Annotated in this window: 53 protein-coding genes, 4 tRNA genes and 3 pseudogenes (2 of these 60 running past the window's edge); 21 read left to right on the forward strand and 39 right to left on the reverse strand. The window is 69.5% G+C overall.

All coding sequences use genetic code 11. The features are described 5' to 3' along the window. Nucleotides 1-217: the 5' portion of an erythromycin esterase family protein gene (locus tag Q9G87_RS40520; RefSeq protein ID WP_305921906.1), read on the reverse strand. Its footprint begins 1,031 nt before the window's first position; only the first 217 of its 1,248 coding nucleotides appear in the window; it begins with the start codon at nt 215-217; the stop codon falls past the left edge of the window. Between the two features lie 92 nt (nt 218-309). Here Q9G87_RS40520 and Q9G87_RS40525 point away from each other — a divergent pair, with 92 nt between their 5' ends. Then, nucleotides 310-1,014 (forward strand): TioE family transcriptional regulator, encoded by a 705-nt coding sequence (locus Q9G87_RS40525; protein ID WP_305921907.1) that lies wholly within the window; start codon nt 310-312, stop codon nt 1,012-1,014. A gap of 11 nt (nt 1,015-1,025) precedes the next feature. Here Q9G87_RS40525 and Q9G87_RS40530 read toward each other — a convergent pair whose 3' ends face one another. The 7 genes from Q9G87_RS40530 to Q9G87_RS40560 all read right to left on the reverse strand — a co-directional run bounded on the left by Q9G87_RS40530 (nt 1,026) and on the right by Q9G87_RS40560 (nt 8,481). Continuing rightward, nucleotides 1,026-1,613, reverse strand: a complete 588-nt coding sequence (locus tag Q9G87_RS40530) for a GTP-binding protein (RefSeq protein WP_305921908.1) — start codon at nt 1,611-1,613, stop codon at nt 1,026-1,028. Then, nucleotides 1,594-1,971 (reverse strand): DUF742 domain-containing protein, encoded by a 378-nt coding sequence (locus tag Q9G87_RS40535; RefSeq protein ID WP_305921909.1) that lies wholly within the window; start codon nt 1,969-1,971, stop codon nt 1,594-1,596. The genes Q9G87_RS40530 and Q9G87_RS40535 overlap by 20 nt, the downstream gene beginning before the upstream one ends. Further along, entirely contained in the window at nt 1,968-2,387 is a 420-nt protein-coding gene (locus tag Q9G87_RS40540; RefSeq protein WP_305921910.1) for a roadblock/LC7 domain-containing protein, read from the reverse strand. The genes Q9G87_RS40535 and Q9G87_RS40540 overlap by 4 nt, the downstream gene beginning before the upstream one ends. Continuing rightward, a complete protein-coding gene (locus Q9G87_RS40545) occupies nt 2,384-4,732 on the reverse strand; it encodes a sensor histidine kinase (protein ID WP_305921911.1) in 2,349 nt (782 codons plus the stop codon). The genes Q9G87_RS40540 and Q9G87_RS40545 overlap by 4 nt, the downstream gene beginning before the upstream one ends. A 145-nt stretch (nt 4,733-4,877) precedes the next feature. Beyond that, nucleotides 4,878-6,398 (reverse strand): prenyltransferase/squalene oxidase repeat-containing protein, encoded by a 1,521-nt coding sequence (locus tag Q9G87_RS40550; protein WP_305921912.1) that lies wholly within the window; start codon nt 6,396-6,398, stop codon nt 4,878-4,880. Next, nucleotides 6,395-7,237, reverse strand: a complete 843-nt coding sequence (locus Q9G87_RS40555; RefSeq protein WP_305921913.1) for a terpene synthase family protein — start codon at nt 7,235-7,237, stop codon at nt 6,395-6,397. The genes Q9G87_RS40550 and Q9G87_RS40555 overlap by 4 nt, the downstream gene beginning before the upstream one ends. After that, a complete protein-coding gene (locus Q9G87_RS40560; RefSeq protein WP_305921914.1) occupies nt 7,234-8,481 on the reverse strand; it encodes a cytochrome P450 in 1,248 nt (415 codons plus the stop codon). Before Q9G87_RS40560 ends, Q9G87_RS40555 begins: the two co-directional genes overlap by 4 nt. Nucleotides 8,482-8,707: 226 nt before the next feature. Here Q9G87_RS40560 and Q9G87_RS40565 point away from each other — a divergent pair, with 226 nt between their 5' ends. Next, on the forward strand, nt 8,708-9,733 hold the full coding sequence (locus Q9G87_RS40565; RefSeq protein WP_305921915.1) for a polyprenyl synthetase family protein: 1,026 nt from the start codon (nt 8,708-8,710) through the stop codon (nt 9,731-9,733). A gap of 196 nt (nt 9,734-9,929) precedes the next feature. Here Q9G87_RS40565 and Q9G87_RS40570 read toward each other — a convergent pair whose 3' ends face one another. From Q9G87_RS40570 to Q9G87_RS40580, 3 genes are all read right to left on the reverse strand, one after another. Next, entirely contained in the window at nt 9,930-10,859 is a 930-nt protein-coding gene (locus Q9G87_RS40570; protein WP_305921916.1) for an aldo/keto reductase, read from the reverse strand. Between the two features lie 116 nt (nt 10,860-10,975). Further along, a complete protein-coding gene (locus tag Q9G87_RS40575) occupies nt 10,976-12,508 on the reverse strand; it encodes an MFS transporter (protein ID WP_305921917.1) in 1,533 nt (510 codons plus the stop codon). Further along, nucleotides 12,505-13,077 carry a TetR/AcrR family transcriptional regulator gene (locus Q9G87_RS40580; protein WP_305921918.1) on the reverse strand — a complete coding sequence of 191 codons (573 nt, stop codon included), beginning with the start codon at nt 13,075-13,077 and terminating at the stop codon, nt 12,505-12,507. Before Q9G87_RS40580 ends, Q9G87_RS40575 begins: the two co-directional genes overlap by 4 nt. A gap of 120 nt (nt 13,078-13,197) precedes the next feature. Here Q9G87_RS40580 and Q9G87_RS40585 point away from each other — a divergent pair, with 120 nt between their 5' ends. Beyond that, nucleotides 13,198-13,755: a TetR/AcrR family transcriptional regulator gene (locus tag Q9G87_RS40585; RefSeq protein ID WP_305921919.1), complete on the forward strand. Its 558-nt coding sequence runs from the start codon at nt 13,198-13,200 to the stop codon at nt 13,753-13,755. On the opposite strand, the gene Q9G87_RS40590 is transcribed toward Q9G87_RS40585, so the two are convergent. The 5 genes from Q9G87_RS40590 to Q9G87_RS40610 form a co-directional block, all read right to left on the reverse strand. Next, nucleotides 13,693-15,477, reverse strand: a complete 1,785-nt coding sequence (locus Q9G87_RS40590; protein WP_305921920.1) for a wax ester/triacylglycerol synthase domain-containing protein — start codon at nt 15,475-15,477, stop codon at nt 13,693-13,695. The two genes, Q9G87_RS40585 and Q9G87_RS40590, sit on opposite strands and share 63 nt — an antisense overlap. A 142-nt stretch (nt 15,478-15,619) precedes the next feature. Continuing rightward, entirely contained in the window at nt 15,620-16,666 is a 1,047-nt protein-coding gene (locus tag Q9G87_RS40595) for a sulfite oxidase (protein ID WP_305921921.1), read from the reverse strand. A gap of 263 nt (nt 16,667-16,929) precedes the next feature. Next, nucleotides 16,930-18,609 carry a DNA polymerase/3'-5' exonuclease PolX gene (polX, locus tag Q9G87_RS40600; protein WP_305921922.1) on the reverse strand — a complete coding sequence of 560 codons (1,680 nt, stop codon included), beginning with the start codon at nt 18,607-18,609 and terminating at the stop codon, nt 16,930-16,932. A 39-nt stretch (nt 18,610-18,648) separates the two neighbouring features. Beyond that, nucleotides 18,649-19,617, reverse strand: coding sequence for an aldo/keto reductase (locus Q9G87_RS40605; RefSeq protein WP_305921923.1), 969 nt, complete (start codon nt 19,615-19,617; stop codon nt 18,649-18,651). A 67-nt stretch (nt 19,618-19,684) separates the two neighbouring features. Next, nucleotides 19,685-20,722, reverse strand: a complete 1,038-nt coding sequence (locus Q9G87_RS40610) for a zinc-dependent alcohol dehydrogenase family protein (RefSeq protein WP_305921924.1) — start codon at nt 20,720-20,722, stop codon at nt 19,685-19,687. A gap of 576 nt (nt 20,723-21,298) precedes the next feature. Here Q9G87_RS40610 and iscB point away from each other — a divergent pair. Next, nucleotides 21,299-22,009: an RNA-guided endonuclease IscB gene (gene iscB, locus Q9G87_RS40615; protein ID WP_305921925.1), complete on the forward strand. Its 711-nt coding sequence runs from the start codon at nt 21,299-21,301 to the stop codon at nt 22,007-22,009. Continuing rightward, nucleotides 21,894-22,448: an HNH endonuclease gene (locus tag Q9G87_RS40620; RefSeq protein ID WP_305921926.1), complete on the forward strand. Its 555-nt coding sequence runs from the start codon at nt 21,894-21,896 to the stop codon at nt 22,446-22,448. Before iscB ends, Q9G87_RS40620 begins: the two co-directional genes overlap by 116 nt. 67 nt (nt 22,449-22,515) lie before the next feature. Here Q9G87_RS40620 and Q9G87_RS40625 read toward each other — a convergent pair whose 3' ends face one another. After that, nucleotides 22,516-23,343, reverse strand: a complete 828-nt coding sequence (locus tag Q9G87_RS40625) for a helix-turn-helix transcriptional regulator (RefSeq protein ID WP_305921927.1) — start codon at nt 23,341-23,343, stop codon at nt 22,516-22,518. A gap of 103 nt (nt 23,344-23,446) precedes the next feature. Between Q9G87_RS40625 and Q9G87_RS40630 the strand changes: the two genes are divergently transcribed. From Q9G87_RS40630 to Q9G87_RS40640, 3 genes are all read left to right on the forward strand, one after another. Continuing rightward, complete coding sequence (locus tag Q9G87_RS40630) at nt 23,447-24,157, forward strand: SDR family oxidoreductase (protein WP_305921928.1); 711 nt, start codon at nt 23,447-23,449, stop codon at nt 24,155-24,157. Between the two features lie 35 nt (nt 24,158-24,192). After that, nucleotides 24,193-25,590, forward strand: a complete 1,398-nt coding sequence (locus Q9G87_RS40635) for a glutamate--cysteine ligase (protein ID WP_305921929.1) — start codon at nt 24,193-24,195, stop codon at nt 25,588-25,590. 63 nt (nt 25,591-25,653) lie between these two features. Then, nucleotides 25,654-26,682: a hypothetical protein gene (locus Q9G87_RS40640; protein ID WP_305921930.1), complete on the forward strand. Its 1,029-nt coding sequence runs from the start codon at nt 25,654-25,656 to the stop codon at nt 26,680-26,682. Between the two features lie 14 nt (nt 26,683-26,696). Here the strand turns inward: Q9G87_RS40640 and Q9G87_RS40645 are convergent, their stop codons facing one another. Next, complete coding sequence (locus tag Q9G87_RS40645; RefSeq protein ID WP_305921931.1) at nt 26,697-27,395, reverse strand: PaaX family transcriptional regulator C-terminal domain-containing protein; 699 nt, start codon at nt 27,393-27,395, stop codon at nt 26,697-26,699. 52 nt (nt 27,396-27,447) lie between these two features. On the opposite strand from Q9G87_RS40645, the gene Q9G87_RS40650 reads away from it, so the two are divergent. Next, on the forward strand, nt 27,448-29,136 hold the full coding sequence (locus Q9G87_RS40650; protein WP_305921932.1) for an acyl-CoA dehydrogenase family protein: 1,689 nt from the start codon (nt 27,448-27,450) through the stop codon (nt 29,134-29,136). Here Q9G87_RS40650 and Q9G87_RS40655 read toward each other — a convergent pair. Further along, nucleotides 29,133-29,912 (reverse strand): alpha/beta hydrolase family protein, encoded by a 780-nt coding sequence (locus Q9G87_RS40655; RefSeq protein ID WP_305921933.1) that lies wholly within the window; start codon nt 29,910-29,912, stop codon nt 29,133-29,135. The genes Q9G87_RS40650 and Q9G87_RS40655 overlap by 4 nt on opposite strands. Nucleotides 29,913-30,030: 118 nt before the next feature. After that, a complete protein-coding gene (locus tag Q9G87_RS40660; protein WP_305921934.1) occupies nt 30,031-30,204 on the reverse strand; it encodes a hypothetical protein in 174 nt (57 codons plus the stop codon). 51 nt (nt 30,205-30,255) lie between these two features. On the opposite strand from Q9G87_RS40660, the pseudogene Q9G87_RS40665 reads away from it, so the two are divergent. Continuing rightward, nucleotides 30,256-30,861, forward strand: a pseudogene (locus tag Q9G87_RS40665) (5'-nucleotidase C-terminal domain-containing protein); the annotation flags it as partial. Nucleotides 30,862-30,997: 136 nt separating this feature from the next. Here the strand turns inward: Q9G87_RS40665 and Q9G87_RS40670 are convergent. Further along, nucleotides 30,998-31,813, reverse strand: coding sequence for an SAM-dependent methyltransferase (locus Q9G87_RS40670; protein ID WP_305921935.1), 816 nt, complete (start codon nt 31,811-31,813; stop codon nt 30,998-31,000). Between the two features lie 654 nt (nt 31,814-32,467). Further along, nucleotides 32,468-36,004: a S8 family serine peptidase gene (locus Q9G87_RS40675; RefSeq protein ID WP_305921936.1), complete on the reverse strand. Its 3,537-nt coding sequence runs from the start codon at nt 36,002-36,004 to the stop codon at nt 32,468-32,470. Between the two features lie 179 nt (nt 36,005-36,183). Here Q9G87_RS40675 and Q9G87_RS60915 point away from each other — a divergent pair. Continuing rightward, nucleotides 36,184-36,294 (forward strand): annotated as a pseudogene (locus Q9G87_RS60915) (helix-turn-helix domain-containing protein); the annotation flags it as partial. On the opposite strand, the gene Q9G87_RS40680 reads toward Q9G87_RS60915, so the two are convergent. Further along, on the reverse strand, nt 36,271-36,414 hold the full coding sequence (locus tag Q9G87_RS40680; RefSeq protein WP_305921937.1) for a hypothetical protein: 144 nt from the start codon (nt 36,412-36,414) through the stop codon (nt 36,271-36,273). The pseudogene Q9G87_RS60915 and the gene Q9G87_RS40680 sit on opposite strands and share 24 nt — an antisense overlap. A gap of 6 nt (nt 36,415-36,420) precedes the next feature. Here Q9G87_RS40680 and Q9G87_RS40685 point away from each other — a divergent pair, with 6 nt between their 5' ends. Then, entirely contained in the window at nt 36,421-37,116 is a 696-nt protein-coding gene (locus tag Q9G87_RS40685) for a helix-turn-helix domain-containing protein (RefSeq protein ID WP_305921938.1), read from the forward strand. Nucleotides 37,117-37,177: 61 nt separating this feature from the next. Here the strand turns inward: Q9G87_RS40685 and Q9G87_RS40690 are convergent, their stop codons facing one another. The 3 genes and pseudogenes from Q9G87_RS40690 to Q9G87_RS60925 form a co-directional block, all read right to left on the reverse strand. Next, nucleotides 37,178-37,531, reverse strand: a complete 354-nt coding sequence (locus Q9G87_RS40690) for an alpha/beta hydrolase family protein (protein ID WP_305921939.1) — start codon at nt 37,529-37,531, stop codon at nt 37,178-37,180. Continuing rightward, nucleotides 37,440-37,748, reverse strand: a complete 309-nt coding sequence (locus tag Q9G87_RS60920) for a transposase domain-containing protein (RefSeq protein ID WP_371825900.1) — start codon at nt 37,746-37,748, stop codon at nt 37,440-37,442. The genes Q9G87_RS40690 and Q9G87_RS60920 overlap by 92 nt, the downstream gene beginning before the upstream one ends. Next, a pseudogene (locus Q9G87_RS60925) lies at nt 37,738-37,941 on the reverse strand (transposase domain-containing protein); the annotation flags it as partial. The pseudogene Q9G87_RS60925 and the gene Q9G87_RS60920, both read right to left, overlap by 11 nt. A gap of 217 nt (nt 37,942-38,158) precedes the next feature. Between Q9G87_RS60925 and Q9G87_RS40695 the strand changes: the two are divergent. After that, entirely contained in the window at nt 38,159-38,824 is a 666-nt protein-coding gene (locus tag Q9G87_RS40695) for a hypothetical protein (protein WP_305921940.1), read from the forward strand. A gap of 161 nt (nt 38,825-38,985) precedes the next feature. On the opposite strand, the gene Q9G87_RS40700 is transcribed toward Q9G87_RS40695, so the two are convergent. Genes Q9G87_RS40700 through Q9G87_RS40715 form a run of 4 tightly spaced genes read right to left on the reverse strand, consistent with a single transcriptional unit; the run spans nt 38,986 to nt 43,010 of the window. Continuing rightward, complete coding sequence (locus tag Q9G87_RS40700; RefSeq protein WP_305921941.1) at nt 38,986-39,687, reverse strand: polyprenol monophosphomannose synthase; 702 nt, start codon at nt 39,685-39,687, stop codon at nt 38,986-38,988. An 11-nt stretch (nt 39,688-39,698) separates the two neighbouring features. Beyond that, complete coding sequence (locus Q9G87_RS40705; protein ID WP_305921942.1) at nt 39,699-41,177, reverse strand: ArnT family glycosyltransferase; 1,479 nt, start codon at nt 41,175-41,177, stop codon at nt 39,699-39,701. A 58-nt stretch (nt 41,178-41,235) separates the two neighbouring features. Next, entirely contained in the window at nt 41,236-41,913 is a 678-nt protein-coding gene (locus Q9G87_RS40710; RefSeq protein ID WP_305921943.1) for a response regulator, read from the reverse strand. Next, entirely contained in the window at nt 41,910-43,010 is a 1,101-nt protein-coding gene (locus Q9G87_RS40715) for a sensor histidine kinase (RefSeq protein WP_305921944.1), read from the reverse strand. Before Q9G87_RS40715 ends, Q9G87_RS40710 begins: the two co-directional genes overlap by 4 nt. Before the next feature lie 212 nt (nt 43,011-43,222). On the opposite strand from Q9G87_RS40715, the gene Q9G87_RS40720 reads away from it, so the two are divergent. The 4 genes from Q9G87_RS40720 (at nt 43,223) to ligD (ending at nt 46,967) form a co-directional block, all read left to right on the forward strand. Beyond that, nucleotides 43,223-43,972: a crotonase/enoyl-CoA hydratase family protein gene (locus Q9G87_RS40720; RefSeq protein ID WP_305921945.1), complete on the forward strand. Its 750-nt coding sequence runs from the start codon at nt 43,223-43,225 to the stop codon at nt 43,970-43,972. A gap of 183 nt (nt 43,973-44,155) precedes the next feature. Continuing rightward, nucleotides 44,156-44,425 (forward strand): helix-turn-helix domain-containing protein, encoded by a 270-nt coding sequence (locus Q9G87_RS40725; protein ID WP_305922005.1) that lies wholly within the window; start codon nt 44,156-44,158, stop codon nt 44,423-44,425. Next, entirely contained in the window at nt 44,425-45,723 is a 1,299-nt protein-coding gene (locus Q9G87_RS40730) for a type II toxin-antitoxin system HipA family toxin (RefSeq protein WP_305921946.1), read from the forward strand. Before Q9G87_RS40725 ends, Q9G87_RS40730 begins: the two co-directional genes overlap by 1 nt. A gap of 38 nt (nt 45,724-45,761) precedes the next feature. Continuing rightward, nucleotides 45,762-46,967, forward strand: a complete 1,206-nt coding sequence (ligD, locus tag Q9G87_RS40735) for a non-homologous end-joining DNA ligase (protein ID WP_305921947.1) — start codon at nt 45,762-45,764, stop codon at nt 46,965-46,967. Nucleotides 46,968-47,148: 181 nt separating this feature from the next. Here ligD and Q9G87_RS40740 read toward each other — a convergent pair whose 3' ends face one another. Further along, nucleotides 47,149-48,042 carry an SDR family oxidoreductase gene (locus Q9G87_RS40740; RefSeq protein ID WP_305921948.1) on the reverse strand — a complete coding sequence of 298 codons (894 nt, stop codon included), beginning with the start codon at nt 48,040-48,042 and terminating at the stop codon, nt 47,149-47,151. 67 nt (nt 48,043-48,109) lie between these two features. On the opposite strand from Q9G87_RS40740, the gene Q9G87_RS40745 reads away from it, so the two are divergent. After that, nucleotides 48,110-49,876 carry a thiamine pyrophosphate-dependent enzyme gene (locus Q9G87_RS40745; protein ID WP_305921949.1) on the forward strand — a complete coding sequence of 589 codons (1,767 nt, stop codon included), beginning with the start codon at nt 48,110-48,112 and terminating at the stop codon, nt 49,874-49,876. On the opposite strand, the gene Q9G87_RS40750 is transcribed toward Q9G87_RS40745, so the two are convergent. Next, nucleotides 49,845-50,612 (reverse strand): IclR family transcriptional regulator, encoded by a 768-nt coding sequence (locus Q9G87_RS40750; RefSeq protein ID WP_305921950.1) that lies wholly within the window; start codon nt 50,610-50,612, stop codon nt 49,845-49,847. The two genes, Q9G87_RS40745 and Q9G87_RS40750, sit on opposite strands and share 32 nt — an antisense overlap. 82 nt (nt 50,613-50,694) lie before the next feature. Here Q9G87_RS40750 and pobA point away from each other — a divergent pair, with 82 nt between their 5' ends. Continuing rightward, on the forward strand, nt 50,695-51,858 hold the full coding sequence (gene pobA / locus Q9G87_RS40755) for a 4-hydroxybenzoate 3-monooxygenase (protein ID WP_305921951.1): 1,164 nt from the start codon (nt 50,695-50,697) through the stop codon (nt 51,856-51,858). 72 nt (nt 51,859-51,930) lie between these two features. After that, nucleotides 51,931-52,197: a DUF6401 family natural product biosynthesis protein gene (locus Q9G87_RS40760; RefSeq protein ID WP_305921952.1), complete on the forward strand. Its 267-nt coding sequence runs from the start codon at nt 51,931-51,933 to the stop codon at nt 52,195-52,197. A 141-nt stretch (nt 52,198-52,338) separates the two neighbouring features. Here the strand turns inward: Q9G87_RS40760 and Q9G87_RS40765 are convergent, their stop codons facing one another. Further along, a complete protein-coding gene (locus Q9G87_RS40765; RefSeq protein ID WP_371825903.1) occupies nt 52,339-53,184 on the reverse strand; it encodes a mechanosensitive ion channel family protein in 846 nt (281 codons plus the stop codon). Between the two features lie 174 nt (nt 53,185-53,358). Between Q9G87_RS40765 and Q9G87_RS40770 the strand changes: the two genes are divergently transcribed. Continuing rightward, nucleotides 53,359-53,739, forward strand: a complete 381-nt coding sequence (locus tag Q9G87_RS40770) for a VOC family protein (RefSeq protein WP_305921954.1) — start codon at nt 53,359-53,361, stop codon at nt 53,737-53,739. Between the two features lie 195 nt (nt 53,740-53,934). Here the strand turns inward: Q9G87_RS40770 and Q9G87_RS40775 are convergent, their stop codons facing one another. The 6 genes from Q9G87_RS40775 to Q9G87_RS40800 form a co-directional block, all read right to left on the reverse strand. After that, nucleotides 53,935-54,075, reverse strand: a complete 141-nt coding sequence (locus Q9G87_RS40775) for a hypothetical protein (protein ID WP_305921955.1) — start codon at nt 54,073-54,075, stop codon at nt 53,935-53,937. A gap of 311 nt (nt 54,076-54,386) precedes the next feature. After that, a tRNA-Val gene (locus Q9G87_RS40780) sits at nt 54,387-54,461 on the reverse strand. A gap of 19 nt (nt 54,462-54,480) precedes the next feature. Beyond that, nucleotides 54,481-54,552: transfer RNA gene (locus Q9G87_RS40785), tRNA-Gly, on the reverse strand. 50 nt (nt 54,553-54,602) lie between these two features. Next, nucleotides 54,603-54,673, reverse strand: a tRNA-Cys gene (locus tag Q9G87_RS40790). A 15-nt stretch (nt 54,674-54,688) separates the two neighbouring features. Then, a tRNA-Gly gene (locus Q9G87_RS40795) sits at nt 54,689-54,760 on the reverse strand. A 91-nt stretch (nt 54,761-54,851) separates the two neighbouring features. After that, nucleotides 54,852-54,916, reverse strand: partial view of an N-acetylmuramoyl-L-alanine amidase gene (locus tag Q9G87_RS40800; protein WP_305921956.1) — the end only. The gene runs 2,269 nt beyond the window's last position; 65 of the gene's 2,334 nt are visible here — the last part of the coding sequence; the start codon falls outside the window, past its right edge; it ends in the stop codon at nt 54,852-54,854.

Here is a 54,916-nt window from a genome sequence, read left to right on the forward strand (position 1 = left end):
CGAACGATCGGTAGCCCTCGTGCTCGACGAGATGCCGGAAGATCTCGTTACGCAGCTCGGGCAGCGCCTCCTCGCCGTGTGTGGCCTCGCCGAGCCCGAGCAGGCGGGGCCGGCAGGGAAGAGTCCGCAGCAGCCTCGTGACGGCGGCGACGCCTTCGCCGTCGAGAGAGGAGGCAGCGTCCTGGACGAGCGGGTCCGGTCTCTTCGATGACGACATGCCCTCAACGATATCGTTGAACTTTAGGTGTAAGCTTTCCGCACAACACGCTCACGCCCACCTGGGCCGACCTTCAACACGGTGACGCACCCATGGCATCCCGCGAACGGCTGAGGCCGGTGGATCTCGCCCGCGAACACGGCCTGTCCACGCAGGCGATCAGGAACTACGAGCAGGCCGGCATCCTCCCTGGCGCCGGCCGCACGCCCCATGGCTATCGCACCTACACCGTGCGGCACGCGCAAGCCCTCCGCGCGTTCCTCGCCCTGGTGCCCGCCCACGGCCACCAGACCGCGACCTCGATCATGCAGGCGGTGAACCGGGACGCGGTCGAGGACGCCCTGAAGATCATCGACGAGAGCCACGCCCAGCTCCTCGACGACCGCCGGACCCTCCTGGCCGTCGAGAACGCGCTCCGCGACCTGGCGCCCTCCGCCGCTCCAGGACCGGGTGTCACGTTCATCGGTCCACTGGCCAGGAAACTCGGGATCCGGCCCGCGACGCTGCGCAAATGGGAGCAGGCCGGGCTGGTGCGGCCACGGCGCGACCGGCAGACCGGTTACCGGGTCTACACCGCGGCCGACGTACGGGATGCACAGCTCGCGCACCAGCTCAGACGGGGCGGATACCTGCTGGAGCAGATCGCGCCGCTGATCGAGCAGGTGCGCGCGGCCGGCGGGCTGGCGCCGCTGGAGGCCGCCCTACGGGACTGGCACGGCCGGCTGTCCACCCGCGGGCGCGCGATGCTGAGCGGCGCCGCCGAACTTGACGCCTACCTCCGCCACACCGCCACCTGACAAGGCTGCGCTCAGCTGCCGACCGGCTCCGCGCGCAGCCTCGCCGAGTGCTTCACCAGGGCGATCAGGACCTCCCTGCTCGACTCCCGTTTCCTGGCGTCGCACAAGATGATGGGGATCGACGGGTCGAGCTGGAGCGCGAGACGCACCTCGTCCAGCTCGAACGTCGGCGCCCCCTCGAAACAGTTGACCGCGACCACGAACGGCGTGTTCCGCCGCTCGAAGTAGTCCACCGATGGGAAGCAGTCCGCCAGCCGCCGCGTGTCCGCCAGGATCACGGCACCCAGCGCACCCTCCGCCAGCTCGTCCCACACGAACCAGAACCGCTCCTGCCCGGGCGTGCCGAACAAATAGAGCACGTAGTCGTTGTTCAGCGTGATCCGCCCGAAGTCCATCGCCACCGTGGTGGTGCGCTTGGCCTCCACCGAGGAGAGGTCGTCCACACCGATCCCGCGGTCGGTGAGCACCTCCTCCGTCCGCAGTGGCCGGGTTTCGGAGACCGCGCCGACCATCGTCGTCTTTCCCGCGCCGAACCCGCCGGCGACCAAGATCTTGATCGCCGTCGGCAGGCGCGGGCGGTCAGAGCGAGCGAAGACCATCGAGCACCGCCCTGTACATCTTCATGTCACGCATGTCCACCTCGGATTGTGGTTCCTGGGCAGAGACGAGTTCGCGGTCGAACAGGTCGCCGAGCAGCACGCGGATCGTGCCGGCGGGCAGGTCGAGATGCGCGGCGATCTCGGCGACGGACTTGGGCTCGCGGCAGATCTGGAGGATCCGCAGGTGCTCGGGGTCCAGCCCGGCGTCCGGGCCCGGCGGGCCGCCCACCGCCAGGGCCATGGAGATCAGGTCGAACTTTCCGTGCGCCGGCTGGGTCCGGCCCCGCGTCACGACGTAGGGCCGGACGATCTCCGGGTCGACCCAGTGCTCATCCCTCGGACCGTCGGCGCCTGTCACCGCTCGCTCCTGGCGATGGCCTCGGCGTTGCGAGCGCCCGAGGTGAGATATTGGCCCACCCGCGCGACCATCATGGCCATCTCGTACGCGATCAGCCCGATGTCGGCGTTCTGCGCGCACAACACGGCCAGGCAGGCACGCTCGCCCGCCGTGGTCACGATGAGGAACTGGCTCTTCCACTCCACGACCGTCTGCCGCACCGCGCCGCCGGAGATGTGCTCCGAGATGCCCTTGGCCAGGCTCTGCAGCCCGGAGGCCACGGCGGACAGATGCTCGCCGTCGGTGCGCTGCAACCCGGCCGAGGAGGCCATCAGCAGGCCGTCGGAGGACAGCACGATGGCGTGGTCGGCCTCCTTGACGCGGCTGACGAGGTCGTCGAGCAACCAATTGAGATCGGTGCCCGCGGTGGGGGTCATGGTGCGTCGCCTCCCGGCTGTTCATCCAGCATCTTGGCCGCCTGCGTACGGCCAAGGCGGGTGCCTGACTGAAGAGATCCCATCATCGCGCGGATCTCCTCCGGGGAGCGCTCGTCATCGTCCTCCTCGTGGTCTGGCAGCGTGGGCGTGTCCTCGCGCAGCGCCGCCGCGAGGTTCGCCTGGGGCACGCGGAGCGGCAGCCCCGACGGTGTGAATTCGGCCACGGGCTGCTGCTCCGGTTCGGCTGGCGGCTCGGGTACTGATGCGAGGGCCGGCTCGAGTGCAGGTGCTGGGGCCGGCTCGGGAACGGAGGCGGGGACCGGGCGGGCGGGCTTGAGCGTGCGCACGTTCTCCCCGGCGGCGGGGCGCGCCATCTCTCCGGCGGCGGGGCGGGCCACCGTGGCCACCGCCGTCGGCCGGCGCGGCAGCCGCTCCCCGCCGTCGCCGCGCTGCGGCTCCGGCCTGGGGTCGAGCTGGACGAGCTCCTGCGGCAACAGCACCACGACCGTGGTCCCGCCGTACGGCGACGCCTTGAGCACCACCTGGATGTCGTGCCGCTTGGCCAGTTGGCTGACCACGTAGAGGCCCAGGCGGGCGGTGCCCGTGATGCGGAACTCGGGCGGGTTCGCGATGCGCTCGTTCGCGGCCTCCAGGTCCTCGGGCTTCATACCCAGGCCCCGGTCCTCGATCTCGATCACGTACCCGTTGGCCACGAGCTGGCCGCTGACCTGCACGTTCGTGTAAGGAGGCGAGAACGACACGGCGTTCTCGATGAGCTCGGCCAGCAGGTGCACGACGTCACCGACGGCCCGGCCGATGAGCACGACCTCGCCCATCGGCAGCAGCGTGACCCGGGTGTAGTCCTCGACCTCGGCCAGCGCGCCGCGCACGACGTCGACCATGGGGACCGACCGGCGCCACGTGCGGGCGGGGGAGGAACCGGAGAGCACGATGAGGTTCTCCGCGTTGCGCCGCATGCGGATGGCCAGGTGGTCCAGCCGGAAGAGCTCCTTCAGCTCCTCGGGGTCGGTCTCGCGGCGCTCCATCACGTCGAGCACGGTGAGCTGCCGGTGCACCAGGCCCTGCGTCCTGCGGGCGAGGCTGAGCAGGATGTCGCGGATGCTGCGGCGCAGCTCGGCCTGCTCGGCCGCGACGCTGATCGCGGTGCGCTGCACGGTGTTGAACGCCTGGCCCACCTGGCCGATCTCGTCGTCGCCGAAGTCCAGGTCCGGCGCCTCCTTGGCCAGGTCGACCTCCTCGCCGCGACCGATGCGCTCGACGACGCCGGGCAGCCGGTCGTCGGACAGCTCGTGCGCGGCGTCGCGCAGCTTCCGCAGCTGGGCGAGCAGCTGCCTGGTGGTGGTGATGGACAGGATGATCGAGGCGATAACGGCGATCAGGCCAAGACCGCCGGCGAGCACCAGTCGTACGATGACGCCGACCGCGACGGGCGTGATCCGCTCGAGCAGCCGGTCACCGCCAGCGAGCGTGACTGTCTGCATGCTGGTTAGCGTGGCGTCGGCAGCCTTGCGCCACTCCTCGCCGCTCACCGGCAGCGAGTCCACGGCGGGGTTGTGCCGGATGAGCTGTGCCTCCATGGCCTGGACCCGGGACACCGGCGCGGTCTTGAGCCAGGCGTCGAAGGCTGCCCGGTCCTCTGCCGGCAGCTTCGCCAGCGCCTCGCTCAACGTGTAGCGGAAGATGCCGACGGTCTCGACGAATTCAGCGTGCTCGGTCCTGGTGAAGCCGCCCTTGGCGAAGACACTGGCCAGGAGCGCGTCCTCGCGGGCGAACAGCTCCCGCGAGTGGTGTATCTCGGCCAGCGTTCGGCCGTCCTTGGCGATCTCCTTGTCGTCGAACTCGGCCACCGAGTCGTACATGCGGTAGAAGGAGTCGATGACGGCGTTGTACTGAGCTGCGGCCTGCGCGGCGTCGATCGTGCCCGCGTCGATCGACTCCCTGGTGGCCGCCAGCTTGCCGAGTTGACCCTTGACCTCGGCCAGGCGGCGGCGGAGTGCGTCGTCCATGGCGAACTCGACCGCCGCGGCCTGGGATGCGGAGTCGAACTCGGAGGTCAGCGCATCGGTCTTGGCCCGCTGGGCACGCATCGGCTGGTCGACCTCGCGCATGTTCGCGCCCAGCCGGGCGAGCGTGAGGCGGCGCTCGCGCTGGAGCTCGATAAGCAGTGGCTCGCTTGGGTCGACCACGTTGCTGTTGACCGTGGCGGCCCACAGCAGGTTCACGCCCTCTCGCAGGGTTACCCAGGCGGCGAACGCCCACAGGCAGGCGAGCGAGACGATGAGTGCCGTGACCTTTGCCCGGACACTGGCGTTACGGAAGCGCATCGAGGCCACCCGGAGAGAAAGCAGCGCGGTCAGCGTGCCATGTCAAAAGGAAGAAATGGGCATCCCAGGAATCTGACACTCGGGTCACCCTAGCAACGCAACAATGCTCACTCAACACGAAAGAGCGCCATTAGGCCGCTATGTCCTACTTTTCGGTCGAAATTCTCCTTCCAGATGAACGCTGGGTTACGTGTGCGGCGGCCAGCACCGCTGCGCGGACAATTGCCGTCGGCGTGTAAAGGTCCTTGTCATGCCACAGCGGAGGGTAATCCGATAAATCGCCTACATGGGTGAGGAACGTGTAGCCACGCGCCGCCGCCTGCCGGCACCGTTCGTCCGGCTCTGGCCCTGAGAGCAGCAGTGTCTGCACAGCGTACGCCGTCTCCTCCGGTATGCCCGTCCACCGGCCCCATGATCCGTCGTCGCGCTGGGTCGCCAGTACCCATTCCCGGGCGGCGCGCACTGTGTCCGCGTATTCCGGCCCTCCGAACTCGCCGAGCGCCAGAGCACAGCTGAGGGTGGCGTAGTAGGGGGAGGCATGCCACCTGTCGCTCCAACTCCCGTCGGGCCGCTGCCGCACGGCCAGCCAGCACGCCACGCGCGCCATCAAAGGCCGGTACGTGCCCGCCGTCTCCGGCCTGGCCCGCACGTACTCCCCGAACGCGTCGAGCACATGGGCGTTGACGCTGACCGAGAAGCCGTCCTCGCCCTGCCAGGTGCAGAAGTGCTCCCCGGTGTCGAAGGCCTTGAGCGACTCGGGCTCGCACGGCATGCCGAGCAGCGCGAGCGCATGGAGCGCGACGCTGGTCGTGTCGGCGTCGGCCGGCAGCCCGGCCCCGGCGGGAGTGCCGTTCGGGCCGATCGCGGCCCGCAGGTCCGCGGTCATTTCCGGTGGCAGCTCCACCGGCACGCCTGCCCTGAGCAGCCAGCTCAGCACCCAGCCGCGCTCGAAGACCGTGATGGGCAGCCCGACGGGGACGGGCCCGCCGTACCGCTTCGCTACCGCCTCCAGGTGCCTCCTGGCCAAGTCGGCCGAGTCGGGCGGCGCAACAGTGTCCAACCAGGCGGCCGTCGCCGCGGGTGAGGCACCGACAGTGCCGATAGGCGTGGGGCTCACGGCGCTGGTGATGGAAGCCGTTGCGCCCACCACCTCGAGGGCGTGCAGGAGTTTCTGTGGCGGCTCGCCGCCGGACTCCAGAAGGTGCCGCACCATGCCGAGGCGCCTGCCGTCCATGCCAGGTGGCAGGGGCAGCGGCTCAGCGCACCCGTGGTGGTTGATGAGCGAGACGAGGTACGGCACGATCAGGTCGATCGCCGGCGTGTCGGGCAGCTCGCGTGGCTCCTGGAGCATCGACCGCAGCGCCTTCAGCCCAGCGCGCGCGGCCGGCATGAGCACGGCCGGATCGCCATCGCCCCGGGCCGCAGCGGTGAGCAGTGCCTCGGTGGCGCTCAGGGTGGGCACGAGCCCGTAGCCGTCGGGGGCGCCCCAGAATCCGTCGTCGCGCTGCTCGCCCAGCAGGTACGCCACCCGCTCGCGCTGCCCGACCAGCCAGGGGGCGATCGTGACCAGCCGCCCGGTCTCGTAGACCGAGGGGGATACCTGGCCCCAGGGCTTGGCCATGAGCCCGGAGACGAGGTCATTGGCCTCGCGGAAGACGTCGATCACGACTCGGCCCAGAAGTCGGAGAGGCCGTAGAAGCCGGCGCTGTAGTGGATCTGCCAGGCGAGGTACTCCGCGGCGCGCGGGTACGCGTTCCGCAGCGGCTCGATCAGCTCGGTCGCGTCCTCGGTCAGCTCTGACAGCCGCTCGATCACTTCGTCTAGCTCCATTCCCAGCGTGAATGCGTTGACGTCTCCTGAGCCGGACTCTCTGCGCCGGGTGGCCAGGTCGTTGAGCAGGCGCAGACAGCGCTGCACGGCGTCGGCGGCCGGGCGCAGCCGGTCCAGGTCGCCGAGTGCCTCGACCAGCCCTGTGTGAATCCAGTGCGACAGGCCGATGAAGAGTGCGCCGCAGCTGTCGGCGTTGGCCAGGTACTCCTGCCTGGTGGGCGGGCGCTCGGAGCCGCTCCAGTCCCATTCGCGCGCCATGGCGCGAAGCATGCGTTCGAGCTGATCGCGCCAGGCGCGGTCGAGCTCAGGCGGGGCGGCCAAGTCCGATCGCAGGTCCGCGACGAAGGCGGCCGCCTGTGATTCGGGCGCGGCCCCGCCCGCCGCGGCCAGGCACTCTCCGACCAGGGCGCCGACCTGCTCTCGCGAGCTCGCCTCCTCGTCGATCAGCCGGTCCAGGGCGAAGACCAGCAGTGAGGCCCGGTTCACGGCGCGCAGGCCCTCGACCGTCGCCCAGGGCGCGCAGAACGCGCCGGCCATGGCCAGCGCGCCGTACAGCCCGGCGTCGAACGACTTCTCAGGGAAGAGCCCGTCGTAGCGGGTCGCGAACCTGGCCAGTTCGCGGCCGCTCGCGACGGCCAGGGCGCACGTTCGCCCGGTCTCGAAGTAGTCGCTCACCGCCGTCCCACCGGCACCAGCGTCATCGACAGGCCGGCGGTGGGACGCAGCGAGGAGGCCAGCCGGGGAGTCACGGAGCCGTCGTGGTGCACGATCGGGCGGTACTTCCGCAGGATGCCGGCGATCAGAAGGGGCGCCTCCATCATGAACAGGTGCTGCCCGAGGCACACATGCGGGCCCGCGCCGAACGGCCAGTACGCGTACCGGTGCCGCTTGGCCTCGTTCCCCGGCGCGAAGCGCTCGGGGTCGAACTCCAGCGGCCGGTCCCAGAACCGCGGCAGCCGATGCGTCAGATAAGGGCTCAGCATGACGGTGGAGCCGGCCTCAATGGTGACCCCGTCGACGACGTCCGTCTCGACCGCCTTGCGCGGCAGGATCCAGCCCGGCGGGTAGAGCCGTAGCAATTCGGTGACGAACATTCTGAGGTAGACCAGGTCGGGCAGGTGCGAGGTGCTGACGGGGTCGTCGCCGACCACCCGCTCGACTTCCTCGTACAGCTTGGCGGCGACGTGCGGGTACGCCTGCAGCACCGGCCAGGCCCAGGTCAGCGCGGTCGCCGAGGTCTCCGTCGAGGCCCCGTGCATGGCGACCAGGTCGTCCCTGATGCGCCTGTCGCCGTCGGTACCCTCGATGTCCTGGCGGGCCTTGACCAGCCTCGAGACGACGTCGTCCCCCTCCTGGTCCTGCGATCTGGCCTGCTGGATGCGTGGGTAGACGACCTCGTCGATGGTCTTGATCGCGCGCTTGAACGACTGATCGCCCGGCATCGGGAACAGCTCCGGCACGAACGGCATCAGCAGGCGGATGGCCTTGGCGGTGACGGCGACGTCGTATGCGGGCACAAGTCGGTTGATGTCCGCCACGGAGATCTTCGCTCCGAAGAACAGCCGTACGATCGTCGGGTGCACGATGGCGGACACGCCCTTGGCCACGTCGAAGGGCCGCCCGGGGGTGATCGTCTCCTCAATGAGCTCGTTGATGATCTCGGCCATGCGCTCGGCGAGCGAGTTCACGTACTTGGCCGTGAACAGCGGCTGAAGGATCTTGCGGCTCTCCGCCCAGCTCTCGCCGTCCGACAGGATGCCTTCGCCCAGCAGCGGGGCCAGCGGGTCCCAGAACATGCCCTCGCGCACATAGTTCGGCTGCTTCCTGGCGAGCACGTGCTGGACGTGGTCGGGATGGGTCACCAGATACGGGCGGAAGGGGCCCATGCTCAGCCGGACGAGATCCCCGTTGGCCTGCATGCCGGCTTCTTCGAACGCGTTGACGGGGACGCGCGCATGTCTCGTGAGCCTACGGAGGAAAGGCAACGTTCTGGTGGGAGCGGCGTCAATCGCCACTGTTTTTCCTCCATCGCATACGGTGTCCGTCTCACATCACGGACATTTCCTGACAAATGTCAACCGTTGAGGTGGAGTATCACATGCTTATGCATGTAGATTCAAGATCGTACTTGGGTAGGAGTTCCGTTTGAATCTCAGCCATCCGCCCGCCGGCCCACTGGGCGGCGGCGTCATGGAGCGTTACCGGCGTCTGCTCGAGCCGGCGCTCCGCGAGGCCGTCTCGGTCCTGCATCCGTGGGGCGCCAGGATGGCCGCGTTCGCGCTGGGCTGGTCGGACGCGGATGGCAGGCCGTACCACGGGGACGGCGGCAAGGGCGTGCGGCCTGCCCTCGCCATGCTCAGCGCCGAGGCGGTCGGAGCCCCGGCCGAGTCGGCGCTGCCGGCGGCGGTCGCGGTGGAGCTGGTGCACGCGTTCTCGCTGGCGCACGACGACATCATCGATCACGACGAGCGGCGCAGGCACCGCGAGGCGCTCTGGAAGGCGTACGGCGTGGGGCCTGCGCTGCTCACCGGCGACGCGCTTCTCGCCCTGGCCGTCCAGCAGCTCGCCGGGACGCCGGAGGCCATGAAATTCCTGTCGGCGGCATTGGTCGAGCTCGTGCACGGGCAGAGCGCCGACATGGCCTTCGAGAACCGGCCCTGGCGCGGGCACAAAGAGGTCACCATCGGCGAGTACACGGAGATGGCCGCGGGCAAGACCGGCAGCCTGCTGGGGGCCGCCGCGGCGGCCGGCGTGGCTCTGGGCGGGGGTGCGCCCGAGGTCGCAGACCGGATGTGGGCCGTCGGCCGCGACCTGGGTGTGGCCTTCCAGATCGCCGACGACATGCTCGGCATCTGGGGCGATCCTCGCATCACCGGCAAACCGGTCCACAACGACCTGCGGCGCGACAAGAAGACGCTACCGGTCCTCGCCGCCCTCGCCACCGACTCGCCGGCCGCCCGTGAGCTGTCGGCCGTCCTGTCGGCCGGTGTCAAGGACGAGCAGTCGGTACGACAGGCCGCCCGCCTCGTTGAGGAGGCCGGCGGCCGCACCGCCGCCCAGGCCATGGCCGACCGGTATGTGTCGGCGGCCCTGGACTCCTTGGACGCCTGCCTCCCGAACGCCACCGACCTCCGCACCCTCTGCGCCGCTCTAGTCAACCGCACCCACTGACCCATGCCCCGACGGGCTCGGTTCCCCACCCCGCATCCGCCTTCGGCTGCACCGGTCCCTTCGGCCGCACGTGCTGCCGCTCGCCTTTGTCGTGCGCTTGGCGCGTCGGGCGCGCGTCCAGCGGGCGGGGCGGTGGCCGGTGCGTGTGTTCCTTGGCGCACCGGCCTGCCGACGAGCCCACCCCGGCGGGGTGCGGTCAGGGGCGGGAGGCCTCGTCCAGGAGGGCGAGCTCCTCCGCGCTCAGCGTCAGCTCGGCGGCCGTGATCAGGGCCTGCAGTTGCTCGACGCTGCGCGCGCTGGCGATCGGCGCCGTGATCGTCGGCTGGGCGGCGAGCCAGGCCAGCGCCACCGAGGCCGGGTGGACCACACGCTCGGCCGCCACCTTGGTCAGCGCCTCCAGGGTGCGCCGCCCGTGCTCCGTGGCCAGGTATTCGCCGGCCTTGCCCGCCCGCGGGCTCTCGACGGTGACGCCGGGCGCGTACTTTCCGGTCAGGAAACCGCGCGCCAGCCCGAAGTACGGCGTGCTGCCGAGCCTCTCCTTGGCCACCACATCCCGCAGCTCGCCCTCGTAGCCACGCTCGACCAGGTTGTACTCCTGCTGCAGCGCGACGTATCTGACCAGCCCCTCCTCGTCGGAGATCTTGAGTGCCTCCGCCAGCCGGGCGGCGCTGTGGTTGGACGCGCCGGCGTAGCGGATCTTGCCCTCGCGCACCAGCGCGTCGAAGACGGCCAGCGACTCCACCATCGGCGTGTCGTGGTCGTCCACGTGTGCCCAGTAAAGGTCGATGTAGTCGGTACGGAGCCGCCGCAGCGAGTCCTCGACCGCCGTGCGGATGGTCGCCGGGGCCAGGCCCCGGAGCCCTTCGAGCATGCCGACCTTGGTGGACAGGACGAGCGAGTCGCGGTTGTGCCGGTGGGCCAGCCACTCACCGATGATCATCTCGGACGCGGAGTCGCCGGTCGCCCAGTACGGATAGACGTCGGCGGTGTCGAGGAAATTGCCGCCGTTCTCGACGTACTCGTCGAGGACCGCGAACGACGTCTCCTTGTCCGCCGTCCAGCCGAAGACATTGGTGCCGAGCGCTATCGGGAAAACGGACAGGTCCGTGGTACCTACTGATCTCATCCCGCCATTATCCGCGCATCCCATGAGGAGGCTTCGATGGCACTCCGATGACGCGATTGCCTGGTCGGCGCGTCGGTCCCCGGCGGCCCCGCGCAGCGGCGCGCCTCGGATGCGGCTCAGCGATGACCGGCGGACAGGTCGAGGCCGCGCGGCGTCAGCAACCACACCAGCACCGCGCCGGCCAGCATCAACGCCGCGCCCGCCCCGCTGGTCAGAGCGAGCGAGTGGGTGAAGGCCGCCATCGCCTGCTCGGCCAGCCGCACGCCCTCCGCGCTCAGCTGAAAGCCTTCCGCGCCCAGCTCCCTGGCCACGTCGATCGCGCCGCCCAGGGACTCCCGCGCGACCGCGGCGGCCGGCCCGTCGTAGTCCAGCCCGCCGCGGTAGACGGCAGCCGCCACGCTGCCGAGCACGGCCACGCCGAGCGCCCCGCCGATGTCGTAACTGGTCTCCTCGATGGCCGCCGCGCTGCCCGACTTCGCCGCGGGCGTACCCGACATGATCACCGCGGAGGCGATCGCCAGAGCGCCGTTCCCGATGCCGATCAGCGTCAGCGCGCCCGCCACCGGCCAGTAGTCCAGCGGCGCCGGCGCCAGGAAGAGCAGCAGGAACCCCGCCGCCGTCACCGCCGGCCCGCCCGCCAGCACCGTACGGGCGCCGATCCTGGCCGCCAGCGACGGAGCCAGCGGCGAGGCCACGAGCGCGGCCAGCGCCGCCGGCAGCAGCCGCACGCCCGTCTCCAGCGGCGAGTAGCCCTGCACCAGCTGCATCCACTGCGCGAGCAGCAACAACACCGCGCCCATCGCGATCGCGGTGGTCAGCGCCGTCGTCACCCCGGCGGAGAAGGGGCCGCTGCGGAACAGCCGGAGTTCCAGGAGCGGATCCGGCCGGCGCAGGCAGCGCAGCACGAACCAGCCCAGTGTCACCGCCGCGACCGCGGTCGCCAGCAGGGCGCCGGCCGAGGCGGGGCCGTACTTGCCGAAGCTTTTGACGGCGTACACCAGCGTCACCATGCCGGCCATCGACAACACCGTGGCGAGCGCGTCCCAGCGGCCGGGGCTGGGGTTCCTGGACTCGGGCAGCAGCACCAGCCCCGCGCCGATCGCCGCCGCCATGACCGGCACGTTCACCAGGAACGCCGCATGCCACGTGAAACGCTCCAGCAGCAGCCCGGCCAGGATCGGTCCCAACGCGGCGCCCACCGCGGCCATCGCCGACCATATGCCCAGCGCCTTGGCCCGCTCGCCGGGGTCGGGGAACAAGTTACGGATCATGGACAGCGTAGACGGCGTGATCATGGCGCCGCCGACGCCGAGCAGCGCCCGCACCGCGATCACCTCCGCCGGGGCGTCCGCCGCCAGCACCGCCAGCGAGGCCAGCCCGAACACCGCGAACCCGGTCAGCAACATCCGCTTGCGACCCCACCGATCGCCCAGCGCGCTCACCGTGACCAGCAGCCCCGCCAGCACGAGCCCGTACGCGTCCACGATCCACAACAGCTCGATGGAACTGGGCCGCAGGTCCTCGGAGATGGCGGGCAGCGCGACGTTGAGCACGGTCATGTCCATGACCACGAGCAGCACGGCGGCCGACAACACGGCCAGGCCGGCCCATCGCCGCTTCGCCGAGACCGGCGACGTGGTGATCGTCATGCTTGCCTCCGGGGTGCGGCGCCGTGCAGGAACATCTCGAGGAGCAGACGGGGGGCGTCCCGGCGGGCGATGTCGCCGCGGCGCAGGCCGTCTCGCACGGCCACGAGCAGGCCGTAGACGGCGTCGCTGATCCAGCGGACGGGCAGCTGGGCGCTCAGCAGGCCCGCGCGCTGGGCGGCGGTGTAGAACGCGATCTCGCGTTCCTCCAGCTCCTCGACGCGGCGCGACAACTCGGGGTGGACGGCCAGTGCGTAGTCGGTGAGGCCGAAGCCGTATTCGTCGGCGACCTCGATCAGGCCGGTGAGCAGCGCGTTCAGCGCCTTCTCCAGCCTCGCCCCGTCCTCTGAGGCGCTCGCGGCGTCCAGGCCGGCGGCCAGCTGCACGCGCTCCCACTCGTCGTGGCCGCGGCGGGCCAGCGCCAGCATCAGCTCCTCGCGGCTGCTGAACTGCCGGTGCAACGTGGCCCTGCTGATCCCGACCGCATCGGCGAGCTGCGCCATGGAGGCGGACGGGTCCCTGTTGAGGTGCTGGATCGCCGCCCTCATGATCTGCTCCCGGCTCATCGCCATCTTGACACCCCCGTATCATCTGAGACAAATCTGTCTCATATGATACACAGATGCCTCGTAGTGGGGAGGACAGGAAAGCGCCACGCTTCCCGGCATGGCGATGAAGCCGCAGGTGGGGTTATGGTTCGTGCTGTGGTGACGGGTGACGCGCGAACGCGCATCCTGGACGCGGCAGAGGAGCTGTTCGCGGGCTCCGGTTACGAGGCCACTCCGACTGCGGTCATCGCCAGGCTCGCGAAAGTGCCCAAAGGGCTGATCTCCGACTACTTCCCGCGCAAGATCGACGTACTGGTCGCTCTCGTCAATGAGCGTACGCACATCGAGGAGGGCCGCGACGTCGACGCGGTCCCCGGCGACCCGGCGGGCACGCTGGCCAGGCTCGCACGCGGGCTGCCGCTGCGGGCCTCACCGGCGATGCGGCGCATCCTGTTCCGCGAGGCCGACACGCACGGCTCGGTCAAGGAACGGCTCAGCCGTCTCAACGGGGAGCTGATCAGGCGGGCCAGGTTCGCGCTGGAGCTGGCGCTGCCCGGAGCGCGGGGCGACGCGGCCAGGCTGGAGGTGGCGGCGGCCACGTTCGCCGCCATCCTGCTCTACCAGGAGAACCTCTGGCAGCTAACCGGCCACCAGATCGACCCCGAGGCCGTCGCGGAACTCATCGCCCACTCGCTCGTCTAGCAGCTCATCCAGCGCCGTACGCAGGTGCCGAAGCAGGCCCCACACGTCGTCGACGCGCTCGGGGCAGGCGACGATGCCGAAGTCGAGCATGCCGTCGTAGGAGAAGCAGGTGATGTTCAGGCCGCCGCTCATGTCGGTCAGGACGGACAGCGGATAGTACGACAGCACCCTCCCGCCGCACAGGTACAGCGGGAACTGCGGTCCTGGCACGTTGCTGATGATCAGGTTGATCGGCGGGAACGCCATGCCAGCCAGCCGGAAGATCGCCGGCGTGGCCAGGCTCGTGACCGGAGCGGGCAGCACCGAGCACAGCTCGCTCAGCCAGGTCGCGGGCGCCAGCGCGAAACGCCGCTTGGCCCGGCCCATGGTCGCGCCGACCGCCTGCAGGCGCTCGTGCGGGTCGGAGACGTTGGTGGGCATGGGGGCGATCATCGCGGAGATCTGGTTGCCGACCAGGTCCTTGGCGTCGGCCGTACGGACCGCGACCGGGACGGCGACAATCAGCGGCGCCTCCGGCAACGCGTCGCGCTCGCGCAGCCACGAGCGAAGCGCCGACGTGCACAGGGCCATGACGACGTCGTTGACGCTCATGCCGTTGGAAGTGGCCACCTTCTTGACGTCCTTGAGCGACAGCGAGCCGAAGGACAAGTGGCGGCGGGCGCTGATGGGGCCGTTGAAGGGGGTGCGGGGAACGGCGAGGCTCGGCAGCTCGGGGCGGTTGGGCCGGTCGCGGGCCACCACCCGTGCGGCCTTGGCGATCAGCTTCGCGCCCGGCACGGTGGCCGCCAGCGGGATGGCGTCCAGGTCTCCGGCCGCTCTGACGACCGATCGCACGGCGCGGACGGGGTGGGTGGCGGTGCGCAGGGCGGCGCCGGCCAGCATGTCGATCAGCCCGGGCGCCTTCTGCCCGTGCCCATCGGCCGGCAGTAACCGGTCGCCGTCGGGGACGCCGCCGCATGACCCGCCGGCCCGGCCGTCGGCAGTGCCGGTGCTTGGCTCGGTGGCCCGGCCGTTGACGTGGCCGTCGCCCTCGGCGTGGCCTGTGGCCTTAGCGGACGCTTTGGCATGGCTGGTGGCCTTGGCGGACGCTTTGGCGTGGCCGGCTGTCTTGGCTAGGGCCTTGACGTGGCCGTTGACGGAGGCGTGATCGCGCTGGCCGGCCGCGGGGAGGGCGGCGCTCGGCACGTGGCTGCCGTTCGCGCTGACCGGCTGGACCGTCGTGGGGAGCTTGCGGCGGGTGAGGTGGCCGTCTGGGGTGAGGTCGAGCAGGGTGGCCAGGGTCTCCGCGCCCGAGATGCCGTCGATGGCGGCGTGGTGCACCTTCGTGTAGATGGCCACCCTCCCGTCGGGCAGCCCATTGATCAGATGCATCTCCCACAGCGGATGCGCCCGGTCGAGCCTGCGGGCGTGGATCTCCGCCACGGCATCGGCCAGCTGCCAGTCGTTCCCCGGCTCGGGCAACGTCAGCTCGAACAGGTGGTTGCCGATGTCGAAGCCGGGATCGGGCGCCCAGTACGGATGGTCCAGTCCCAACGGCACCTCGGCCAGCCGCAGGCTGAGCGCGGGGGACAAGTGGATCCGGTCGAGCAGCAACTCCGCGAGCGCGTCCCGGTTGAGCGACCCGTTCGCCGAGTCGAGTATCGCCAGCCCGGCCACGTGCGCGGCGGTGGTCGCCGTCTCGACATTGAGGAACTGAGCGTCGAGTGCGGTCAGCTGGCGCATCTGCTCTCCTTTTTTCGGCGTGTGTGCAGCATCACATGAGGGCATTTCCGAAAGGTTTCCGCGAGAGTCTTTCAGATGAATTCAGGTGCGCCGGACCGTGGTAAAGGAAATCGCCAGCTCAGCCGGGATCGGTGACAATTACCTATCCGATGACAACGTGAATGGGGTGTTGCACGACGGCGTCGAAGTGATAGCCGAAGGGATGCCGGGGTGTGACCATGGGCTGCGTGGCGCCCGTCTCGTCGGTCGCCCTGGCCATGAGCACATATCGCCCCGTGTGGCGGGGAGCCCACGCGATGTGCCACGGCAGCCAGGCTCCGACCAGGTGATGCCCGTGGTGCTCGGCCGCGCGCCAGTGGAACCCGCCGTCGAAGCTCACCTCGGCCCGCACGATCCTGCCGCGCCCCGACCAGGACCGGCCGTGCAGGATGTGCGGCCCGGTGATGGGCAGGACGGCATTCCAGGGGAGCTCGAAAGCGCTCTTCACGGGCTGCGTGGTGACATCCGCGTAAAAGACCGTGTTCCACGGAGTGAAGAGCTTGGTCGTGGAAACTTCGATGTCGCCCAACCATTTGATGGACGCTATTCCCACCCATCCCGGCACCACCAATCGCACCGGAAATCCGTGATCGGGAGGCAGCGGCTCGCCGTTCATCTCGTAGGCCACCAGCACGTCGTCCATGGCCTTGTCGATCGGCAGCGGCCTGCGTACGTGACCGTAATCCTCGAACGGCGCATCCAGCCCCGAGGGCAACACGTCCACGGCCCCGGGAAGCACGCCGACCTGCTTGAGCAGGTATTTCAACGGCACCCCGCGCCACCGTGCGACCCCGATCGCCCCCAGGCCCCACTGCGTCCCCGGGGCGGGGTCGTGCTGTTGCGTGCCGTAGAAGCGCCGCCCGTTGCCCGCGCACTCGATCGCCAGGTCGTAGGTCCGGGACGGCATGGCCCGGAGCTCGTCGTAGCCGAACTCGCGCGGACTTCGGATGCCCGCGCCGTGCAGTCGCAGCCGCCAGGTCGTGACGTCGATGAGCGGCGTGGAGGTGTGGTTGCGCACGAAGAACCGGTCGATCGGCGTGTGGTATCCCTGCCCCGACATGGCCTCCCACCGCATCTCGGCACTCGCGCCGTGCACCCGGAACAGGTGGTCGGGCAGCGGCTTCACGATCGTCGCAGTGGCTTGCTCCATCGATCTCACCTCACAACAGATATTCCCTACCTGGAAACCATTTAATCTCCTCTCGCTTGGCTTCGGCATCCCTCTTTGCCGACCCCGGACCCCCGCCCATCGCATCGGGAACGTTCCAAGCTCTCCTCGGGCCCTTCTACCCGGCCCCCCCACCTGCAGAACCGGCCGGCGCCAGGCTCGTCCAACAGGTCCAGCGGCTGACGGCAGGATGAAGGCGCGGCGTTGAGACGTTCGAGGAACGATAGGGAGGCCGGGAGGCGTGGTCAGCGGCCCAGGAAGGCCTGGAGCCGGTCCAGGGGCCAGGTGTTGATCACGTCGTCCGTCGTCAACCACGCCCGCTGCGCGATCCCGATCCCGAACCGCTGGTTCGCCAAGTGGGGAATCGCGTGCGAGTCGCTGTCGATCGAGAACTTGACCCCGTGGTGCTTGGCCAGCCGCACCAGATCCGACGGCAAGTCGGAGCGGTCGGGGAATGAGTCGATCTCCATCGCGGTGCCCGTGCGGGCCGCCGCGCGGAAGACAGCCTCCCAGTCCGCGTCCACCGCCGCCCGCTTGCCGATCTTCCGCGTCGTCGGATGCCCGATGATGTCCACGTACGGGTTTTCGCAGGCGGCGATGAAACGGCGCGTCATCTCCTCCCGCGACATCCCGAAATGGGAGTGCACCGAGGCCACGCACACGTCGAACTCCCGCAGGATCTCCCCGGGCCAGTCCACCGAGCCGTCGGGCGCGATGTTGAGCTCGGTGCCGTGCAGCAGGCGCATGTCCGGGTATTTCCGCTGGAGCTCGGCCACCCGTCCCCGCTGCTCCAGCGCCTTGTCCAACGTCATCCGCTGCATCGCCAGGTCCGGCGCGTGGTCGGTGACCGCGTAGTAGGCGTAGCCGCGGGCGTGCCCGGCCGCCACCATGTCCTCCAGCGACGCGATCCCGTCCGTGAGATCGGTGTGCGTGTGCAGGTCGCCCTTGAGGTCGGGTAGTTCCACGAGCACGGGCAGCTCGCCCCGCAGCGCCGCCTTGACCTCGCCGCCGTCCTCCCGCATCGGCGGCGGCACGAACCGCATGCCGAGCGCGGCGTAGATGTCCTCCTCGGACTCGGCGGCGATCACCCGCTCGCCCTCGAACAGTCCGTATTCCGAGAGCTTCCAGCCCTTCTTCACCGCCATCTCCCTGATGGCGACGTTGTGCTCCTTGGAGCCTGTGAAATATTGCATGGCCGCACCCCACGACTCGGCCGGGACCACCCGCAGGTCCACCTGGATGCCGGACGTGGTGCGGATCGAGGTCTTCTTCTCGCCCGCCGCGATGACGTCGGCGACGTAAGGCTGCGCCCGGAACTCCTCCATGATCGACTCCGGCGCAACCGCGAGGATGTCGATGTCGCCGATCGTGTCCTTCATCCGCCGCAGCGATCCCGCGTACGCGATCCGCTCGGCCGGCAGCGAGGCCATCACCTGCTCGGCCAGCGACATGGCGACGCCGATGTGCACGCGGCGGCCGGACTGCTCGAGCTGCTCGATGCCCTTGAGCAGATTGGCCAGGGTCTTGGGGCCGAGGCCCTTGACGCCGTCCAGGCGGCCAGAGGAGATCGCCTCGCGCAGCGCGTCGGTGGAGTCGACGCCGTAGTCCTCGAACAGCATGATCGCCGTCTTGGGGCCTAGAGTCGGCACCCGCGTCAGCCTGCGCACCCCATCGGGAACGCGCCCTCGCAGGTCGTCGAGCTGCCGGAAGCTCCCGCGCTGCAGGAACTCCTCCATCTTCTTGGCGATCGCCTCGCCGACGCCGGGGACATTGCGCACGTCGACGACCGAGATGTCCTCGGGGAACCCGGCGATGGCCTTGGCCGCCTTCTGGTAGCTCCGCACCCGGAAGGCGTCGCCGCCGCAGAGCGCGAACAACTCCGCGTATTCCTGCAGCGCCGACGCCGCCTCCTCATTAGCCCGCATGCCCCAACCCTAGGGGCTCGGACCGACAATCCGGGATGGTCAGAACCGCACCTCACGCGGCCGGTACGGCTCGCCGAGGAAGGCCAGCTCCGCCTCCGACAACGCCACGTCCACGGCCGCCACCGCGTCGTCGACGTGCCGGTCCTTCGTGGCCCCGACGATCGGCGCCGTCACGGCCGGCTGGTGCAGCAGCCAGGCCAGCGCGACCTGGGCAGCCGGCAGCCCGCGCTCGGCCGCCACCTGCGCCACCCGGTCGAGGATCAGCTTGTCGTTCTCCGGGTCGTACAGGGCGTCGATGCGCTCGTCCGACTCCGTCCTGGTCGTGGTGGCCGCCGAGCCGGCCCGGGCCAGCACGCCCCGCGCCAGCGGACTCCACGGGATCACGCCCACGCCTTGGTCGAGGCAGAGCGGCACCATCTCGCGCTCTTCCTCCCGATAAAGCAGGTTGTAGTGATTTTGCATGGCGACGAATCTCGTCCACCCGTTGCGCTCGGCCACCTGCTGCGCCTTGGCGAACTGCCAGGCCCACATGCTGGACGCGCCGAGATAGCGGACCTTGCCCGCCCTGACCACGTCGTGCAGCGCCTCCATGGTCTCCTCGATGGGCGTCTCGTCGTCCCACCGGTGGATCTGGTAGAGGTCCACGTAGTCGGTGCCCAGCCGGTCGAGCGAGGCGTCAATGGCGGCGAGGATGTGCTTGCGGGACAGGCCGCGGTCGTTGACGCCCCTGCTCATCGGGAAATAGACCTTGGTCGCCAGCACGTAATCCTCGCGCCTGGGGAAGATCCCGCGCAGCACGTTGCCGGTCACGACCTCGCTCTCGCCGCGGCTGTAGACGTCGGCGGTGTCGAAGAACGTCACGCCCGCGTCGGCCGCTCTGCGCACGATCGGCTCGGCCTGGTCCTGCGGCAGCGCCCACTCCTGCCGGGCCGGATCACCATAGCTCATCATGCCCAGGCACACCCGCGAGACCTTCAAGCCCGTGTCACCAAGTCGCATGTATTCCATACGGCTCACCCTAGGGGCGCATCACAGGAACAACGTGGCACGGGGGGCCGGTTGCGGCAGCGGACGTTCAGTGCGGCGTCCGGGGGGTGATCATCGTGACGCCCGGGACCGAGCCGATCGAGGCCAGCGCCTTGCCGGTGTCGGCGAGCCCGATCGTGCGGGTGACGAGCTGGTCGGGATGCAGGATCCCGCCCCGGATCATCTCCAGCATGGGCGGGTACGCGTGCGCGGCCATGCCATGGCTGCCCAGCAGCCGCAGCTCGTGGCCGATCACCCGGTCCATCGGCACCGGCGTCGCCCCGCCGGGCAGCAGCCCCACCTGGACGTGCCGGCCCCGGCGGCGCAGGCTCTCTATGGAGGCGGCGCACGTCGCCGGGCTGCCCAGCGCGTCGATGGACACGTGCGCGCCGCCCCGGGTCAGCTCCCTGACCTGGGCCGCCGCGTCTCCTCTCGACCCGTTGACGAAATGCGTGGCGCCCGCCAGTTCGGCCAGGTGCAGCGCGTCGCTGCTGATGTCGACGGCCACCACGCGGGCGCCGGCCGCCGTCGCGATCATCACCGCGGACAGTCCCACGCCGCCGCAGCCGTGCACCGCCACCCATTCGCCCGGGCGCACCTCGCCCACCTGGGACACGGCGCGGAACGCGGTGGCGAAGCGGCAGCCCAGCCCGGCCGCCGTGGCGAAGGCCATGTCCTCGGGGATCGCGATCAGGTTGACGTCGGCGTGGTCGACGGCGACGTACTCGGCGAAGGAGCCCCAGTGGGTGAAACCCGGCTGGGTCTGCCGCTCGCACACCTGCTGGTCACCGGCGGCGCACGACGCGCACGTGCCGCAGGCGCAGATGAACGGCACGGTCACGCGCGCCCCCGCCCGCCACCCGCGCACGTCGGACCCGACGGCCTCGACCACGCCCGCGAACTCGTGCCCCGGCACGTGCGGAAGGGCCTTGATGTCGGGATCGTGCCCCTGCCAGCCGTGCCAGTCGGAGCGGCACAACCCCGTCGCCTCGACTCTGATCACCGCTCCGTGCGCGGCCGGGGCTGGGTCGGCCAGCTCGCGCACGTCGAGCTCACCGCCGAAAATGTCAAACGCAACCGCTCGCATCTGTGCAGCCTAGCCTTTGAGCCTGCAGCTGAGGTGCTGCAATGCCTGGTGGGAGAGTGAACCACAACCCTCTCTTCGAAAATACTATGGAAAAGCTCAGTCACGGCAGGTAGTGTGTGCGTTCCGTGAGAGCCTCGTGACGGAGGGGTACGCGATGGCGATCTGCCGCTCCAAGCAGGATGGCCTGCCGTCGGTGGTGCAGCTCCGACACGCAACCGCTCGCATCTCGTAACCGGATTCCCCCGCCCTTCGAATGAGCGCGGGGGCTTTCAGCCCATGTGGGCTGGAGGCCCGTGTGTTACCAGCACCAGCCAACATCGCGTAGGAGGTGACCGAAGTTGGCTACGTTCCGCGTAGGACAGATGACCCACCAGGCTGTGCCTCCTCAGCAGCCTGCTGGAACTCGGCCCAGCAGACAACCCCGGGATCAGGGACGAAACGGGGGCCGAGGGCCGCCGCAGGGCGGCTCCCGGCGCGGGACATGTGCGAGAGGAGACCCCCGGCAGTTCACCTGCCGCCGGGGGCGTCACCCCGGACCATGAGGTTCGGGAGCAGGCACGTGAGTGCCATCCGTATGTGTTCGTGCTCGACAAGCACGGACAGCCGCTGCAGCCCTGCAGCCCGGCGCGGGCCCGCAAGCTGCTGAAGCAAGGCAGGGCCGTTGTCCACCGGCATACGCCCTTCGTCATCCGTCTCAAGGACCGCACCGTCGCCGAGAGGGAGATAGACGGGGTGGAGCTGGGTGTCGACCCCGGTTCCCAGCATACTGGGATCGCCGCTTTCACCGAGCAGGCCGGCGAGCGCCGCGCCCGGTTCGGCATCCAGCTTGACCACCGCGGCGCAATCATTCGCAAGAAGATGCAGCAGCGGGCCGCCTATCGGCGCGGTCGCCGCACCCGGAAAGTGCGTTACCGCAAGGCGCGCTTCGCCAACCGGGCCCGACCTTCGGGGTGGCTCCCGCCATCTCTGCGGGACCGCGTGGCCACCACCGTCTCGTGGGTGGACCGGCTGGCTCGCTGGGCACCGGTGCGCGCTGTGCATGTGGAACGGGTCGCCTTCGACACCCACGCCATCGCTGCCGGCAGGCCCCTGGAGGGTGTCGAGTACCAGCATGGCACCCTGCACGGGACCGAGGTCCGCGAGTACCTGCTGGCCAAGTGGGGGCGGCGCTGTGCTTACTGCGCCGCCAGCGGGGGCACCGTTGAACATCGACCACATCCACCCACGCAGCCGAGGCGGCACCGACCGGATTTCCAATCTGACCCTGGCCTGCGTGCCGTGCAATGAGGCGAAGTCCAATCGGCTGCCCGTCTGCCCACGCACGTGGCCTCTGGGGGCCGGGCCAAGTGGAACCGAACCCGCAGCCGCCTGCCCAAGACGCACGCTTTCGATGCCCTGGCGGTGGGCAAGCTCGATGCCATCACCGAAACCGTGTCCACGGTGCTGGTCGCTGCGTGTGCAGGCCGCGGCACCCATACCCGCACCCGCACCGACAAGCATGGCTTTCCCCGCCTCCGCCTGCCCCGGCAGAAAAGGTTCTTCGCCTACGCCACCTGGTAACGGCCGTCGTCCCCACTGGGAAGAAGCAAGGAACCCACACCGGTCGTGTTGCCGTCCGTGCCACCGGCAGTTTCAACATCACCACCGCCCAGGGCATCGTCCAAGGCATCAGCCACCGACACGTCCGACTGTTGCAACGGGCGGACGGATACGCCTACGCCTTTAAGCAGGAATCATGCCGACCGTACGCCGTTGCCTCGCCTGAAGGTGGGATCTCCGCGGCGGTCATCTGATCAGCTAAGAGTCAGTTGCCGCAGCTCGCGCAAGGCCTGGTGCGAAGGGGAGCCGGGTTCGGTGGTGTAGAGCACGAGACGGAGGTCGTCGCGGTCGGGCACCGGCATGACCTGGCAGATCATGTCGATCACGCCGACGAGCGGGTGCGTGATGCGCTTGCGCTGCTCCCTGCGGATCTCGACCTCGTGCCGGGACCACAACTCGGCGAACTCGGGGCTGAGCGCGAGCATCTCGGCGACCAGCGCCCGCAGCCTGCGGTCGTCCGGGTAGCGCCCCAGGGCGGCCCGCAGGTCGGCGACCGAGGCGCGGGCGAAGCGGCCCTTCTCCTCGTCGTTGAGGTAATCGGCGATGTCGGGGGACATGAAGACCCAGCGGATGACGTTCCTGTCCTCGGGTGGCTGCTTGTCGAGGTCGCGCATGATGACGTTGGCCATCGGGTTCCACGCGAGGATGTCGTAGCGGGCGTTGAGGACGTAGGTGGGCACCTCCTCCAGGAACGCCAGCAAGTGCAGCACGCCGCCGGGCACGTCCTCCCTGATCGACGGCGCCTCCAGGGGCTGCCCGGCCAGGTCGAACAGGTAGGCGCGCTCGTCCTGGGTCAGCATCAGCGCCCGGGCCAGCGCGTTGAGGACCTGCCGCGACGGATGCGGGCCGCGGCCCTGCTCCAGCCGGATGTAGTAGTCGATCGACATGCCGGCCAGCTGCGCGATCTCCTGCCTGCGCAGGCCCGGCGTGCGGCGGCGCTCGCCGCTGGGCAGTCCCACGTCGGCGGGGCTGACGCGGGCACGCCTGCTGCGGAGGAACTCTGCGAGTTGGTCCCGGTTCATGCCTCCATCCTCGGCCATGACCGTGCGGTCATGGGTGGTACTGCCGATCCCAGCTTCCGCAGGTCTCTCCCGCACCCGCTCTCGCCTGGGCGAACGTGGAGACATGACGAAGATCGCTCTTATCACGGGTGCCAACAAGGGAATCGGCTACGAGATCGCGCGGCTGCTCGCCGAGCAGGGCGTCACCGCGATCGTGGGAGCGCGCGACGAGGAGCGCGGGCGGGCCGCGGGCGAGCGGCTCGGGCTGCCGTACGTGCGGGTCGACGTGACCGACGAGGACAGCGCGGCGGCCGTCGCGAAGTGGATCGAGCAGGAGTACGGCACGCTCGACATCCTGGTCAACAACGCCGGGATCGCCGGCGACCTCAACCAGGTCGTGCCCAGCACCGCCTCGGCGCAGGCGCTCAGGGACGTCTACGAGACGAACGTGTTCGGCGTCGTCACCGTGACGAACGCCATGCTGCCGCTGCTGCGCACCTCGGCGGCGGGCCGGATCGTGAACATGTCGAGCGAGCTCGGCTCACTGAGCATGGCCGCGGCCCCGGACAGCCCCTTCGCGGAGGCCACGTTCCTCGCGTACAACTCCTCCAAGAGCGCGCTCAACATGATCACGGTCCTCTACGCCAGGGAGCTCAAGGACACCGCGATCAAGGTGAACGCCGCCAACCCCGGCTACTGCGCCACCGACCTCAACGGCCACGCCGGTTTCCGTACGGCCGAGCAGGGCGCGGCGATCGCCGTGCGGCTCGCGACGCTGGGTGAGGACGGTCCGACGGGCGCGTACCTGCAGGATGACGGCGCGCTCCCCTGGTGAGGTGTCAAATCTGGCAAAGCGGACAGAAGGGGGTGATGGGACGAGATCTGGATAAAGAGCGATTCACTGAGGCGGAGTACGTCCGCTTCGGGGAACGCCTCCAGGAGCAGCTCGGCGTCCTGCGCGAGCTGCTCGATACCCCCGGCTTCGGCGCGGGCCCGGCCACGATCGGGGCCGAGCTGGAGCTGTTCCTCATCGACGAGCGCGGGCGGCCGTTGCCGCGCAACAGCCAGGTGCTGGAGGCGCTCGGCGACCCCCGCGTGGTGCTGGAGCTGGGCCGCTACAACGTCGAGGTCAACCTGACCCCGACGCCGCTCGAGGGCCGGCCGTTCGAAGTGATGAGCGGCGAGGTCCAGGAGACGATGACGAAGGTGGACGGCGCGGTCGAGGGCGGCGGCGCGCTGCCCATCGGCATCCTGCCCACCCTCGGCACCGACGACTTCACCGTCAACGCCATGAGCGACCAGAACCGCTATCGCGCCTTGAGCAGGGGCATCCGGCGGCTGCGGCTGGAGCCGTTCCTGGTCAAGATCGACGAGCTGGAGCTGGCGGTGGAGGACGTGATCCTCGAGGCCGCCAACACCTCCTGGCAGGTGCACATCCGCACGCCGCCCGAGCGCTTCGCCCGGCTGTTCAACGCCGCCCAGCTCGCCATAGGCCCGGTGCTGGCCGCGTGCGGCAACTCGCCGTTCTTCCTGGGCAGGCAGCTGTGGGAGGAGACGCGGATCGCGCTGATGGAGGAGGCCGCCGACGACCGGGACGTGGAGCGGCGCGGGCGCAGGGACGGGCGGGTCACGTTCGGCTCCGACTGGGTGCGCGAGGGCGCGCACGAGCTGTTCGAGCGGTATGTGCGCGACTACGAGCCGATCGTCCCCGACCTCCACGACGATGCCGGGCCGCACGAGGTGCCCGAGCTGCGGCTGCACCAGGGCACGATCTGGCAGTGGAACCGGCCCGTCTACGACCCGGCCGACGGCGGGCACCTGCGGATCGAGATGCGGGCGCTGCCGGCCGGGCCCTCGTGCGCGGACATGGCCGCCAACACGGCGTTCCTGCTGGGGCTGACGTTGTCGCAGGCCGAGCGGGACCTGACCGGTTACCGGTTCGCGGAGGCGTACCAGAATTTCTACCGGGCCGCCATGCACGGGCTGGACGCCAAGCTGTCCTGGCCGGGGGCGGACGGCGAGTTCGGGGCCGCCGACCTGGTGCTCAGCCTGCTGCCCGAGGCGCGGGCGGGGCTGCTCGGAGCCGGGGTGACCCCGAGCGACGCCGACCGCGCGCTGGGCATCATCGAGCAGCGGACCCGGCTGCGCCGCACGGGGTCGGTGTGGCAGCGGGAGGCGCTGGCGCGCTTCGGCGGCGACCGGGAGCGACTCGTGCGGCGCTATCGCGAGCTGGCGTTGTCGGGACTTCCTGTGCATTTGTGGCGCTGACCGCAACCATTGCCGTTCCCGTTCCGTCACACTAGGTAAAGAAACGGGAAAGGTGAGGGAGATATGGCGGAAACGGGGATGGCTCCCACCGAGAAGGCGCCATACGTGCTGAACCGGGCGACGGGGGACCTGACCGAGGGCGCCGCCAAGCTCGCGCAGGAGATCGGCGGGACCGGTGTCGAGGCCCTGCTGGCACAGGCCAACAGGACCGCGGCCCGCAGAGGGGCCGCCGGCGCGCTCGGCTCCATGCAGCCCAGGCCGGCCGAGTGGTACGCCTTCGACGCCAAGGACCAGGACACCGCCGACTGGTATCCCCAGGGCCTGACCTGCGGTGAGGAGTCCGGCTCCATCGGGGTGCCGGTGTTCGTGGCGAGCTGGTATTTCAAACCGGAGGCCGGCGAGCGGGGGATCAGGGTGTCGTTCCTGAGCCCGCGCACGCTGAAGTATCAGCACGCGTTGCTGGTGACGGCCAAGCCGGACGGCTCGTACGCGCCGATCAACATCCACGCGGGCGGCATCGCGCTCGACGGCGACCTGCTCTACGTCGCCGACACGGTCAGGGGCCTGCGCGTCTTCGACCTGAACAACCTGCTCGACCTGCGGACCGCGCAGAACGACCTGGGCGACCCCACGCGGATCGGCCGGCACGACGGCAGGTTCCACGCCTTCGGCTACCGGTACGTGATCCCGCAGACCGACTTCTGGAAACTCGCGCAGCCGGGGCCGCACTTCTCATTCGTGTCGATCGACCGCAGCGGCGGCACGCCGCAGTTGATCACGGGCGAGTACTGGGAGGACGATCCCGCCGGCCGGGTGGTGCACTGGGACCTCCCCTTCTCCGGAGGCGAGCCCAACGAGGCCTTCGTGATGGGGCACCCCAAGATCCAGGGGGCGATCTCGCACGGCGGGAAGTGGTACCTCAGCCAGGCGGCCGGCGCCACCACCAACGGCAAGCTGCTCGTCTACGCCGACCAGAAGCTGCAGACCAGGCCGTTCCCCATCGGGCCCGAGGACCTGACCGTGCAGGACGGCAAATTGTGGAGCGTCACCGAGTTCAGGAACAAGCGGGTGATCTTCGGGGTCGGGCTCTGAGCCGCAGCCTCGGATCAGTCTTTGAGATGGCGGAGCAGGACCTCGCGGTAGCGGGTGTCGAAGTCGTCGTAACGGGCCCGAAGCTCCGCACCCGGCCAGCCGACCGGCAGCAGCTCCTCCGGGAGCAGCGGGTCGGCCAGCAGGTGGCGCAGCACCGCGGCCGACACCAGGAAGCCTTCGGCCAGCCCGTCGGCGCGCTCCAGCTCCCGCTCCAGCCGCCGGGCCTCGGCCGCCCAGCCGTCGAGGTCCCACAGCAGGGGAGTGGGGTCGGGATGCGGGCGGCCGTCGATGCGCGTGCACTGCGCGGTGACGCTCTCCGGCCACGCGCGCACCAGGTTGGCGGGCCGCAGCCAGGTGCCCTCGCGTAGCTCGGCCAGGCGCAACATGGTCATCGTGTGCCGGAACGCGGCTCGGTCGGCGGGCGCGCGCCGCTCCGCGGTGACGACGGCCACCTCCCAGGTGCCGTCCCACGGCCTGGTGTGCGGGTCGCGGCTCTCGTCCTGCCGGGCCTGGCGCTCGACGAGCCGCTCCGACAGCGTGTAGAAGCGGTCCTCCTGGATTAGGTCTCCCGCCGCCACCATGCGGGACAGCGCGACGCGTACGGTGCCCTCGGCGATGCCGAACAACGCCCCGATGCGCACCAGATGGCGGGCCGGCAGGCGCGGGGGATGGTGGCCCAGCAGCGCGCTCAGGACGGCCGACCGCGCACTCAAGGTTTTATTACGCTCTTCCATCGCATGTCGAGTATATGTAACACTCGCAGACATGGGGCGCTATCTCGTAGAACCTTTCGACCGCAGCGACCGCTACGCCACCGAGCGCTACCAAGGCGCGGCCGGGCGCAACTGGTGGGCCTGCGATCCCACGCTGCACCTGCTCCTGCGGCGGCACCTGGGCGAGGGCTTCGCCTGGGCCGAGCCGCACCTCCACCGGCTGGGCGCGCTCATGGGCGGGCTCGTCGCCGAGTGCGCCGAGGAGACCGACCGCCATCCGCCGCGGCTGGAGAAGTACGACAAGTGGGGCAGAGACGTCAGCCAGGTCGTCATGCCGCCGTCGTTCCAGGCCGCCCGGCAGGCGCTCATGGAGGACAACTTCACCGCGCCGTCGTTCGCCGAAGAGGCCCGGGCACACGGGGCGGATCCGGCGGCGCTCGCCGCCGCGTGGACGTACCTGCTCGACCAGGCCGACATCGGGATGGGCTGCGCGCTCGGCACCGGCGGCGACATGGTGGTGCAGCTCGCCGAGAAGCACGCGCCGCCGGACGTACGCGATCGGGTGCGGGAGATCTTCGCGAACGGCTTCTACTCCGGCGAGGCCGCTCAGATGTTCACCGAGCGGACGGGCGGCTCGGACCTGGCGGCCCTGGAAGCCGCGGCCGTGCCGTCGGGGGACGCCTGGCAGCTGACCGGCTTCAAATGGTTCGCCTCCAACGCCAACGGATCCGCGTTCGTGGTGCTCGCCCGGCTCCCCGAGGGGGCCGTGGCGCCGTTCCTGGTGTTGTGGGAACGGCGGGACGGCACCCGCAACGGGGTGCGGATCAGGCGGCTCAAGGACAAACTCGGCACCCGCTCGGTCGCCTCGGCCGAGGTCGAGTTCGCCGACGCGGAGGCGTTCCTGCTGGCCGGTCAGGGCTCCGGGTCAGGACTCGGGACGATGATGAAGCTCACCAACACCTCCAGGCTCGGCGTGGCCATGATGGGTCTCGGCGTGGCCAGGCGCGCGCTGGTGGAGTCCATCTGCTACGCCCGCGCCCGCGAGGCGTTCGGCCGCCCGCTCATCGACCAGCCGCTCATGCGCCGCAAGCTCGCCGAGCTGATCGTCGAGGTCGAGGCAGCGCAGGCGCTCGTCTTCGACGGCCACGTCGGCCCCCGGCTGCGCCTCGCGCCCGCCCTGATCAAGCTGCGCGCGGCCCGGCTCGGCGTGACGGCCGCCAGCGACGCGATCGAGGTGCACGGCGGCAACGGCTACATCGAGCAATGGCCGGTCGCCAGACTCCTGCGCGACGCCCAGGTCAACCCCATCTGGGAGGGCGGCGACAACATCCTGTGCCTGGACGTACGGCGGGCCATGGTGCGCGAGAACGCCCACGAGCCGTTCCTGGAGCGGCTGGAAGCGGCCGTCGACCAGGCCCCGCCCGGCTCCGGAGACCTGGTGCGGCAACGCATCGAGGACCTCCGCAAGGCGATCACCGCCTGGTCGTCGCTGGAGCTGTCGGCGGCCGAGGCCCGGCTGTATCCGCTGGCCCAGCTCATGGCGGACGTCTACGCCGCCGCCCTGCTGCTGGAACAGGCGGGCTGGGAGCAGCGCTCGGGCCACGGCGACCGCAAGGCCCTGGTCGCCCGCCTCTACGCCGACGCCCACCTCGCCGACCACGGCCCGCTGCGCGGGATCGACCGCCCGGCAGACGACCTGGAGCACTTCGACGATCTCGTCGCGGGGGCGGTGACGCTCTAGCCCTTCGCCACCACGGCCTCGAACCCCTGGACGATCGTGGACCATGTCGCGGTCCGCGGATCGATGACCTCGAAGTGGCCGACGTCCTCCAGCTCGAGCAGCTGACAGGGATCCCCGGCCTCGTGCGCGGCCTGCGCGTACCGGCGGCTGAGCTCCGGCGGGACGCGATCGTCATCGGTGCCGTGGACGACGAGCGCCGGAGACTCGCTCGGCAGCCGCCGCATCGGGTCGGCCAGGTCATAGAGCTCAGGCCGTTCCTCGGGTGTGCCGCCGACGAAGTCGAGCGCGGCGCCGTCTCCGATGCCCAGCCGCGCCGCCTCGGCCAGATCGCAGACGCCGCCGAGCGGCACGACCGCGGCGACCGGTCGCGTCCCGGCCGCCCACAACGCGAGCTGGCCGCCCGCCGAGTGCCCGAGCAGCACCACCGGCACGTCGCCGACCGGCCCGAGCTCGTCAAGGTGCCGGAGGGCGGCCGCGATGTCGTCGAGTGTCGCCGGTACGCCTCCACCGGTGCCGACCCGCCGGTACTCCACATTCCAGGTCGCCCATCCCCGCGAGGCGAGGTCGGCGCAGAGCGCCCGGGTTATCTCCCGCCCGAACCGGGCGCGCCAGAAGCCGCCGTGGATCACGACGACGAGACCACGCGGCGACCCGCTGGGCGGCAGCCGCAGATCGGCTTCGTGGTCGGGAAGAGGCCCGTACCGGTGGGTCTCCACCGTGACGTCATGCTCATCGGACCAGCTCGCGAGTTCGGCGAAGAATCGGTCGAGATCCATCGGAGTCCCCCTCGGGTCCTCAGCTTAGGGGCATGAAGGTGAGAGAGCTCCGCGAGACCCACGGAGACGGCGTGCGTGGGCAGTACGCCGCACCTTGCCCTACCGGATCGCTAGTACTTCAAGCCGATGTCTCCCCGCGAATCGCGTCGCTCTCCGCGAAGAGGTCCTCCATGCTGTCGAAGCGTCGGCTGCGGCCCTCTCGGAAATCCGCGTCGGCCTCGGCCTCGGCTTCGGCCGCCTGCCAGCCGGGCGCCCAGTACCAGGCGTCGTCGGAGGGAAGGATGGCGGCCACTCGGCGGCCGTGATCGGTCTGGTAGGCGAGAACGCCATGGCGGCCAACGTCATCGGCCAGTCCGCGGTCGCGCTGGAAGGCCGCCGGGACCCGGGCGTCGGGACCAAGGAGACCAATCTAGGTAACTTGCTGGCGGACGCGCTGCTGGCGACTGGGAAGAAGAAGGGTCCGATCAGCGAACTGACCACCTTCCAGATTGCCGCGTTCGGCAACTTCGTCTCGGTCGTACCGGACGTGCCTCGGAACCAGTTCAAGGAGATCCTGGAGAACGCGGTGTCCAAGATCCCCGCCGCGGACGGGCGGTTCGCGCAAGTGGCGGGCTTCACGTTCGTCTACGACCCAACCGGCACCGCCCAGGTCGTCGACAACGCCGGGACCGTGTTGACGCCTGGCAGCCGCGTCCGCTCAGTCACCCTCAGCGACGGTACCGTGATCGTGCGAGACGCCGCGGTCGTCCCCGGCGCAGGCATCTCGGTGGCCACCAACGACTTCAGCGCCCGCGGCGGTGACCACTATCCGTTCCGAGGCTTGCCGTTCACCACCGTCGGCGTCACCTACCAGCAGGCACTGGCCGACTTCATCACCACCGATCTTGGCGGCCAGATCACGGCGAACGCCTACCCAGCGGCCGGCTCCGGCCGTATCACCACGTCATAGCCCATCCGGAGCAATCGGGCAGGGGACGGGGTCAACCCGTTCCCTGCTCACGCCACCGGACACGCGGCCCTGCGCCGGCCCGTCCCCGATGGCCTCCATCGGCCGGCTCGCGCTGCGCTCGGACGACCAGGTGTGTTCATGGCTTGCGTGCGACGCCCGCCAGGGAGACGGTCACGGAGATTGGCTTCTCCCGTCGGTCTGGTTCGGGGCGCCACTCCGCGGTCGGTACGAGACCGGGGTCGACCAAGTCCAGCCCGGCGAAGAAGCTCGCAAACTGTTCGGGGCTGCGCAGCTGGTAGGTGTTGTTCGCGTTCTGGTTGTAGATGCGCAGTGCCTCTACCAGCGGGGGATGGACGTTCGTGCCGTCGGTGAACGCAAGGTGACTCCCCGATGGGAGGGGGTCGAGGATGGCGTCAATGAGGCCTTTCGGATCTTCCTCATCGGTGACCTGACCGGCGATGCCGAGCATCATCACCGCCACCGGCCGGGTGAAGTCCAGGATCTCCGCCGCGCCCTGCAAGATCACGTCGGGCTGGCGGAAGTCCGCGTCCAGATAGGTGGTTGCCCCCTGCTCCGTGCTGGTGAGCAGGGCGCGGGCGTGGACCAGCACGATCGGGTCGTTGTCGACGTAGACGACACGGGAATCCGGGGCGATCCGTTGCGCGACCTCATGGGTGTTGTTGGCCGTGGGCAACCCGGTACCGATGTCCAGGAACTGCCGGATGCCCACCTCGCCGGCAAGATAACTGACCGCGCGGATGAGAAACTGCCGCTGCAAGCGGGCCACTTCAGCGTAATCAGGGAACAAGGCCATCATCTTCGTGGCGGCTTCGCGATCGGCCGCGAAGTTGTCCTTGCCGCCGAGCAGGAAATCCCAGAGCCGCGCCGAATGCGGGATGGTGGTGTTGATGCGCGCCCATGCCGCTCGAGCGTCGGTGTGGTCGTCACTCATGAGGATCCTTCAGTCGGGGGACTCGACCGTCCCGCCTCGCTCCTGGGTCGCCAAATCCTGCCTCAGGCGCGTCTACCTACGTCAAGGCGTCGGCTCCGGCTGGGTGTACTGCATCGATCTTAACGGGTACACCGCCATCCCGAGTGCTTACTGGTGGCCCGGGAGGATCTCCGTAGTGCGCAAACCAGCCGTTCTGGGGAGCTGACCGCCGAGGAGGAGTAGTTGCTCCGAGGTGCCACCGTCGTGAAGTAACGGCGACCAGCAACGCGGTCATCGCGCAAGGTCAGTCCCACCTCGACGCGATGACCGCGCTCTGTGGCTTTGTTAGCTTCTGTTCTGCTCGCCACTTCGCTTCTCGTCTCTCTTGACCGTTGGAACGTCATGGAGCCGGGTCCCGTCGAGGTGCCTGCGAGGATCAGCCGGGCGTGCTCCTTACTGCAGGCCAGGCCGTCGAAGCCGGCGGGCAGTACGCTGATCGCCACGTCGATGCCGAAGAAGCTTTCGATCGAACCGGCCGTGAACGCGTTACCGGTCTGCCTGCCGCGCCTATCGGCTCAGGGGGAATGGGACGCCGCTTCGTCTGCCGAACGATGACGCGGGCACATGAGGAGGCCGGGGCCCCGAACGGGACCCCGGCCAATGACTGATCAGGACTTACTTGTCGGCGCGCTCGGTCACCCTGATCGCGTTGACCAGCGGCTTGCCCGCGCTGCTGACGAAACGGACATTGAGCTGGCCGTCGGTCACCTCGGTGGTGAAGGTCCGCGCATGCGCGGTGTAGGTGCCCACCTTCAGCGCGATGTCGAGGTTGGGCAGGACTTCGACGTCCTCGACCAGGACGTCGAAGACGCGCTTGTTGGCCTTGGTGCTCTCAACCTCGGCGAAGCCCAGCTCGACGGTGTAGGTGCCGTTCGGCACGTTGTCGAACCGGTACTCGTACATGCCCTGCCGGTTGGTGCGGTACACCGTCTGGTTGTCTGTGCCCGCGATGGTGCGGCTGGTGGACTTGGTGGAGGTGCTGCCAAGGTAGCCGACCCCGGTGGTGGTGGTGTAGGCCCGATCCTGGTACCAGGTGTCACCGGCCGCGTCCACGCTGGAGGTGTTCGAGGCCGAGTCGATGGCGGCCTGGTAGGCCGGGAGGATGACCTTGACCGGAATGCTGATCGTCGGTGCCCTGCCGCTTTCCGACGTGACCACCAGGGTGGTCTCCAGGATCGTGCCCCGCTCGGCGGCGGAGGTGTCGATCCCCAATGTCAGCGTGGTCGTGCCGCCGGTTGCCAGGTTCCCGGTGGCCGGGGTGAGGGTCAGCCACGGGGTGGCGCCCTCGACGGTGAAGGCGGTGCCCAGGCCGGGATTGCTGAGCTCCAGTGTTCTGGTCCTCGTCTGCGCGACCGGGACCACCACCTCGAGGCTGTCGAGCGAGGCCGCTACCGCGCCGGTACGCAGCGAGGCAGAGACCTCGCCCACCCCGGCGCCCTCAAAGGTCACCGTCTTGGTCGTGCTCTCGTAGTGCGGCGCCGCCAGTTCGACCTGGTAGTCCCCGGCTGGGTACTGGGCGGCGTAGGTGCCGTCGGCGAGGGTCGTCACGGTGCCGGCCACCGTCTCACCCGACTTCACGGTCACTGTGGCACCCGCGACGGCCTCGCCGTCGTTGGCGTCGGTGACCGAGCCGTACAGGATGCCGGTCTTGGTGGGCTTGAAGTCGATGCTCAGCCCTTCGGACAGGACGGGCTTGTTCAGCGAGTATTGGAAGGCGACGGTGCCGGTGTGGTTCTCGATGCCGATGGTGGCCTGGTCCCCGGTCTCCCGGCTGACCGTCGGGTCGATGTCCTTGTAGCGGTAGCCGATCGAGCCGTCCTCACCCAGCAGCACCTCGAAGGACAGCCGGGCCGTACGGGGATTGTAGAAAGCGGCGTTGCGGTACTCCACCACGTACGTCCTGCGCGGGCTGGTGCCGGTGACCCGGGTGTAGACCCCCGAGTCCGCGTCCAGGTAGAGGTCGTCCCACAGGGCGTAGAGCGCGGCATTCGGCGTGCCGGTTGCGGGGATGGTGACGTTGCTGCTGCCCAGCGTGGTGCCGTTGAACACGATGCCGCCGTTGACGCCGATCCGCCCGGAGGTGTACGGCGTGCCGTACAGGTTGAAGGTGAACGGCAGGGTGAAGGTGGCGGTGCTGCTGTCACCGGTCAGGGTGACCGGGTCGGTGCCCTCGACCCAGGGCTCCTCGCCTGCCGTGCAGGTGTAGCCATAGGAGTCGACCCGGTCGGCCAGATTGATGTCGGCCGTGATGTCACCGGTGACCGAGATCGCCTTGGTCGCGTCCGAGGCGCAGAGGTCGGGCGAGGCGAGCTCCAGGCTGTAGTTGCCCAGTGGCAGGGTCAGGTCGTACTTGCCCTCGGCGTCGGTGGTCGCGGTGACCGGGGTTCCCGTCACCGTGATGGCGGCGCCGACCGCGACCCCGGCCCGGCTCCTGACCGTGCCGCTCACCTTGCCCGAGGGGGCGGCCGTCAGTGCGATGTCCTTGGTGACCGTCTGGTTCTCAAGGACGGTCGCGGTCATCGTCGCCTTCTCGTAACCGAACTTGATCGCCGTGATCGTGTAGTCGCCCACGGAAAGGTTCTTGGACTCGTAGGCGCCGTCGGCGCCGGTGACCACCGTGCGCTTGATCGGACCCTCGATGTTCAGCGTCACGCCGGAGAGGGGCTCGCCTCCCGAGGTCGCCTTGCCGGCCAGGATGCCGGTCTGGCCGTGCGGCGCCATGGAGACGGCCGCGTAGGTGTCGAGCTTGCCCTGGCCCCAGACATTGTTGTCCGCTGCTGTGCCGCCGCAGGTGACGTTGTTGACGTCGAGGGCCGTCTGGTCGAGCAGGGCCCGGGTCTCGGCCAGGTTGCCGCGCAACGCGGGAGAGTAGGACCAGATCAGCGCCACCGTGGCGGTCGTGTGCGGTGTCGCCATGGAGGTGCCGGTTTTGGACCCGTAGCCGCCGCCGGGCAGGCTGGAACGGACATTCACCGCGGGGGCCGAGATGTCCGGCTTGATATCGCCATTGATGCCAGGGCCGCGCGAGGAGGAGGTGTAGACGTTGCCTGCGCTGTCGAACCCGCCGCTGGCGTAGCTCTGCTGGTAGACGCCGGGGCTGCCCGCGGTGCCGCAGGAAGATCCGGCGTTGCCGATGGCGAAGGACGGGAAGATCCCGGCGGCGACCCACGAGTCGACGATCTGTGTGTACCACAGATCCACCGTGTCGGCGCCCCAGGAGTTGTTGACCGCGTCGGGGGCGAGGTCGGGGCGGGGGTTCTGCCCGTTGGCGTCGGTGGGCGCAGCGATCCACTGGCCGGCGGCCAGCAGGTGCTCACGGGCACAACTGCTGGTGCCGCAGCCCTTGGTCGCGATCCACTTGGCGCCGGGCGCCACGCCGATCTGGTTGGCGCCGTCCTCGCTCTCGCCCACCATGGTGCCCATGGTGTGGGTGCCGTGGCCGTTGTTGTCACACGGGACGCCGCCGGTGCACAGACCAGTGGCGTCGAAGAAGTTGTACGCGTGGCTGTAGGAGCCGTCCGCGTTCAGGCCCCGGTACTTGGACTTGACCGCCGGGTGGGTGTAGTCGACGCCCGAGTCGAGGTTGGCGACGACGATGCCTTCGCCCTTGACTCCGAGTTCGGTCCACACCCTGGGCGCGTTGACGGCGCTGATATTCCACTCGACGGCGTTGACCGAGGGCTCGTCCTTGCCCGGCTCGGGCATGTCGATCGCGATCTCGTCGTCGGCCTCGATGGCGGCGACCTCGGGCAGTTCGGCGATCCGCTCCAGCGTCGCGGCGTCGCCGATGACCTTGACCATGTTGACGATCCAGAACGACTCGTACTCGACCTGCTCCTGGTCGAGCAGGGCGATCAGGTTCTTCTGGGTGAGCTCGGCCGTCTGTGTCTTGGCCGCATAGACCGCCTCGCCCTTGGCGACCTTGTCGGTGGCCTGCTGGGCGGCGAGGAGGTTGGCCTGGTCCTTCAGCCGGACCCAGTAGACGGCCTTTTCCTCCTTGTCCAGCTCCTGAAGGACTTGGGCCTCCGTCTTCGCCTGAACGGCCTCGGTCGGGTCGTCGTCGGCGAGGGCCGGTCCCGCGGCCAGGGGTAAGGCCACGGCCGCGAGGACGCCGGCGATGGCCGCGCGCCATCGCCTGGTGTTTCGATTCACAGTGCTCCTTGAGGGGGGCTCGGAACGATTCGATGATCACGCGAATGCGAGATCATCTGACAGTGATAGTCAGGCAAGGTTGTTTATGGATCAACGGAGTTCTCGTGACGTATCAGCGACACGGCGGCAATACGTCAGGCACGTGAATCCGCAAGACTCCAAAGAAGGGGAGATTCGATTTGTTACACACTTTCGGTCTTAACGACCTGGAGGAAAGCGCCTATCTCGCCCTGCTCCGCCTGCCCGCGAGCGACGAGAGCGACCTCTCAGAGCGCCTGGGGCGCCCCGCCGAAACGGTTTCCGTAGCCGTTGATCACCTGGTCAAGGAGGGGTACATCCGGCGGGCCGGCAACCGGCTGCACGCCGTACAGCCGGACGTCGCCTTCGGGCCCGGGCTGCTGCGCCGCCACGGAGAGATGCAGCGGGTGCAGACGTTCATAGCCACCCTCATGGAGGAGTATCGCGAGCGTTCCGCCCTGCGTGACGCCCGTGAGGCGGTGGAGGTCGTGATCGGCGCTGCCGAGGTCATGGCTCGCTGGCAGCACCTGCAACGCGCGGCCCAGGAGGAGGTCAAGAGCCTGGCCAAGGAGCCGATCGTGATCTCGGCCGACAATCAGGCACAGCGGGCGGCCATGGCCTCCGGCATTGTCTACCGGACCGTGTATGAGCGCACGATGATCGACGTGCCCGGCGATCCGTACCAGCTGGCCTGGTCGGCCGCCAACGGCGAGCTGATGCGTATCGCGACCGACGTGCCCACCAAACTGATGATCTTCGATGGGCGGGCGGCATTCGTACCCTTGATGTCGGCCAGTATTGAACCCGCCGCCCTGGTGATCACGTCGGGCACCTTGCTGGGCGTGCTCAACTGGGTGTTCGAAACCGTGTGGGCAGGTGCAGTGCCCTTTCCCGCGACCGAAAACACGCTCGGCCCAGAGGATCAGCGGCTGCTTTCTCTTATCATCGCCGGGTACACCGATCGCGCGATCAGCAAGCAGTTCGGCCTCAGTCATAGGACCGTGCAGAGGCGTGTGCGCCAGCTCACCCGTCTGGCTGGAGTGGAGACCAGGCTCCAGCTCGTCTGGCACGCGGCCAAGCATGATTGGCTGTGACGCCGAGGCCGGACGTCCGAGGAAGAAGCAATTAGTCGGACTGCCTGCAAGAGGTGACGCTCTAGCCCATTTTCACCACGGCCTCGAACCCCTGGACGATCGTGGACCATGTCGCGGTCCGCGGATCGATGACCTCGAAGTGGCCGACGTCCTCCAGTTCGAGCAGCTGACAGGGATCCCCGGCCTCGTGCGCGGCCTGCGCGTACCGGCGGCTGAGCTCCGGCGGGACGCGATCGTCATCGGTGCCGTGGACGACGAGCGCCGGAGACCCGCTCGGCAGCCGGCGCATCGGGTCGGCCAGGTCATAGAGCTCAGGCCGTTCCTCAGGCGTGCCGCCGACGAAGTCGAGCGCGGCGCCGTCTCCGATGCCCAGCCGCGCCGCCTCGGCCAGATCGCAGACGCCGCCGAGCGGCACGACCGCGGCGACCGGTCGCCCCCGGCGTCAGCATGTCCGCGACCGGGACCGCGACCTGTGAAAACAACTGTTTTAACGGCTCGTGGCCGAGACGTTGCCGGGCCTGGGTGATGCCGCTCGCCCCCGGAGACTCCCAGCGGGTGTCCCAGCAGTCCGGCCAGGAGGCCAGCGTGTCGGTCAGCCGGGCCAGCACCCTCTTCGTAGTCGCCGTCGGCATACAGCGCCATCGCCATGGTGAAGTACACCATCACGTGCGGCGGCAATTTGCCGTCCCTGCGCTTGGCCTTCTTGCCGGTCACCGCGACCGCCGTGTCGATCTCATCGCGGGGCACCCACCGCGCCAGCACGCCCAGCGAAACCGCGTCCGGCAACTGCCGTGAGGACTCTTCTCCGATCTGCGCCACGATCACGAACCGTAGTGGATCTTCGTCCAGACCGCTGTCACAACCGCCCGAGACGCCACGTCTTTCCTGCTCAAGCGATGATCAACTTAGTCTGAGTGGCATTGACTTCAGGCGCCACGTCGCCACGTCGCCACGTACCCGCAGTTCATGCTGACCACAACGAAGAAGGCCTCGGGCATCCCGCTATAGCTGATCTATACTGCGCCTCTCTACGCTCATGGCGATGAGGCAGCGAACCGGAACCATCTTCATCGTCATCGCCGCGGCCCTGACCATGATCGGCACGTTGATCCACGTTTTTCCCCCGCACCTGACGGTGGTCACGGTGTTCCTCGGGTTGGCTGGGGTGCTCTGCTACACCGTCGGTGTTGCCCTGTTCGTCGGCTGGCCGCGACAGGTTCTGGTCCGGCCCGTGGCATCGATGGTCATAGTGGTCCTTGCCTGCGGGATGTGGGGCGCTTTCATGGGCGTGGCGCCCGTGACTGGCGGAACGGTCGCGCTGGCGGTGCTCGGCGATAGGCAGGCCTGCGCGGTGACCGAGGTCGACACAGAAACCACGCGCGCACGGGGAGGCAGGATGAGGACCACCTATGTGCACACGGTCCGCTGTTCGGACGCACGCATCCACGAGATCCGGACAGGGTGGGAAGAACGGCACGGCGAAGGCTCCCCTGCGGAGGTCGTCGCGGATTCGAATGGGCTGCTGACGGCGAGGTTTGTTGCAGGCGCCTACCAGTGGACCGGGGTGGGGGTCTTCGCGATGCTGGTGCTGTGCGTGTTCGTGCTTCCGCTCTTCGCCCGTCGCGTCGCTCCACCGCCACCGCCGTCGGCCCCGGGAGGGTTCTTCCCACAGCCCTCGCCGTGGGCCGCCCAGCCGCGCCGTTACTAGGGTGCTGCCCGCACCCTGGCGTGCAGCGTACGCTCGGCACGTTCCCCGAGGAGAATCCGAGCTCCGACACTCCCCGAGAAGGGCCGCATGCCCGTACGCGTGGAGCGCCAAGCTTGCACCATGATCGGTCCGAACGCGGCCTCCGGACGCCATCCCCGCCCTCAGAGACCAGTGCCCCATACGGTCACCCGCCAGAGCGCCTCGAAGAGGACACCGACGTTCATCTTGCTCGCGCCGGCCGTACGGTCGACGAAGGTGATCGGCACCTCCGCCACCATGAATCCGTGACGTACGGCTCGCAGCGTGAGATCCACCTGGAAGCAGTAACCCCGCGACTCGACCCCGCCGAAAAGGATCTTCTCGAGTGCGGCGGCCCGGTAGACGCGGTACCCGCCTGTGGCGTCGGCGACGGGAAGGCCGAGCGCCACCCGCACATAACGGTTCGCCAGCCGTGAGAGCAGTTCCCGTCGCCGCGGCCAGTTCGCCACGCGGCCGCCACGCACCCAGCGCGAGCCGATGACGAGGTCGGCGTGTTCGGCCGCGCCCAGCAAGGCGGGCAGCCGCTCAGGCGGATGCGAGCCGTCCGCGTCGATCTCCACCAGCAGGTCGAACCCTCGGGCCAGTCCCCAGCGGAAGCCCGCCAGGTACGCGGCGCCGAGCCCTTCCTTGCGTTCCCGGTGCAGGACGTGCACGCCGTCGAGTTCGGAGGCGAGCTTGTCGGCGATCAGGCCCGTCCCGTCGGGGCTGTTGTCGTCGACGACGAGGATGTGGGCGGCGGGTGCGGCCGCGCGGATCCTGCCGACGATGCCGGGAAGGTTGTCGCGTTCGTTGTAGGTCGGCGTGATGACCAAGACGGTGCTCATGATTCTTCTCCTCAGCTCGCGTGCTGGTAGTCCGGCCAGGCGGTCGTCCACAGAGCCCGCGGACCTGAGCAGATCGTGATGGGCAGGCCCTGCTCCTCGTTCGCGACTCCGGTGCCGTGATCGATGACCCCGGCGGATTCACAGAGCGCGAAGCGTTGCCGCAGCCGCTCGGGCGGCAGCCCGACGGCGACTACCGTCTGCGCCGTTTCCGGCGGCGGCCCCTGGTACCAGAGCTCGTTGTGGCCGCTGAAGACGGGAATGTCGGGTGCGAACCGGTCCAGTGCACCGGCCTCGCCATAGTTCGAAGTGAGTACGATCGTCCCCGGCGGCAGCGCCCGGTGCACCGCGCCCACCTGGGCGACGAAGCGCGGCCAGCCCACCGATTCCCTGGACACCTCGTTGGGCGAGTAACCGAGCGCCGGCAGCGGGAGCAGCGGCAGCGCCACGACGATCCCGATGACCGAGGAGCCGAGCAGTCCCCACCACGCCCTCCGGCGCCTGGCGACCCGGCTCTCCATCCACACGGCGGCGGGCACGCAGCCGGCCACGAAAGCGAAGATCAAGCTCCCCGCGACATAGTCCGCCCGTCCTCCTGACACCAATCCGAGCAGGATCGTCACCAGGGACGCGATCGCCAGCGGCCGGGTTTCCTGCCGCCGGCGCAGCCAGAGCCACCCGACGACGGCGATCACGAACGCTCCCATGCTGAGGAGCGCCACCAGCATGGGCACGAACATGATCCGATTCACGGGTTCGCTGAGCGTGGCGGCCATGGTGAGCTGAGGCCAGCCGTTGACGGCCTGGTAGAGAAGGTTCGGAGACGCGATGACGGCGGCGAGGAACGCCCCGGACCAGAACCACCTGTCGCTGAAGACGGCACGCGGCCCCTTCACCGCCAGGCCGGCGGTGATGAGCAGGCCGGTGGCCAGCCCGGTGATCAGCAGGATGATGAGGTGTTTGTTGAACGTGGCGGCTCCCGCGATGGCGCCGGCCGCCACCCACCATCGTCCGTCGCCGCGCAGCAGGGCACGGAGCACGAACAGGATGCAGGCCGTCCAGAACACGAAGTCGGCCGATTGGGTCAGCAGGGTGTGCCCGGCGAGCAGGGGGAACATCCCGGTGCCGAGGCCGGCGGCGGCGAGCGTCTGCGCGCTTGTGCGACCGCCGAGCTCGCGGGTGATCGCGGCGCCGATCAGGATCAGCAGTGCCGCGCACAGCGCAGGGACGACCCGCAGCCCGACGATGGTGTCCCCGAACAGCTCCGTGGACAGCCGCGCCAGGAGCGGGGTCAGGGGAGGCTGGTCGAAGTATCCCCAGGCGGGGGTCTGACCGAGCAGGCGGAAGTAGAGCTCGTCGCGGTGGTAGCCGTACCACGGGCTCATCAGCAGCAGGGTGACCACGACGACGCCCGCGATGGAACCGGTGGTCCGCCAGGCGAAGGCCGGGAGTGCGGGCGCGGTGGTCTGACGACGGGGGGCTTGAAGAAGCATGCCTCCACGGTTGCCGATGGGGCCCTGCCCGTCGTCTGGCCGGGAACAGAACCTGGAGTCAGACCCCAGGCATAGGCGGCGGCTCCCCGGGGCGGACCACGCCGTGGTCGAACGCGAAGACGACCGCGGCGGCCCGGTCGCGCACCGCCAGCTTCGTGAAGATCCGGCCGACGTGGGTCTTGATCGTGCCCTCGCCGACCACGAGATGACGGGCGATCTCGGCGTTCGTGAGCCCTCGGCCGATGAGCTTGAGCACGTCGAGCTCGCGAGAGGTGAGCTCGCCGAGCCGCCGGACCGCGTCGGGGTCGGTCACCGGATCCGTACGATAACGTCGCAGGACACGCCCGCAGACGGCGGGATCCAGCCAGCCGTCGCCTGCCGCCACCGCCCGGACGGCGCGCTGGATGTCCTCGGCCGGAGCGTCCTTGAGGCAGAATCCCGACGCGCCGGCCCGCAGAGCCGCCGCGAGAACGCTGTCCTCACCGAACGTCGTCAGCACCAGGATGCGGGACGCCGGATCCGCGGCGAGTAAAGCACGGGTGGCCTCGACCCCGTCCATGCGCGGCATGCGAATATCCATGACCACGGCGTCCGGCCGGACGCGCGCGACCTCGGCCAGCGCGGCCTGGCCGTCGGCCGCCTCGCCGACCACGTCGAATCCGTACGGCTGGCGCAGGATCGTGCGCAGCCCTGCCCTGGCGAGCTCCTGGTCGTCGACGAGCACCACCGAGATCATGCCGGCAGCTCCGCCCGCACGACCCACCGGTCGTCCTCAGGGCCGGCAGTGACGTGGCCGCCGACGATGCGCACCCTGTCGGCCATCGCGCGAAGTCCCATGCCGCCATTGTGCCGGGGCGGGCCGTCAGGCAAGGGATTGGTGACTGTGGCGCGCACGGCGCCTTCCTCCGATATGCGCAGCCGTACCTCGACGGAACACCGCGGAGCGTGGCGGCTCGCGTTGGCCAGCGCCTCTTGCACCAGCCGGTAGAGCACCATCCCGGTCGTCGGGCTCACCGCCGGCAGCTCACCGTCGACGCTCCACTCGAGTTCCAGACCCGCCGTCCGGTATTCCTCGACGAGCTCGTGAAGCAGGGGAGCGGTGGGCTGGGGAGCGACCACGGCGGGATCGGAGCCTTCCTCGGCAAGGACGCGGACCACCTTTCGCAGCTCCGCCATGCTCTGCCGGGCGAGGCGCTCGGCCTCGGCGATCCCTGCCGCCGCTTCCTTCGGATCGTGCTCCAACGCCAGCCGTGCACCCCCCAGATGCAGCACCGTTACGGCGAGCGTGTGCGCGACGATGTCGTGCAGATCGGCGGCGAGCCGCTGCCGCTCGGCCAGGGCGGCGGCAGCGGCGGCGGCGCTCTCCGCCCGGTGCAACCGCTCGCCCACGCCGATGCGGTAACGCGCGGCCCAGCCGCTCCAGAAGACGAGGGTTACGGCGGCCAGCCAGTTGGGCCACCCGGGGTCGGGCGAGGTGAACGCCGCCGTGACCACCACGGAAAGCGAGGCGAGCCAGATGACGATGCCCGGCCAGAGCCGCAGGGTCAGCGCGACGAACGCGATGTAGAGCACGAGAATGAACCAGCCGATGCTGTTGACCGCGAGCCCGGTGAGCGCTGCTATGGCCGCGGGAGCCAGGAGACCGGCCACCTCGGCGGGACGGCCCGGCCCCGCCCGCACGATGACGAGACAGACAGCGACCAGGGCGACCCCTCCGGCGAACGGCCAGACGCAGTCGCAGCCACGCATGATCGTTTGCACCCACGACAACCCGACCAGCAGCATCAGCAGCCCGAGGCCGGCCGGCAACAGCCAGCGGGGAGTCACCACCACCAGCCCATCGTAGGAACGGCCGGCTCCACGCACATCCACCCTGAGTGATACCCGCCATCCCCCCACGGTCAGAGACCGCACGTCAGTTCGCGGCGCGGCATCGACGCCCGCGGGCGATCGGTGCGGCTTGTCGCTGGCCCGAACCCCGGCCTCGGCGTACGCTCGGCACGTTTCCCCGAGGACCATCCGCACGTTCCCGGAGGAGGACCGACATGACCGTACGCGTGGAGCGCCAAGGTCCCGTCACCACCGTGGTGATCAGCAGGCCGGAGGCGCGCAACGCCGTCGATCGCAAGACCGCCGACGCGCTGGCGGAGGCGTTCAGGGACTTCGAGGACTCCGACGCCGACGTGGCGGTGCTGTGGGGTGAAGGGGGCACGTTCTGCGCCGGGGCCGACCTCAAGGCGCTCGACAACCATGTCGGCGAGGAGGGTGACGGGCCGATGGGGCCGACCAGGATGCGCCTGGGCAAGCCGGTCATCGCCGCGGTGGCCGGGCACGCCGTCGCGGGCGGGCTGGAGCTCGCGCTCTGGTGTGATCTGCGGGTGGCGGAGGAGGACGCGGTGTTCGGGGTGTTCTGCCGCCGGTGGGGCGTGCCGCTGATCGACGGTGGCACCGTGCGCCTGCCCAGGCTCATAGGGGCGTCCCGGGCCACGGACATGATCCTCACCGGGCGGCCGGTGGGCGGGCGGGAGGCGTACGAGATGGGGCTGGCCAACCGGCTCGTCCCCACCGGGACGGGCCGGCGGCATGCTGAGGAGCTGGCCCGTGAGATCGCCCGCTTCCCACAGGCCTGCCTGCGCGGCGACCGGCTGTCGGTGCTGGAGCAGGACGGGCTCGGCGAGGAGGAGGCCATGCGGAACGAGCTGCGCCATGGCCTGGTTTCCTTGCCCGATGCCGCTGAGGGAGCGGCCCGCTTCGCCGCCGGCGCCGGCCGCCACGGCCAGTTCGGCGCGATTTAGCGGTAGTTGCTCGACCGATGGGCCCTGGTGGGAGGACGGTCCATGGGTGTCTGGGGTGGTCGCCACCCGGTTCGGCAGACCGGACTCGCAGCCGCCCATATGCTGGTGTCACCGTACGGCGACAAGTAGGCTGATGTCGCCGAACGCTGACAACCCTGAGGTGCTATGTACGCGAGAACTCCTATGGAGCTTGGCGCGCTCATACGCGAGCGGCGCCGCGCGCTCGGCCGGACCCAGCAGGCAGTGGCTGACGAAGTCGGAGTGAGCCGTCAGTGGATCGTCCGGCTGGAGGCCGGCCGGAACACGCTGGAACTCGGCCTGGTCATGCGGACGCTGGGCGTGCTGGGACTCACCATGGAGATCAACGATCGTGCCGTGTCCAGGCGGGCGATGCCTCCCGGCCATCCCATCGACCTGGATGAGGTCCTCGCCGCCGTACGAAGGAACCCCTGATGCCCGGCCGCACGCTGATGGTCCTGCTGAACGGCATCTGCGTCGGTGAGCTGACGCAGGACGCCATGGGCCGGATCCGGTTCTCCTATGACCTGGAGGTGCGGCAGTGGCTGCCGAACGCGACTCCGTTGTCGCTGTCGTTGCCATCCCATGTGGAGACGCACGACGGGCTGGAGGTGGAGGCGTTCCTCTGGGGGCTACTACCGGAGAACCCCGCCGTTCTGACCAGGTGGGCACGGGAGTACGGGGTGTCCGCCGCCAACCCGGTCGCTCTACTGCAGCACGTGGGGATGGACTGCGCGGGTGCTGTGCAGTTCGTCCCCTTGAGTCAGTACGAGAGGGTTCTCGATGCGGGTGGCGTCGAATGGCTGGACGAGGACGGGATCGCGCAGATAGTGCGCGGCCTCACCCACGACTCCGCCGCATGGCACTCAGGTCCGGAGGAAGGACAGTTCAGCCTCGCCGGAGTGCAGGCCAAAGTGGCGCTCCTGTGCGAGGACGGCAAATGGGGCCGAACGTGGGGGCGGATCCCCACCACGCACATCATCAAGCCGGCCATCCCCGACCTTATCGACCAGGATGTCAACGAGCACCTCTGCCTCCGCGCCGCCCGGGCCGTGGGGCTGACCGCGGCTCGGACCGATGTCTGGACCTTCGGCGACCAGACCGCCGTGGTCGTTGAGCGCTATGACAGGTTGCGCGCGAACGACGTGTGGGTCCGGGTGCATCAGGAGGACCTATGCCAGTCCCTCGGAATCCATCCGGTGCAGAAATACCAGAGTGAGGGCGGCCCTGGCCCTGAGGAGATCGTCGGCTTGTTTCGCCGGGTGCAGACACCCCATGAGGCGCAGGGTTCGGTGCGGGCTTTCGTGGACGCGCTCGTCTTTAATTGGTTGCTGGCCGGGACCGACGGACATGCTAAGAACTATTCGACGCTGCTGTCAGGCGATCAAGTACGGCTGGCCCCCCTCTATGACATTTCTTCGGCCCTGCCGTATCCCGACGTGATGAATCCGCACAAGATCAAACTGGCGATGAAGGTGGGCGGTGAGTACCGCCTGAAATCCATCGGCTGGAGCGCGTGGCGGCGCCTCGCCGAGCGGCTCGGCCTGAACGGTGACGAGCTTTGGGACAGGATCGAGGAGCTCGCTCGCGCGTTGCCCGATGCGCTGTCCGATGCCGCAGCCGCTCCGGAGGTTCGCTCCTTGGGGCGGCCACTGCCAGGGACACTGGTGGACGCCGCAGCGGCGCGGGTCTCCCGCCTGCTGAGCCTGCCGCGTGCCGCCGGGCGCGGATGACACGAAAAAATGAGAGGGCCGCCGCGTAGGGTGAGCCTATGCCTGACATCGAGGTCGCCGGGCGTGAGGTCCGCATCACCAGCCACGACAAGGTGGTCTTCCCCCAGGCCGGGCACACCAAGCTCGACCTGATCCGCTACTACGAGACGGTCGGCGAGGCGGCGCTGCGCGGCGTGCACGGGCGGCCGATGGTGCTCAAGCGGTTCGTGCACGGCATCGAGCAGGAGGCGTTCTTCCAGAAGCGCGCCCCGGCCAAGCGGCCCGACTGGATCGAGGTGGCCGAGCTCAAATACCGGTCGGGGCTCAGTGCCGAGGAGGTCGTGTGCACCGACCTGGCGCAGCTGCTGTGGGTGGTCAACCTGGGATGCGTGGACCTCAATCCGCATCCGGTGCGCTCCGACGATCTCGCCAGGCCCGATGAGCTGCGGATCGATCTCGATCCGGTGCCGGGCGTCGAGTGGGCCGACGTGTTGAAGACCGCGCAGGTCGCGCGGGAGGTGCTGGCCGACCACGGGCTGGTGGCCTGGCCCAAGACGTCCGGGTCGCGCGGGTTCCATGTGTACGCGCGGATCGAGCGGCGCTGGCCGTTCGCGAAGGTGCGCAAGGCGGCCGAGACGGTCGCGCGGGAGGTCGAGCGGCGGGCCCCCGACCTGGCCACGAGCCGGTGGTGGAAGGAGGAGCGGCACGGCGTGTTCGTGGACTTCAACCAAAACGCTTACGACCGGACCGTGGCCTCCGCCTATTCGGTGCGGGCCGTTCAGGACGCCCGCGTGTCCACGCCGCTGACCTGGGACGAGGTGCCCGGGTGCCAGCCGGAGCTCTTCACCATCGACACGGTGCCCCGGCGGCTCGCCGAGATAGGCGACCCCTGGGAGGACATGGATCTGCACGCCGGGTCGCTGGACGGGCTGCTGGCACTCGCCGAGGAGCTCGGGCCCGCGCCCAAGCCGCCCAAGGGCAGCGGGCGCAGGCAGCAGACGATGCCCGTCATCGAGATCGCCCGGGCGGAACACAAGGACGAGGCGATGGCGGGGTTCGAGCGGTGGAAGGCCAGGCATCCCGAGGTGGCGGCCCAGCTGGAGCCCGCTGACGTGCTGGTGGACGGGATGCGGGGGCGCAGCAGCGTGTGGTATCGCATCCGCGTCAACCTGCAGCACGTGCCGGAGGGGGAGCGGCCGCCGCAGGAGCCGCTGGAGGTCGACTACGACCCGTGGGGCGGCGCCTCCGGCCCGCCCCGCGGCTGACGACAAGCCCGCCCCGGGCGGCTGACGATGCGCGCGCCCGGGTGGCCGGGGACGCGGGCGCCCGGGCGTCCGAGGACATGCGCGCACGGTCATGCGGCGCATGGCGCGGTAGGCGCGGATGCGTGCGCCCAGTGACGACCCATCAAAGGGGGCCAGGCGTAACGAGCGTGTAAAAGCGGCGTCAACCGCGGGTCGGGCGCTCGTAGCCCTCGTCGCCGCCGTAGACGTGCCGGTCCGGGTCCATCTCAGGCTGGGTGGCCGGGCTCGTGGGGGAGGCGGTGTGCTCGGAGGCGAAGTCGTCCGAGGGCACCGGCGGGGGCGGGGCCAGGTAGTCCTGCCAGGTGATCTCGCCCTTGGGCGTCGCGTCCGTGGTCAGGAGATCGGCGCGCATGGACGCGTACAGGCGGCCGGGGTAGCGGACCGGCAGGCAGGCGCGGCGCAGGTGCTGGGCACGCAGCCAGATCCTGGTCAGCTCCGCGGTGTCGAGCACCTGTGGGCCGCCGTACTCGATCTCCGTGCCCTGCGGGGCGCCGGCGAGCAGGTCCGCGGCTCGTGCGGCGACCTCGCCCGTGTGGACCGGCTGCCAGGGCACGGTCGGGTCGACCGGCAGCACCGGCAGCGCGGAGAAGTCACGCAGCCGCTGCTGAAGCCACTGATGGAACGGGGTGGAGCGGAGGATCGTCCAGCCCAGGCCGCTCTCTTCGACCAGGCGCTCGGCCTCCAGCTTGTACCGGAGATAGCCGACGGGCGCGCGGTCCGCGCCGACCATCGAGGTCAGCAGCACGTGCCCGACCCCGGCGTCGCGGGCGGCCATCATGAGCAGGCGGGTGCCCGGGATGTCCACCGCGCCGCGCCCCTTGCGGCCGCTCGTGGCCAGGTGCGCGATCGCCTCCATGCCGGCGACGGCCTCCGGCACGCCGTGGCCGGAGAACAGGTCGCCCCACATCCACTCGACGTTCCCGCGGCTCTCCCTCTTGGTACGGCTCAGCGCCCGCACCCGGTGACCCGCCTTGACCAGCGCGGGCACCAAGGCCCTGCCCAGCGTGCCCGTGGCTCCCGTGACCAAAATGCGCATGCCGCCCCTCTACCCTCGAATCCGCACCCTTGACATGGGTGCCGCGAAGTGGGGTAGGGCCGCTCGCATGGCTCGAATCGCATCGGAATCCCTGATAGAACGGCTCGCCGAGTGGGGCGTGGACACTGTCTTCGGCCTGCCGGGCGACGGCATCAACGGCATCATGGAGGGGCTGCGGCGCCATCGCGACCGGGTGCGCTTCGTCCTCGTCCACCACGAGGAGGCCGCGGCCTTCATGGCCACCGGCTACGCCAAGGCCACCGGGCGCATCGGCGTCTGCTTGGCCACCTCGGGGCCGGGCGGCATCCACCTGCTCAACGGACTCTACGACGCCAAGCTCGACCACGTGCCCGTGCTGGCGATCACCGGCATGCAGGAGACGTCCGTGCTCGGCACCGGCTACCAGCAGGAGGTCCACCTGGACAAGGTGTTCGCCGACGTCGCCGAGTACAGCATGATGATCAGCAATCCCGCGCAGCTGCCGTCGCTGGTGGACCAGGCGGTCAGGACGGCGTACGCGCGGCGCGGGGTCTCCCATCTGACCCTGCCCAACGACATCCAGGTGGCCGAGGCGGACGCGGACCCGTACAAGCACGTCGCGCCGGTCAGGCTGCCGCAGACCACGCCCGTCTACCTGCAGCCGTCCGGCATCCCCCGGCAGGAGGACGTCGAGTGGGCGGCCGAGGTGCTCAACCGCGCCGAGCGCCCGGCCATGCTGGTCGGGCAGGGCGCGCTGCACGCCAGGCAGGAGGTGCTGGCCGTGGCAGAGGCGCTCGGCGCGCCGGTGGTCAAGACGCTGCCCGGCAAGGCCGTCATCCCGGACGACTCGCCGTACACGACCGGCGGGATCGGGCTGCTCGGCACCGGGCCGAGCGAGGAGCTGATGGACGACGCCGACGTGCTGCTCATGGTGGGCACGAACTTCCCGTATTCGAAGTTTCTGCCGGAGCCCGGCAAGGCGCGCGTGGTGCAGTTCGAGGCTGAGCCGGCCAGGGCGGGGGCACGGATCGCGACCGACGTGCCGGTCGTGTGCGACGCCAAGGAAGGGCTGGCGGCGCTGCTGCCGCTGCTGTCCCGCCGGGACGACACCGCTCATCTGGAGAAATATCAGCGCATGATGGCCCAGTGGCGGGCCGACATGGACGCGCTGGAGAACCCCGAGCGCGACCCGATCGCGCCGCAGTATCCCGTCTCCGTCCTCGACGAGCTCGCCGCCGACGACGCCATCATGACGTGCGACAGCGGCACCGTCGCCACCTGGGCGGCCCGGCACTGGACGATCCGCGGCGGGCGCGAGTTCTACCTGTCGGGGACGCTGGCCACGATGGCGAACGGGCTGCCGTACGCGATCGCGATGCAGCACGCCCACCCGGGCCGGCAGGTCATCGCATACGTCGGCGACGGCGGCTTCTCGATGCTGATGGCCGAGTTCCTGACGGCCGTCCAGCAGCGGCTGCCGATCAAGGTGATCGTCAACAACAACAACTCGCTCGGCCAGATCCTGTGGGAGCAGATGGTGCTCGGCTACCCGGAGCACGGCGTGCGTTACGCCGAGCCGGAGGCCGACTTCTCGGCCTGGGCCCGCTCGTGCGGCGGGTTCGGGGCCAAGGTGACCAAGTCGGACGACGTGGCCCTGACGATCGGGCAGGCGCTCGCGCACGACGGCCCGGCGCTGGTGGACGTGGACGTCAACCCCAACGAGCCGCCCATGCCCGCCAAGGTCTCCTACGAGCAGGCCAGGAACTTCGCCCAGGCGTTCCTCAAGGGGCAGCCGCACCGGGCCGCCATCGCCACCACGTTGTTCAAGGACCGGATCCAGAAGCTGGGGGATTAGCCTTCGCGATGCCGGCCGCGGCGTTCAGCAGGGGATCGATGAGGCGGGGCAGCTCGCGGGCGCGCCGGGAGGCCACCACGATGCCCACGGCCGCTACAGCCCGGCCGTCCACCAGGATCGGGGCGGCGGCCGAGCACGAGCCGAGCGTCATCTCCTCGTACGTGAGCGCGTAGCCCTGGGCCCGGACCGCCGCCAGCTCTCTGGCCAGCCGGCCCGGCTCCGTGATCGTGTGCCGGGTGGGACGCTCGAGCTTGCGGGCCAGGTAGGACTTGACGAACCAGTCCGGCTCGTACGCCAGCAGCGCCTTGCCCACGCCCGTCGGGTGCATCGGCAGCCGGCCGCCGGTCCTGGAGACGATGGGGACGGCGCGGCGGCCGTAGACCTTGTCCACGTACAGCACCTCGAGCCCGTCGCGGACCGCCAGGTGCACGTTCTCGCCCGTGGTGACGAACAGCTCCTGCAACCACGGATGCGCCAGGCCGAGCAGCCGGTCCGGGGCGAGCTGTCCCAGCTCCCACAGCCGCAGCCCCACCCGCAGCCGCCCGTCGGGGTCGCGGCTGAGCGCCTGCCACTCCTCCAGCTCGGTCACCAGCCGGTGCGCCGTGCTCAGCGGCACCCCGCTGCGCCGGGCCAGGTCCGTCAGCGTGAGCTGCGGATGGGCGGCGTCGAACGCGCCGAGCAGGGCCAGCACCTTGGACGTCACGGTGCGGCCTGGCTCACGGGATCCGCCTGACATGCCCGTCATCATTCCACACAGTTATTCCACTCAGTGGAAGCAGGCGCTCGGCTTACCCCGTTCGAGGCAGGATGCTTCCCTCATGCGAACTCAGGTCGGGATCATCGGCGCGGGCCCCGCTGGCCTGCTGCTGTCTCATTTGCTCCACCTCCGCGGCATCTCCTCCGTGGTGCTGGAGAAGCGCAGCCGCGACTACGTCGAGCGGCGGGTACGGGCCGGCGTGCTGGAGCAGGGCACGGTCGATACGCTCGTCGAGGCGGGCGTCGGAGAGCGCATGCTGCGCGAAGGGCTGCCGCACCACGGCATCGAGCTCAGGTACGGCGGCTCCGGTCACCGCATCCCGTTCGAGAAGCTCGTCCCCGGCAGGTCGATCACCGTGTACGGGCAGCAGGAGGTGGTCAAGGACCTCATCGCGGCCAGGCTGGCGGCGGGCGGCGACGTGCGGTTCGAGGTGGAGGACGTGGCCGTGCACGGGCTGGACTCCGAACCGTACGTAACCTTCGGTGGCGAGAGGCTCGACTGCGACGTCATCGCCGGCTGCGACGGCTTCCACGGCGTGACCCGGCCGTCCATCCCCGAGGGCGTTCTGAGCGTCTTCGAGCGCGAATATCCCTTCGCCTGGCTCGGCATCCTGGCCAACGTCACGCCGTCGTCGGAGGAGCTGATCTACACCAGGACCGAGCGCGGCTTCGCGCTGCACAGCATGCGCTCACCCACCGTCAGCCGCTTCTACCTGCAGGTTCCCGCCGACACCCGGATCGAGGACTGGCCGGACGAGCGGATCTGGGACGAGCTGAAGGAGCGGCTGGAGAGCGTGCCCGGCTTCACGCTGACCACCGGGGAGATCACTGAGAAGGGCGTCACGCCGATGCGGTCCTTCGTGGTCGAACCCATGCAGTACGGGCGGCTCTACCTGGCCGGGGACGCCGCCCACATCGTGCCGCCCACCGGGGCGAAGGGGCTCAACCTGGCCGTGGCCGACGTGCGCGTGCTCACCGAGGCACTGGCCGCGTACTTCTCGGAGGGCTCCACCGCGCTGCTGGACGGGTACTCGGAGGCGTGCCTGAAGCGGGTGTGGCGAGCGCAACACTTTTCGTGGTGGATGACGACGTTGCTGCACACGTTCGAGGACGACGACGCCTACGGGCGGCGGCTGCAGCTCTCGTATCTGGACTACGTCACCTCGTCCGAGGCGGCGGCCACGACGCTCGCGGAGAACTACGTCGGCCTGCCATATGGCAGCTGACCTTGGAAGATGCTTTAGGGTTGTTTGGTGTTCTTTGAGGAAGGTTGGGCGACTTCGCCCTTTCGGTGGTTGATGGGCGAGCTGGGCGACACCCAGCTCGCGCGGATGGGCAGCGAGCCTGGGCTCGTCGCGGCCGTGGACCAGCATGCCGCGGTGCTGCGTGATGCGATCCCGATGGATCGCGAGACCCTGGGCGACTACCTGCTCGGCTTCCTTGACGAGCTCCGCCACCGCGGCTGGGCCTTCACCGGCGAGCCCGATGCCGCGGCCCTGCGGCTGACGGCGGTCTGCTGGCTCGCCCGCGAACTCGGCTTCTTGAACGACGAACTCCCCGCCTGACCGGCGGCCCACCTGCCCCGCCGACGGGCGAGCCACCCGCCCCGCTCGGCTCGGAGGGGGCCGAGTGGGCGGGTCGCCGTCCGGGCCGGCCGTGCGGCAGGTCCGACGCTGGGTCAGCCGGAAGGCACGTCCGCCGGTGGGTCACTCGGGAGGCATGTCCGAACGGGGCGGACCCGAGGACGGCGGCATGTCCGTGCGGGGCGGACCCGACGTCGGCGGCATGTCCGGCCGGGACGGAGCGCCCGGAGTGGTGCGGATGGGCGCCGTCTCCTCGGTCATCGCCGCGGCGTCCTGGCGCCCGCGCTGGTAGGCCTCCGCGTGCGCCTTGGCCTGCGGCGCCTCCTCCTCGATCCGGCCCAGCCAGCGCTCCCAGCGCTGCTGCATCGGCCGGACGAGCCCGCCGCCGACGCCGATGGCCGCGATGGCCCCTATGGTGGCGAGCACGGTGATCAGCACCGGAGTCGTGACCGTGGTGGCCACGCCGATCTGGTTGAGCGCCGCGATGATGCCCAGCGCCCAGATGAACACCGCCGCGGCGGTGGCGATCCAGCGGCCGTACGACAGCCCGCCGAGCGCCCCGTTCAGGATGTCCCTGACGCCCCTGGCGATGGCGCCGGCCACCACGATGATCACGATGGCGACGAGGGCCATGGGCAGCCAGGCCACCACGGCGGTCAGCAGCGCCGAGATCGGGTTCGGGCCGAACACGCTGAACGCAATCTGCAGGGTGACCAGGATGATCGCGTAGAAGACGATCCTCGCCAGCAGGCCGCTGGCGTCGTACTTGCTCCGCTCCAGCCAGCGGCGCACACCGCTGCGCTCCACTGCCCGCTCGAACCCCACCCGGTCCAGGATCTTGTTGACGATCTTCTCCAGAGCCTTGGCCACGATCCACCCGATGAAGAGAATCACCAGGAACGCGACCAGCCTGGGAACGAACGTCGCTATTTGCCGCCAGGCGTCTTGGATGCCCTGGCCTATGTTGATGTCCACGGTTTCCTCCTCCGAGGAGTCAATGCCACGGCGCTACCCGTACCGAAACGGTCTATGCACGCAGCGACACCAAAACTGCGCGTTCAGCGACATTTCACCGAGGGTTGGCATGTGGGCGGAAAGGGATGAGTAAACGGTCGCTCGACGGCTTCGCTAGGGTGAGCGGTCGTGCATCGCAGCCGCGTCTACGCCCTTCTCATCGACACCCCCTCGCCCGAAGCTGACCAGGCCGCGGCCTTCTGGGCGGCCGCGCTCGGGGCCACCGTCCGTCCCCTCCAGGGCGAGGAGCAGTTCATCTCGCTCCACCAGGCTATTCCCGGCCTGGTCACGGCCGTCCAGGCAGTCGGCGACGCGCCCCGCTTCCACCTCGACATCGAGACCGACGACGTGGAGGCCGAGACGGCGCGCCTGCTGGCGCTCGGCGCGACCCCGGTATCGCAGTGGATGGAGTGCCGGACCCTGCGCGCTCCCGGCGGGCACCTGCTGTGTGTGCTGCCCGTGGAGAGCGACAGGGAGGTGTTCGAAGCCGAGGCCAACATCTGGCCGTGACGCGGCGGGCTCTCAGGCGCCGCCCCTCGCCGCCTTCAGGTGCGCGGTGGCCGCCTGAGACCGGCAGGGTGGTAGCGCCCATCGCACCCTCGCCGGGCAACTCGCCGACAAGCAGGCCCTGCGCCCGGACCTTTCGACCGAGGCGGCGGCCCGGGTCCGCCCGCCGCCCTCCAGCGCGCACCTTGCCGGTGATGGTCAAGCGTCGGTGTCGGGGGCGGGTACGGCGGCGCACAGTTCTTCGGACTCCCACACGTCGATGGAGCGGAGGGTGCCGTCGGGCTGGGTGACGGCGAGCAATGGCTGGCCGACACTTGGCGCCGCCTCTTCCTGCTCCACATGCCCTGAGGCCGGCGCAGGAAGGGCGGCAGTAGCTTGGTCACGCCGTGCGGGACGAACTCCACGGCGGGCGGCCAGATGCGAGCCGGCCGCCGTGGGCGACACGCGCGCCGTCTCACCGCACGGTCATCATCCGTGACGAGGCGGCAGCGGTCCCGACATGGCCGTCGTTCCCGAGGCCGGCGGCTCCACGGCCTCCCGTGGGTGGTCTACCGGGTACGGCACCCTTTTGAGCAGGGCGGGCTGAGAGGTTCTGCCCTGAACAACAAGAAACCCCAGGCTCCGGGGTGCGGTGAGCTGGGGTCTTTGAGTGGTGGACGATACTGGGATTGAACCAGTGACCTCTTCCGTGTCAGGGAAGCGCTCTCCCGCTGAGCTAATCGTCCGTATTGAGTTATCACTCAGAGCGGAAGACGGGATTCGAACCCGCGACCCTCACCTTGGCAAGGTGATGCTCTACCACTGAGCCACTTCCGCATGGCGTTGCACTTTACTTTAGCGGATCCTGGAGGGTCCGCCGGTCGCCGAGGTGGAGACGGGATTTGAACCCGTGTAGACGGCTTTGCAGGCCGCTGCCTCGCCTCTCGGCCACTCCACCAGGAGTCTTGCTCCGAGCGGAAGACGGGATTCGAACCCGCGACCCTCACCTTGGCAAGGTGATGCTCTACCACTGAGCCACTTCCGCGTGAACCCCCGGCGACGTGCGCCGGGCCACTGGAAAACCATATCGTCTCCGCGGAGTGCCCGTGCGCACTCGAAGGTGCGCACCGCGAAATTCAAGGGATCAGGCGGACGTCCTTCGTCATCACGAACATCACCCGATGGCCCAGCTGGATCTGGT

This window comes from Nonomuraea turcica, assembly GCF_030718205.1.
Classification (GTDB): domain Bacteria; phylum Actinomycetota; class Actinomycetes; order Streptosporangiales; family Streptosporangiaceae; genus Nonomuraea.

What these genes read in the sequence shown, in the direction of transcription:
- Q9G87_RS40560 (WP_305921914.1), bottom strand. Translation starts at nt 8,481, where the DNA reads ATGCAGGCCAACGGGGATCTCGTCCGGCTGAGCATGGGCCCCTTCCGC.
- Q9G87_RS40655 (WP_305921933.1), bottom strand. Translation starts at nt 29,912, where the DNA reads ATGGATCTCGACCGATTCTTCGCCGAACTCGCGAGCTGGTCCGATGAG.
- Q9G87_RS40635 (WP_305921929.1), top strand. Translation starts at nt 24,193, where the DNA reads ATGGGACGAGATCTGGATAAAGAGCGATTCACTGAGGCGGAGTACGTC.
- pobA (WP_305921951.1), top strand. Translation starts at nt 50,695, where the DNA reads ATGCGAACTCAGGTCGGGATCATCGGCGCGGGCCCCGCTGGCCTGCTG.
- Q9G87_RS40705 (WP_305921942.1), bottom strand. Translation starts at nt 41,177, where the DNA reads ATGCTTCTTCAAGCCCCCCGTCGTCAGACCACCGCGCCCGCACTCCCG.
- Q9G87_RS40650 (WP_305921932.1), top strand. Translation starts at nt 27,448, where the DNA reads ATGGGGCGCTATCTCGTAGAACCTTTCGACCGCAGCGACCGCTACGCC.
- Q9G87_RS40545 (WP_305921911.1), bottom strand. Translation starts at nt 4,732, where the DNA reads ATGCGCTTCCGTAACGCCAGTGTCCGGGCAAAGGTCACGGCACTCATC.
- Q9G87_RS40745 (WP_305921949.1), top strand. Translation starts at nt 48,110, where the DNA reads ATGGCTCGAATCGCATCGGAATCCCTGATAGAACGGCTCGCCGAGTGG.
- Q9G87_RS40580 (WP_305921918.1), bottom strand. Translation starts at nt 13,077, where the DNA reads ATGGCGATGAGCCGGGAGCAGATCATGAGGGCGGCGATCCAGCACCTC.
- Q9G87_RS40740 (WP_305921948.1), bottom strand. Translation starts at nt 48,042, where the DNA reads ATGCGCATTTTGGTCACGGGAGCCACGGGCACGCTGGGCAGGGCCTTG.
- Q9G87_RS40570 (WP_305921916.1), bottom strand. Translation starts at nt 10,859, where the DNA reads ATGAGATCAGTAGGTACCACGGACCTGTCCGTTTTCCCGATAGCGCTC.
- polX (WP_305921922.1), bottom strand. Translation starts at nt 18,609, where the DNA reads ATGCGGGCTAATGAGGAGGCGGCGTCGGCGCTGCAGGAATACGCGGAG.
- Q9G87_RS40760 (WP_305921952.1), top strand. Translation starts at nt 51,931, where the DNA reads ATGGGCGAGCTGGGCGACACCCAGCTCGCGCGGATGGGCAGCGAGCCT.
- Q9G87_RS40685 (WP_305921938.1), top strand. Translation starts at nt 36,421, where the DNA reads ATGCAGCGGGTGCAGACGTTCATAGCCACCCTCATGGAGGAGTATCGC.
- Q9G87_RS40710 (WP_305921943.1), bottom strand. Translation starts at nt 41,913, where the DNA reads ATGATCTCGGTGGTGCTCGTCGACGACCAGGAGCTCGCCAGGGCAGGG.
- Q9G87_RS40720 (WP_305921945.1), top strand. Translation starts at nt 43,223, where the DNA reads ATGACCGTACGCGTGGAGCGCCAAGGTCCCGTCACCACCGTGGTGATC.
- Q9G87_RS40725 (WP_305922005.1), top strand. Translation starts at nt 44,156, where the DNA reads ATGGAGCTTGGCGCGCTCATACGCGAGCGGCGCCGCGCGCTCGGCCGG.
- Q9G87_RS40700 (WP_305921941.1), bottom strand. Translation starts at nt 39,687, where the DNA reads ATGAGCACCGTCTTGGTCATCACGCCGACCTACAACGAACGCGACAAC.
- Q9G87_RS40750 (WP_305921950.1), bottom strand. Translation starts at nt 50,612, where the DNA reads ATGTCAGGCGGATCCCGTGAGCCAGGCCGCACCGTGACGTCCAAGGTG.
- Q9G87_RS40540 (WP_305921910.1), bottom strand. Translation starts at nt 2,387, where the DNA reads ATGACCCCCACCGCGGGCACCGATCTCAATTGGTTGCTCGACGACCTC.
- Q9G87_RS40670 (WP_305921935.1), bottom strand. Translation starts at nt 31,813, where the DNA reads ATGAGTGACGACCACACCGACGCTCGAGCGGCATGGGCGCGCATCAAC.
- Q9G87_RS60920 (WP_371825900.1), bottom strand. Translation starts at nt 37,748, where the DNA reads ATGCCGACGGCGACTACGAAGAGGGTGCTGGCCCGGCTGACCGACACG.
- Q9G87_RS40605 (WP_305921923.1), bottom strand. Translation starts at nt 19,617, where the DNA reads ATGGAATACATGCGACTTGGTGACACGGGCTTGAAGGTCTCGCGGGTG.
- Q9G87_RS40590 (WP_305921920.1), bottom strand. Translation starts at nt 15,477, where the DNA reads ATGCGCCAGCTGACCGCACTCGACGCTCAGTTCCTCAATGTCGAGACG.
- Q9G87_RS40630 (WP_305921928.1), top strand. Translation starts at nt 23,447, where the DNA reads ATGACGAAGATCGCTCTTATCACGGGTGCCAACAAGGGAATCGGCTAC.
- Q9G87_RS40595 (WP_305921921.1), bottom strand. Translation starts at nt 16,666, where the DNA reads ATGGAGCAAGCCACTGCGACGATCGTGAAGCCGCTGCCCGACCACCTG.
- Q9G87_RS40625 (WP_305921927.1), bottom strand. Translation starts at nt 23,343, where the DNA reads ATGAACCGGGACCAACTCGCAGAGTTCCTCCGCAGCAGGCGTGCCCGC.
- Q9G87_RS40575 (WP_305921917.1), bottom strand. Translation starts at nt 12,508, where the DNA reads ATGACGATCACCACGTCGCCGGTCTCGGCGAAGCGGCGATGGGCCGGC.
- Q9G87_RS40610 (WP_305921924.1), bottom strand. Translation starts at nt 20,722, where the DNA reads ATGCGAGCGGTTGCGTTTGACATTTTCGGCGGTGAGCTCGACGTGCGC.
- Q9G87_RS40695 (WP_305921940.1), top strand. Translation starts at nt 38,159, where the DNA reads ATGAGGCAGCGAACCGGAACCATCTTCATCGTCATCGCCGCGGCCCTG.
- Q9G87_RS40585 (WP_305921919.1), top strand. Translation starts at nt 13,198, where the DNA reads ATGGTTCGTGCTGTGGTGACGGGTGACGCGCGAACGCGCATCCTGGAC.
- Q9G87_RS40730 (WP_305921946.1), top strand. Translation starts at nt 44,425, where the DNA reads ATGCCCGGCCGCACGCTGATGGTCCTGCTGAACGGCATCTGCGTCGGT.
- Q9G87_RS40525 (WP_305921907.1), top strand. Translation starts at nt 310, where the DNA reads ATGGCATCCCGCGAACGGCTGAGGCCGGTGGATCTCGCCCGCGAACAC.
- Q9G87_RS40530 (WP_305921908.1), bottom strand. Translation starts at nt 1,613, where the DNA reads ATGGTCTTCGCTCGCTCTGACCGCCCGCGCCTGCCGACGGCGATCAAG.
- ligD (WP_305921947.1), top strand. Translation starts at nt 45,762, where the DNA reads ATGCCTGACATCGAGGTCGCCGGGCGTGAGGTCCGCATCACCAGCCAC.
- Q9G87_RS40640 (WP_305921930.1), top strand. Translation starts at nt 25,654, where the DNA reads ATGGCGGAAACGGGGATGGCTCCCACCGAGAAGGCGCCATACGTGCTG.